General features: G+C 63.6%; 45 protein-coding genes, 2 tRNA genes and 9 pseudogenes (1 of these 56 cut by a window edge). 35 read left to right on the top strand and 21 right to left on the bottom strand.

Annotation, left to right across the window (positions count from 1 at the left end):
• From pstC to phoR, 6 genes and pseudogenes are all read left to right on the top strand, one after another.
• Positions 1–174 (top strand): annotated as a pseudogene (gene pstC, locus WT16_RS02255) (phosphate ABC transporter permease PstC); the annotation flags it as partial.
• Positions 171–1,062: pseudogene (gene pstA, locus WT16_RS02250) on the top strand (phosphate ABC transporter permease PstA). The pseudogenes pstC and pstA, both read left to right, overlap by 4 nt.
• A 15-nt stretch (positions 1,063–1,077) precedes the next feature.
• A pseudogene (gene pstB, locus WT16_RS02245) lies at positions 1,078–1,925 on the top strand (phosphate ABC transporter ATP-binding protein PstB).
• A 20-nt stretch (positions 1,926–1,945) separates the two neighbouring features.
• Complete coding sequence (phoU, locus tag WT16_RS02240; protein WP_006026354.1) at positions 1,946–2,650, top strand: phosphate signaling complex protein PhoU; 705 nt, start codon at positions 1,946–1,948, stop codon at positions 2,648–2,650.
• Positions 2,651–2,678: 28 nt separating this feature from the next.
• On the top strand, positions 2,679–3,380 hold the full coding sequence (gene phoB, locus WT16_RS02235; protein WP_009911934.1) for a phosphate regulon transcriptional regulator PhoB: 702 nt from the start codon (positions 2,679–2,681) through the stop codon (positions 3,378–3,380).
• Positions 3,381–3,449: 69 nt separating this feature from the next.
• Positions 3,450–4,760, top strand: coding sequence for a phosphate regulon sensor histidine kinase PhoR (gene phoR / locus WT16_RS02230; RefSeq protein ID WP_063532617.1), 1,311 nt, complete (start codon positions 3,450–3,452; stop codon positions 4,758–4,760).
• 111 nt (positions 4,761–4,871) lie between these two features.
• Here the strand turns inward: phoR and ppk1 are convergent, their stop codons facing one another.
• Complete coding sequence (ppk1, locus tag WT16_RS02225; protein ID WP_006026357.1) at positions 4,872–6,932, bottom strand: polyphosphate kinase 1; 2,061 nt, start codon at positions 6,930–6,932, stop codon at positions 4,872–4,874.
• A 275-nt stretch (positions 6,933–7,207) separates the two neighbouring features.
• Between ppk1 and ppx the strand changes: the two genes are divergently transcribed.
• Positions 7,208–8,722: an exopolyphosphatase gene (gene ppx, locus WT16_RS02220; protein ID WP_006026358.1), complete on the top strand. Its 1,515-nt coding sequence runs from the start codon at positions 7,208–7,210 to the stop codon at positions 8,720–8,722.
• 52 nt (positions 8,723–8,774) lie between these two features.
• Here the strand turns inward: ppx and WT16_RS34275 are convergent, their stop codons facing one another.
• Positions 8,775–9,218, bottom strand: a complete 444-nt coding sequence (locus WT16_RS34275; RefSeq protein WP_015602460.1) for a hypothetical protein — start codon at positions 9,216–9,218, stop codon at positions 8,775–8,777.
• A gap of 518 nt (positions 9,219–9,736) precedes the next feature.
• Here WT16_RS34275 and WT16_RS02210 point away from each other — a divergent pair.
• A complete protein-coding gene (locus tag WT16_RS02210; RefSeq protein ID WP_063532623.1) occupies positions 9,737–10,813 on the top strand; it encodes a phosphatase PAP2 family protein in 1,077 nt (358 codons plus the stop codon).
• A 132-nt stretch (positions 10,814–10,945) separates the two neighbouring features.
• Complete coding sequence (locus WT16_RS02205; protein WP_009911939.1) at positions 10,946–11,515, top strand: hypothetical protein; 570 nt, start codon at positions 10,946–10,948, stop codon at positions 11,513–11,515.
• Between the two features lie 87 nt (positions 11,516–11,602).
• Here the strand turns inward: WT16_RS02205 and WT16_RS02200 are convergent, their stop codons facing one another.
• Together WT16_RS02200 and WT16_RS02195 are read right to left on the bottom strand one after the other, a co-directional pair.
• Complete coding sequence (locus WT16_RS02200) at positions 11,603–11,860, bottom strand: hypothetical protein (protein ID WP_063532616.1); 258 nt, start codon at positions 11,858–11,860, stop codon at positions 11,603–11,605.
• 232 nt (positions 11,861–12,092) lie between these two features.
• A tRNA-Pro gene (locus WT16_RS02195) sits at positions 12,093–12,169 on the bottom strand.
• Between the two features lie 165 nt (positions 12,170–12,334).
• Here WT16_RS02195 and sixA point away from each other — a divergent pair.
• Both sixA and WT16_RS02185 read left to right on the top strand, forming a co-directional pair.
• Entirely contained in the window at positions 12,335–12,793 is a 459-nt protein-coding gene (gene sixA, locus WT16_RS02190) for a phosphohistidine phosphatase SixA (RefSeq protein WP_009911942.1), read from the top strand.
• Between the two features lie 151 nt (positions 12,794–12,944).
• Positions 12,945–13,763 (top strand): GNAT family N-acyltransferase, encoded by an 819-nt coding sequence (locus WT16_RS02185; protein WP_006026364.1) that lies wholly within the window; start codon positions 12,945–12,947, stop codon positions 13,761–13,763.
• Positions 13,764–14,049: 286 nt separating this feature from the next.
• Here the strand turns inward: WT16_RS02185 and WT16_RS02180 are convergent, their stop codons facing one another.
• The gene (locus WT16_RS02180) at positions 14,050–14,220 is read right to left on the bottom strand and encodes a hypothetical protein (protein ID WP_004191316.1); all 171 of its coding nucleotides are present in this window, start codon (positions 14,218–14,220) and stop codon (positions 14,050–14,052) included.
• A gap of 168 nt (positions 14,221–14,388) precedes the next feature.
• Here WT16_RS02180 and WT16_RS02175 point away from each other — a divergent pair, with 168 nt between their 5' ends.
• Positions 14,389–14,580, top strand: coding sequence for a hypothetical protein (locus WT16_RS02175; protein ID WP_009911946.1), 192 nt, complete (start codon positions 14,389–14,391; stop codon positions 14,578–14,580).
• Positions 14,581–14,802: 222 nt separating this feature from the next.
• On the opposite strand, the gene WT16_RS02170 is transcribed toward WT16_RS02175, so the two are convergent.
• The 5 genes from WT16_RS02170 to WT16_RS02150 form a co-directional block, all read right to left on the bottom strand.
• On the bottom strand, positions 14,803–16,194 hold the full coding sequence (locus WT16_RS02170) for an MATE family efflux transporter (protein WP_006026365.1): 1,392 nt from the start codon (positions 16,192–16,194) through the stop codon (positions 14,803–14,805).
• Positions 16,195–16,201: 7 nt separating this feature from the next.
• A complete protein-coding gene (locus tag WT16_RS02165) occupies positions 16,202–16,519 on the bottom strand; it encodes a DUF2288 domain-containing protein (RefSeq protein ID WP_006026366.1) in 318 nt (105 codons plus the stop codon).
• 194 nt (positions 16,520–16,713) lie between these two features.
• A complete protein-coding gene (locus WT16_RS02160) occupies positions 16,714–18,339 on the bottom strand; it encodes an acyl-CoA synthetase (RefSeq protein WP_063532615.1) in 1,626 nt (541 codons plus the stop codon).
• 351 nt (positions 18,340–18,690) lie between these two features.
• Positions 18,691–19,398 carry a peptidoglycan DD-metalloendopeptidase family protein gene (locus WT16_RS02155; protein WP_063532614.1) on the bottom strand — a complete coding sequence of 236 codons (708 nt, stop codon included), beginning with the start codon at positions 19,396–19,398 and terminating at the stop codon, positions 18,691–18,693.
• Between the two features lie 215 nt (positions 19,399–19,613).
• Positions 19,614–20,522, bottom strand: coding sequence for an aldose 1-epimerase (locus WT16_RS02150; protein WP_006026370.1), 909 nt, complete (start codon positions 20,520–20,522; stop codon positions 19,614–19,616).
• Between the two features lie 548 nt (positions 20,523–21,070).
• Between WT16_RS02150 and WT16_RS02140 the strand changes: the two genes are divergently transcribed.
• Complete coding sequence (locus tag WT16_RS02140) at positions 21,071–21,901, top strand: undecaprenyl-diphosphate phosphatase (protein ID WP_006026372.1); 831 nt, start codon at positions 21,071–21,073, stop codon at positions 21,899–21,901.
• A gap of 165 nt (positions 21,902–22,066) precedes the next feature.
• Positions 22,067–22,143 (top strand) — tRNA-Arg (locus WT16_RS02135).
• A 369-nt stretch (positions 22,144–22,512) separates the two neighbouring features.
• Here WT16_RS02135 and WT16_RS29940 read toward each other — a convergent pair.
• Positions 22,513–22,743: a TIGR02391 family protein gene (locus tag WT16_RS29940; protein WP_082874669.1), complete on the bottom strand. Its 231-nt coding sequence runs from the start codon at positions 22,741–22,743 to the stop codon at positions 22,513–22,515.
• A 288-nt stretch (positions 22,744–23,031) separates the two neighbouring features.
• On the opposite strand from WT16_RS29940, the gene WT16_RS02125 reads away from it, so the two are divergent.
• The 8 genes from WT16_RS02125 (at position 23,032) to WT16_RS02090 (ending at position 30,510) form a co-directional block, all read left to right on the top strand.
• Positions 23,032–23,223, top strand: a complete 192-nt coding sequence (locus WT16_RS02125; RefSeq protein ID WP_063532612.1) for a hypothetical protein — start codon at positions 23,032–23,034, stop codon at positions 23,221–23,223.
• A 146-nt stretch (positions 23,224–23,369) separates the two neighbouring features.
• Positions 23,370–24,041 (top strand): recombinase family protein, encoded by a 672-nt coding sequence (locus tag WT16_RS02120; RefSeq protein WP_059735607.1) that lies wholly within the window; start codon positions 23,370–23,372, stop codon positions 24,039–24,041.
• 104 nt (positions 24,042–24,145) lie between these two features.
• Positions 24,146–24,688 carry a hypothetical protein gene (locus WT16_RS02115; RefSeq protein WP_156521393.1) on the top strand — a complete coding sequence of 181 codons (543 nt, stop codon included), beginning with the start codon at positions 24,146–24,148 and terminating at the stop codon, positions 24,686–24,688.
• Between the two features lie 213 nt (positions 24,689–24,901).
• A complete protein-coding gene (locus WT16_RS02110; RefSeq protein WP_063532610.1) occupies positions 24,902–25,717 on the top strand; it encodes a hypothetical protein in 816 nt (271 codons plus the stop codon).
• Between the two features lie 651 nt (positions 25,718–26,368).
• Positions 26,369–26,653: a hypothetical protein gene (locus tag WT16_RS02105; protein ID WP_231892024.1), complete on the top strand. Its 285-nt coding sequence runs from the start codon at positions 26,369–26,371 to the stop codon at positions 26,651–26,653.
• Positions 26,654–26,765: 112 nt separating this feature from the next.
• The gene (locus WT16_RS02100; protein ID WP_063532609.1) at positions 26,766–27,002 is read left to right on the top strand and encodes a hypothetical protein; all 237 of its coding nucleotides are present in this window, start codon (positions 26,766–26,768) and stop codon (positions 27,000–27,002) included.
• Between the two features lie 220 nt (positions 27,003–27,222).
• Positions 27,223–28,131 carry a hypothetical protein gene (locus WT16_RS02095; protein WP_231892023.1) on the top strand — a complete coding sequence of 303 codons (909 nt, stop codon included), beginning with the start codon at positions 27,223–27,225 and terminating at the stop codon, positions 28,129–28,131.
• 9 nt (positions 28,132–28,140) lie between these two features.
• A complete protein-coding gene (locus tag WT16_RS02090; RefSeq protein ID WP_063532608.1) occupies positions 28,141–30,510 on the top strand; it encodes a hypothetical protein in 2,370 nt (789 codons plus the stop codon).
• Between the two features lie 388 nt (positions 30,511–30,898).
• Here the strand turns inward: WT16_RS02090 and WT16_RS29935 are convergent, their stop codons facing one another.
• Positions 30,899–32,056 (bottom strand): site-specific integrase, encoded by a 1,158-nt coding sequence (locus WT16_RS29935; RefSeq protein WP_082874668.1) that lies wholly within the window; start codon positions 32,054–32,056, stop codon positions 30,899–30,901.
• 226 nt (positions 32,057–32,282) lie between these two features.
• Here WT16_RS29935 and WT16_RS02085 point away from each other — a divergent pair, with 226 nt between their 5' ends.
• Complete coding sequence (locus WT16_RS02085) at positions 32,283–32,711, top strand: STM2901 family protein (RefSeq protein WP_063532607.1); 429 nt, start codon at positions 32,283–32,285, stop codon at positions 32,709–32,711.
• Complete coding sequence (locus tag WT16_RS02080) at positions 32,711–33,058, top strand: DUF1493 family protein (RefSeq protein ID WP_063532606.1); 348 nt, start codon at positions 32,711–32,713, stop codon at positions 33,056–33,058. The genes WT16_RS02085 and WT16_RS02080 overlap by 1 nt, the downstream gene beginning before the upstream one ends.
• Before the next feature lie 52 nt (positions 33,059–33,110).
• On the opposite strand, the gene WT16_RS02075 is transcribed toward WT16_RS02080, so the two are convergent.
• The gene (locus WT16_RS02075; RefSeq protein ID WP_063532605.1) at positions 33,111–34,130 is read right to left on the bottom strand and encodes a site-specific integrase; all 1,020 of its coding nucleotides are present in this window, start codon (positions 34,128–34,130) and stop codon (positions 33,111–33,113) included.
• Between the two features lie 1,083 nt (positions 34,131–35,213).
• Between WT16_RS02075 and WT16_RS02065 the strand changes: the two genes are divergently transcribed.
• The 3 genes from WT16_RS02065 (at position 35,214) to WT16_RS29930 (ending at position 38,169) form a co-directional block, all read left to right on the top strand.
• Entirely contained in the window at positions 35,214–36,119 is a 906-nt protein-coding gene (locus tag WT16_RS02065) for a LysR substrate-binding domain-containing protein (protein ID WP_063532604.1), read from the top strand.
• Between the two features lie 132 nt (positions 36,120–36,251).
• Positions 36,252–37,538 (top strand): MFS transporter, encoded by a 1,287-nt coding sequence (locus WT16_RS02060; RefSeq protein WP_063532603.1) that lies wholly within the window; start codon positions 36,252–36,254, stop codon positions 37,536–37,538.
• 292 nt (positions 37,539–37,830) lie between these two features.
• Positions 37,831–38,169 carry an H-NS histone family protein gene (locus WT16_RS29930; RefSeq protein WP_082743519.1) on the top strand — a complete coding sequence of 113 codons (339 nt, stop codon included), beginning with the start codon at positions 37,831–37,833 and terminating at the stop codon, positions 38,167–38,169.
• Positions 38,170–38,387: 218 nt separating this feature from the next.
• Here WT16_RS29930 and WT16_RS29925 read toward each other — a convergent pair.
• From WT16_RS29925 to WT16_RS02050, 3 genes and pseudogenes are all read right to left on the bottom strand, one after another.
• Positions 38,388–38,584: pseudogene (locus WT16_RS29925) on the bottom strand (site-specific integrase); the annotation flags it as partial.
• A 12-nt stretch (positions 38,585–38,596) separates the two neighbouring features.
• Positions 38,597–39,120: pseudogene (locus tag WT16_RS34270) on the bottom strand (alpha/beta hydrolase); the annotation flags it as partial.
• 166 nt (positions 39,121–39,286) lie between these two features.
• Entirely contained in the window at positions 39,287–39,868 is a 582-nt protein-coding gene (locus WT16_RS02050; RefSeq protein WP_063532602.1) for a TetR/AcrR family transcriptional regulator, read from the bottom strand.
• 236 nt (positions 39,869–40,104) lie between these two features.
• Here WT16_RS02050 and WT16_RS02045 point away from each other — a divergent pair, with 236 nt between their 5' ends.
• The 3 genes from WT16_RS02045 to WT16_RS02035 all read left to right on the top strand — a co-directional run bounded on the left by WT16_RS02045 (position 40,105) and on the right by WT16_RS02035 (position 42,846).
• Positions 40,105–40,767: a DUF3313 domain-containing protein gene (locus tag WT16_RS02045; protein ID WP_006026412.1), complete on the top strand. Its 663-nt coding sequence runs from the start codon at positions 40,105–40,107 to the stop codon at positions 40,765–40,767.
• 81 nt (positions 40,768–40,848) lie between these two features.
• A complete protein-coding gene (locus WT16_RS02040; RefSeq protein ID WP_015600098.1) occupies positions 40,849–41,067 on the top strand; it encodes a hypothetical protein in 219 nt (72 codons plus the stop codon).
• 222 nt (positions 41,068–41,289) lie between these two features.
• On the top strand, positions 41,290–42,846 hold the full coding sequence (locus WT16_RS02035) for an MlaD family protein (protein WP_231892022.1): 1,557 nt from the start codon (positions 41,290–41,292) through the stop codon (positions 42,844–42,846).
• Positions 42,847–42,941: 95 nt separating this feature from the next.
• On the opposite strand, the gene WT16_RS02030 is transcribed toward WT16_RS02035, so the two are convergent.
• Positions 42,942–44,420, bottom strand: a complete 1,479-nt coding sequence (locus WT16_RS02030; protein WP_063532601.1) for a PHB depolymerase family esterase — start codon at positions 44,418–44,420, stop codon at positions 42,942–42,944.
• An 824-nt stretch (positions 44,421–45,244) separates the two neighbouring features.
• On the opposite strand from WT16_RS02030, the pseudogene WT16_RS34735 reads away from it, so the two are divergent.
• Positions 45,245–45,562 (top strand): annotated as a pseudogene (locus WT16_RS34735) (alpha/beta fold hydrolase); the annotation flags it as partial.
• Here the strand turns inward: WT16_RS34735 and WT16_RS34730 are convergent.
• Positions 45,535–45,930, bottom strand: a pseudogene (locus WT16_RS34730) (FUSC family protein); the annotation flags it as partial. The pseudogenes WT16_RS34735 and WT16_RS34730 sit on opposite strands and share 28 nt — an antisense overlap.
• Before the next feature lie 360 nt (positions 45,931–46,290).
• Between WT16_RS34730 and WT16_RS02015 the strand changes: the two are divergent.
• The 4 genes and pseudogenes from WT16_RS02015 to WT16_RS02005 all read left to right on the top strand — a co-directional run bounded on the left by WT16_RS02015 (position 46,291) and on the right by WT16_RS02005 (position 49,017).
• Positions 46,291–47,604, top strand: a complete 1,314-nt coding sequence (locus WT16_RS02015) for an Nramp family divalent metal transporter (RefSeq protein WP_015600234.1) — start codon at positions 46,291–46,293, stop codon at positions 47,602–47,604.
• A 252-nt stretch (positions 47,605–47,856) separates the two neighbouring features.
• Positions 47,857–47,973, top strand: a pseudogene (locus WT16_RS34725) (electron transfer flavoprotein subunit beta); the annotation flags it as partial.
• Positions 47,962–48,116, top strand: a pseudogene (locus WT16_RS34720) (electron transfer flavoprotein subunit alpha/FixB family protein); the annotation flags it as partial. The pseudogenes WT16_RS34725 and WT16_RS34720, both read left to right, overlap by 12 nt.
• A gap of 61 nt (positions 48,117–48,177) precedes the next feature.
• Positions 48,178–49,017, top strand: coding sequence for a CoA ester lyase (locus WT16_RS02005; RefSeq protein WP_063532598.1), 840 nt, complete (start codon positions 48,178–48,180; stop codon positions 49,015–49,017).
• 326 nt (positions 49,018–49,343) lie between these two features.
• Here the strand turns inward: WT16_RS02005 and WT16_RS02000 are convergent, their stop codons facing one another.
• The 3 genes from WT16_RS02000 to WT16_RS01990 all read right to left on the bottom strand — a co-directional run.
• Complete coding sequence (locus WT16_RS02000; RefSeq protein ID WP_015601775.1) at positions 49,344–50,726, bottom strand: MFS transporter; 1,383 nt, start codon at positions 50,724–50,726, stop codon at positions 49,344–49,346.
• 71 nt (positions 50,727–50,797) lie between these two features.
• Positions 50,798–51,976: a CaiB/BaiF CoA-transferase family protein gene (locus WT16_RS01995; RefSeq protein WP_063532597.1), complete on the bottom strand. Its 1,179-nt coding sequence runs from the start codon at positions 51,974–51,976 to the stop codon at positions 50,798–50,800.
• Positions 51,977–51,988: 12 nt separating this feature from the next.
• Positions 51,989–52,057 carry the final stretch of an acyl-CoA dehydrogenase family protein gene (locus tag WT16_RS01990; RefSeq protein WP_063532596.1) on the bottom strand. It continues 1,092 nt past the right edge of the window, so 69 of the gene's 1,161 nt are visible here — the last part of the coding sequence; its start codon lies beyond the right edge, outside the window — the gene reads right to left on this strand; the stop codon is at positions 51,989–51,991.

Raw genomic sequence — 52,057 nt, 5'->3', positions numbered from 1 at the left:
CCCGGCAACAGCATCACGTCGGCGCTCGCGAACGAATTCGCCGAAGCGGCGCCGGGGCTGCACACGTCCGCGCTCATGGAGCTCGGCCTGATCCTGTTCGTGATCACGTTCATCGTGCTCGCGATCTCGAAGCTGATGCTGCTGCGCCTCGAACGCGGGGAGGGCCGCAAATGAGCGCGCCGATCGTCAACATGCGGGTCCGGACGGCGCCGTGCTCGACGCGATGCGCGCGCGATTGCAGCGCCGCCGCAAGGCGACCAACGTGATCGCGCTGACCGCGTCGCTCGCCGCGATGGCGTTCGGCCTGCTCTGGCTCGTCTGGATTCTCTACACGACGCTGCATCTGGGGATCGACGGGCTGTCGCTCACGCTCTTCAGCGAATCGACGCCGCCGCCCAACACGGCGGGCGGCGGGCTCGCGAACGCGATCGTCGGCAGCCTGCTGCTCGTCGCGCTTGCGACGTTCGTCGGCACGCCGATCGGCATTCTCGCGGGCGTCTATCTCGCCGAGTACGGCCAGAAGAGCTGGCTCGCGAGCGTGATGCGCTTCATCAACGACATCCTGCTGTCGGCGCCGTCGATCGTCGTCGGTCTGTTCGTGTACGCGCTCGTCGTCGCGAAATCCGGCCACTTCAGCGGCTGGGCGGGCGTGATCGCGCTCGCGCTGCTGCAGATCCCGATCGTGATCCGCACGACCGAGAACATGCTGAAGCTCGTGCCGAATGCGCTGCGCGAGGCTGCCTTCGCGCTCGGCACGCCGAAGTGGCGGATGATCCTGAAGATCACGCTGCGCGCGTCGGTGGGCGGGATCATCACGGGCGTGCTGCTCGCGGTCGCGCGGATTGCCGGCGAAACCGCGCCGCTCTCTTCACCGCGCTGTCGAACCAGTTCTTCTCGGTCGACATGAACCAGCCGATGGCGAACCTGCCCGTCACGATCTTCAAGTTCGCGATGAGCCCGTTTGCGGAATGGCAGTCGCTCGCATGGGCGGGCGTGTTCCTGATTACGCTCGGGGTGCTGGGACTCAATATCCTCGCGCGCTCGGTCTTCTCGAAAAAGTAACGGCGGAGCAATCCGATGAACATGGCAGAAAGCCACCTCGATCCCTCGAAACTCGCCACGGGTCCGGCCGGCGTCGGCGCGGCGGCGGGCAGCGTCCGCTCGCGCCGCTCAACGCGAAGATCGAAGTCAAGAACCTGAACTTCTTCTACAACAATTTCCACGCGCTGAAGAACATCAACCTGAGCATTCCCGAGGGGAAGGTGACGGCGTTCATCGGCCCGTCGGGCTGCGGCAAGTCGACGCTCCTGCGCACGTTCAACAAGATGTACGCGCTCTACCCGGAGCAGCGCGCGGAAGGCGAGATCGTGATGGACGGCGAGAACCTGCTGCAGTCGAAGCTCGACATCTCGCTCTTGCGCGCGCGCATCGGCATGGTGTTCCAGAAGCCGACGCCGTTCCCGATGTCGATCTACGACAACATCGCGTTCGGCGTGAAGATGTTCGAGCGGCTTACGCGCTCGGAGATGGACGACCGCGTCGAATGGGCGCTCACGAAGGCGGCGCTCTGGAACGAAGTGAAGGACAAGCTGGGCCAGAGCGGCTACGGCCTGTCGGGCGGCCAGCAGCAGCGTCTTTGCATCGCGCGCGGCATCGCGATCCGGCCCGAGGTGCTGCTCCTCGACGAGCCGTGCTCGGCGCTCGATCCGATCTCGACGGGCCGCATCGAAGAGCTGATCGCGGAGCTCAAGAGCGACTACACGGTCGTCATCGTCACGCACAACATGCAGCAGGCGGCGCGCTGCTCGGACTACACCGCGTACATGTATCTCGGTGAGCTGATCGAGTTCGGCGAAACGGAGAAGATCTTCATCAAGCCGGTGCGCAAGGAAACGGAAGACTACATCACGGGCCGCTTCGGCTGACCGGGTGACGGAGGGCAACAATGTCGGATAAACATCTGTCGAGCCAGTTCGACGCCGATCTCAACGCGGTGTCGTCGAAGGTGCTCGAAATGGGCGGCCTCGTCGAGGCGCAGATCACCGAAGCGATGCATGCGCTGAACGAGTTCGACCGCAACGCGGCCGAGCGCGTGATCGAGACGGAGGAGCGCCTCAATCACATGGAAGTCGAGATCGACGAGGAGTGCGGCAACATCATCGCGCGCCGGCAGCCGGCCGCACGCGACCTGCGTCTCCTGATGTCGATCTCGAAGACGATCACGAACCTCGAGCGCGCGGGCGACGAGGCCGAGAAGATCGCGAAGCGCGTGCGCCGTCTCGTCGACGAGCCCGCCGCGCGCGGCGTGAACATCGCCGAGATCAAGGTGTCGGGCGACATGGCGGTCACGATCCTGCGCCGCGCGCTCGATGCGTTCGCGCGCCTCGATACCGTCGCCGCCGCGCAGATCGTCAAGGACGACAAGGAGATCGACCAGGAATTCCGTGCGTTCGTGCGCAAGCTCGTATCGTACATGCAGGAAGATCCGCGGACGATCTCGGTCGGCCTCGATTATCTGTTCATCGCGAAGGCGATCGAGCGGATCGGCGATCACGCGAAGAACATCGCCGAATTCATCATCTACATCGTGAAGGGCACCGACGTGCGGCACCAGCCGCGCGACCTGCTCGATCGCGAAGCCAATAGCTAACTGCCGACAAGGACGGACCGAGGTGCCGATGCCCAGCAACATTCTCGTCATCGAAGATGAGCCCGCGATTTCCGAATTGATTTCGGTGAACCTGCAACACGCGGGACATTGCCCGATTCGCGCTTACAACGCGGAGCAGGCGCAGAGCCTGATCAGCGACGTGCTGCCCGATCTGGTGCTGCTCGACTGGATGCTGCCGGGCAAGTCGGGCATCGCATTCGCGCGCGACCTGCGCAACAACGAGCGCACGAAGCACATCCCGATCATCATGCTGACCGCGCGCGGCGACGAGCAGGACAAGGTGCTCGGCCTCGAGATCGGCGCGGACGACTACGTGACGAAGCCGTTCTCGCCGAAGGAGCTGATGGCGCGGATCAAGGCAGTGCTGCGGCGTCGCGCGCCGCAACTGACCGAGGACGTCGTGTCGATCAACGGGCTGCGGCTCGACCCGGCGACGCATCGCGTCGCCGCGCAGGGGGACGGCAGCGAGATCAAGCTCGATCTCGGCCCGACAGAGTTCCGCCTGCTGCATTTCTTCATGACCCATCCGGAGCGCGTCCACAGCCGCACGCAGTTGCTCGACCAGGTCTGGGGCGACCACGTGTTCGTCGAGGAGCGCACGGTCGACGTGCACATCAAGCGGCTGCGCGCCGCGCTCAAGCCGGCCGGCTGCGATGCTATGATCGAAACCGTGCGCGGCAGCGGCTACCGGCTCGCGAAACACGCGTAACGGGCGCGCGGCGCGAGGGAGCCGCGCCGCAGCGTGCCATCGTTTTCCTCTTTCGTCGGGCGCCGTATCATGAACATCATCTGGGCGCGCTTTCTGGTGTCGCTCGTCTTGCTCGCGCTCGTCAGCGCGATCATCGGCGCAATCGCGGGCCCCGTGCCGGGCCTCGTTTTCGCGCTCGCGATGCTCGTCGTGCAGGGCTTCGTCAGCACGTTTCACACGCAGCGCCTCTGGCGCCTGCTCGATGCGCCCGTCTACGGAGAAGTGCCGAGCGCGCCGGGCATCTGGGGCGAGATCTATTACCGGCTGCACAAGCTCGCGAAGCAATGGCACGCGCAGGTGCGCCAGGTCGAGCAGCAGCATTCGCGCTTCATCCAGGCGATCCAGGCGTCGCCGAACGGCGTCGCGATGCTCGACGACCGCGATCAGATCGAGTGGTGCAACGCGATCGCCGAAGTGCACTTCGGACTCGACACGAAGCGCGACCTGCGCCAGCACATCACGCATCTCGTCCGCCATCCGGATTTCGTCCGCTACCTGAACGGCCAGCATTACGACGAGACGCTCGTGATGCGCGGCATGGGCGGCAACCGGCAGAACGTGCTCGCCGTGCAGGTGTTTCCATACGGCGAGAATCGCAAGCTGCTGCTCACGCAGGACATCACCGAGCTCGAGCGCACCGACGCGATGCGGCGCGACTTCGTCGCGAACGTGTCGCACGAGCTGAAGACGCCGCTCACCGTGCTGTCGGGCTTTCTCGAGACGATGCGCGAGCTGCCGCTGTCCGACGACGAGCGCGCGCGCTATCTGGAGCTGATGGAGCAGCAGGCGTCGCGGATGCGGCACATCGTCACCGATCTGCTCGTGCTCGCGAAGCTCGAGGGCGAAGGCAAGCCGCCTGCCGATCGCGCGGTCGACATGCGCACGGTGCTCGATCACCTGAAGGACGATGCGCAGACGCTGTCGAACGGGCATCACGAGATCACGTTCAAGGTCGACGAGACGCTCGCGGTGACGGGCGCGCAGACCGAGATCTTCAGCGCGCTCGGCAATCTCGTGACGAATGCGATCCGCTATACGCCGGAGGGCGGGACGATTCGCGTCGAATGGCGGCGTGACGGCGCGCAGGCGGTGTTCTCGGTCACGGACAGCGGGCTCGGCATCCCGGTCGCCGATCTGCCGCGGCTCACCGAGCGGTTCTACCGCGTCGATCGCAGCCGCTCGCGCGACACGGGCGGCACGGGGCTCGGGCTCGCGATCGTCAAGCACGTGCTGCAACGGCACGATGCGCAACTGGCGATCCAGAGCGAGGAAGGGCGCGGCAGCACGTTTGCCGCGCGCTTTCCCGCGCATCGGACGATCAGCCGGCGGCATGCGGCGTGACGTGACGCGCGTGCGGCGCGGTGCGCTCGACGCCTGCGCCGCGCCGGAGGGTGTCGTGCTTCTCCGTCAACGGTTTTCGACTCGGCGGAAAACGCGCCGCGCCGCCGCCCGTCAGCAGAATTTCGCGAGGAGCCCGAGCTGTGCGTTGCGCGGCGCCTTGCCCGCGCGGCGGCGGCGATAGTGGCCGTCGCTCTGCATGAGCCACGCGGACTGGTTGTCGCCGAGGAACACCGACAGCCCTTCTGCGATCACGCGGCGCTTCAACTTGCGCTCGCGCACCGGGAACGCGACTTCGACACGACGGAACAGATTCCGATCCATCCAGTCGGCGCTCGACAGATAGACGAGCTCTTCACCGTCCGCGTGGAAGTAATAGATCCGATGGTGCTCGAGAAAGCGCCCGACGATCGAGCGCACCGTGATGTTCTCCGACAGCCCCGGCACGCCGGGCTGCAGCGCGCAGACGCCGCGCACGATCAGGTCGACCTTCACGCCGGCTTGCGACGCCTCGTAGAGCTCGGCGATCACGGTCGGCTCGAGCAGCGCGTTCATCTTCGCCACGATCCGTGCCCGCTTGCCGGCGCGCGCGTTCCCGGCTTCCGCGCGGATGTGCTCGATCAGCCGCGGGTGCAGCGTGAACGGCGATTGCCACATCTCGTGCAGCTTCAGCTCGCCGCCGATGCCCGTCAATTGCTGGAACACGTGATGCACGTCCTCGCAGATCGTGGGCTCCGACGTCATCAATCCGAAGTCGGTGTAGACGCGCGCGGTGCGTGGATGATAGTTGCCGGTGCCGAGGTGCGCGTAGCGGCGCAGCATTGATTTGCCGCCTTGCGTCACGCGGCGCACGATCAGCATCATCTTCGCGTGGCACTTGTGGCCGACGACGCCGTACACGACGTGCGCGCCCACCGATTCGAGCTGCGCGGCCCAGTTGATGTTCGTCTCCTCGTCGAAGCGCGCGAGCAGCTCGACCACGACCGTCACTTCCTTGCCGTTGCGCGCGGCTTCCATCAGCGCGTCCATCAGCGGCGAATCGGTGCCCGTGCGGTAGATCGTCTGCTTGATCGCGACGACGCTCGGGTCCCGCGCCGCCTGCTGCAGCAGTTCGAGCACCGGCTGGAAGCTCTCGTATGGGTGGTGCAGCAGGATGTCGCCGCGATCGATCGCGTCGAACATCGACGGCGCGTTCGCGACCGCGGGCGGGATCGCCGGCAGGAATGGCGTGAACTTGAGCTCGGGCAGGTCGACGAGATCCGGCAACTGCATCAGCCGCACGAGATTGACGGGGCCGTCGACGCGATAGCAATCCTTCTCGGTCAGGCCGCTTTCGTCGAGCAGGCGCCGCACGAGATGCGGCGGCGTGTCGGCCGACACCTCGAGCCGCACCGCATTGCCGAGATGGCGCGCGGGCAGCTCGCCCTGCAGCGCGACGCGCAGGTTCGTGATTTCGTCCTCGTCGACGAAGAGCTCGCTGTTGCGCGTGATCCGAAACTGGTTGCAGCTCTTGACGACGAGCTTCGGAAACAGCTCGCCGACGAAGCGCTGCATCAGCGAGCTCAGCAGCACGAAGCCGTGCTGAAAGCCCGACAGTTCCTGCGGCACGCGCACGAGGCGCGGCAGCGCGCGCGGCGCCTGCACGATGCCCATCACCGCCTGACGGCCGAACGCGTCGCGGCCTTCGAGCTCGATCACGAAGTTCAGGCTCTTGTTCAGCACGCGCGGGAACGGATGCGCGGGATCGAGGCCGATCGGCGTGAGAACGGGCAGCAGCTCGTCGAAGAAATAGCGGCGCGCCCATTCGATCTGCGCGTCGCTCCATGTCTCGGTGCCGTGAAAATAGATGCCTTCCTGTTCGAGCGCGGGCAGGATCGTTTCGTGCAGCATCGTGTACTGCCGGTGCACGAGCCGCTGCGCGCGCTCGACGACGAGGTCGTACACATGCTGCAGCGACATGCCGTCCGGCGCGAGCGCGCCCGGATTGTCGCGCATCTGCTCCTGAAGGCCGGCCATCCGGACTTCGAAGAATTCGTCGAGGTTGCTGCTCGTGATGCAGATGAAGCGCAGGCGTTCGAGGAGCGGGACGTGCGGATCGGCGGCTTGGGCGAGCACGCGCTCGTTGAAGCCGAGGATGCCGAGCTCGCGATTCAGAAGCGGATAACGAAGGGACATCGGCAGAGAATACGGAAGGTCAGGCGCAGACTCGAAAGGTCGCTCGGAAATTCTCACGGTGCGATGACGTGCTGATGACAGTTTGATGTTTATCGGCAAATCATACGCTCGAAAACCTGGGATTTCATAAAAGCGTCCTCTGGATACAATGAAAGCATGTGTCGGCCGGCTCGCGGCCGACACCGGAAGGCGCGCAGCGCTTAAAATGGCGCCTTTGATCTTTTCGGTACGCGCAGCATCGCCTGCGCGCACCAGGCGAGAACGGAGCCCCCTCGATGGTTACATCCCCGCATCTACTGGCTGCCGTCGATCTCGGCTCGAACAGCTTCCGGCTCATTGTCGGGCGCGTCGAGGAGACGCCCGCCGGCAGCCAGATCTATCCCGTCGACGCGCTGCGCGAGCCCGTGCGGCTCGCGGCGGGCCTGTCCCGCGACAAGATGCTCGATCGCGCGTCGCAGGAGCGCGGGTGGGAGGCGCTCAAGCGCTTCGGCGAGCGGTTGCGCGATTTTCATCCCGATCACGTGCGCGCGGTCGCGACCAATACGCTGCGGGTCGCGAAGAACGCCGGCGAGTTTCTCGCCGAGGCGGAGGCGGCGCTCGGCTTTCCGATCGAGGTGATCGCGGGCCGCGAGGAAGCGCGCCTCATCTATGCGGGCGCCGCGCACTCGGTGCCGGCGAACACCGGCAAGCGGCTCGTCGTCGACATCGGCGGCGGCTCGACCGAGTTCATCATCGGCCAGCACTACATGCCGCTCGTGATGGAGAGCCTCTACATTGGCTGCGTGAGTCACAGCCGCGCGTTCTTTCCGGCCGGCAACGTGGACGAATACACGATGCGCCAGGCCGAGCTCGCCGCGAAGCGCGAAATCCAGATCATTTCCGGCGAATACAAGAAGGCGGGGTGGGATCAGGCGATCGGCTCGTCCGGCACCGCGCGCGCGCTCGCGGAGCTCGTCGAGGCGAACGGCTTCAACGACGCGGGCGTGTCGCACGGCATCTCGCGCGGCGGGCTCGAGCGCCTGAAGCGCGCGCTCATCAAGGCCGAGAACGTGAACCGGCTGAAGCTCGTCGCGCTGAAGCCCGATCGCGTGCCGGTGCTCGCGGGCGGCCTGTCGATCATGCTCGCGGTGTTCGAGGAGCTCGGCATCGACTACGTCGACACGACGGACGGCGCGCTGCGCCTGGGCGTGCTGTACGACCTGCTCGGCCGCACGCAGCACGAGGACATGCGCGCGGTGACGGTCGACGGCTTCACGCGCCGCTACGGCGTCGATCGCGCGCAGGCGGCGCGCATCGGCGCGCTCGCCGCGCGTTTCTACGACCAGCTCGACGAGCCCGAAGGCGAGGCTCGCGACGAAAGCCGCACGTTCCTCGGCTGGGCGGCCGCGTTGCACGAGATCGGGCTGTCGATTTCGCACAGCGCGTACCACAAGCATTCGGCGTACATCGCGAGCAACGCCGACATGCCGGGTTTCTCGCGCACCGACCAGGCGCGGCTCGCCGCGCTCGTGCTCGGGCACGCGGGCAAGCTCGGCAAGCTGTCGCAGTCGCGCGAAGTCGAATGGCCGCTGCTGTTCTGCCTGCGCCTCGCGTCGCTGCTGTGCCGGCGCCGGAACGACGCCGGCCTGCCCGACATCAGCGTCGCGCAGATGAAAAAGGGCGGCTACGAGGTGCACCTGCCGAGCGCGTGGGTCCAGCAGAATCCGCTCACCGACTACAGCCTCAGTCAGGAGGCTGCCGAGTGGGAGAAGGTCGGCATTCCGTATCGCGTCGTCTATACGGGCGCGTGATCCGGTTGTGCCGCCCGCGCATTGGGCTGTCGGCCGTCGTATGCCGGCGCGCTCACGGCGACGTGCAGACGATCGCCGTCAGAAACGGAAACGCATCCTTGACGACCGCCCGGCTGCCCGCCTCGCGCACCTTCGCCTCCACCGCTTGCATCGAGCCCCGGACGACGACGCCATATGCCCAGTCGCCGATCGGCTCGCCGTCGCCATGCGTGAAGAGCGGGTCGTTCTCCTGATAGCCGAGCACGACGTAGATCGGGAAACCGTAGGCGGTCAGCGAACGGTTCGTGCGGAACGCATTCATCGAGTTCGCTTCGACGTGCATCGGCTGCGAGCGGATCGCGCCGCTGGCGACGAGCGGCGCGACGAACGCGTGGCCTGTCGATGAGCAGTCGAGTGCGGCGTCGAGCGCTTGTGAATCGGCGTACGCGGACGACGCGGTCGCAAGCGTCGCAATCGGGATCAGCAATCGGGCAATCGGGCGGAGTGAGTGGTTCATGCGATGGCGCTCGCCGGGCAGGCGGCGGGTTGTCGACGGCCCGAGGCGGGCCGTTCGGTCGGAGTCGGGCGGGAAAGGCGCGGCATTGCAGGCGCGGTCCTTTCGAACGGCTTTTCTTTCGAACCTTGCGGTTCGGGCGCGGCTTGCCGGCGCCGTTTGCCCGATGATAGCGAAAACGCCCGGCATGCGCAGGCGGCGTGGCGCGGACGCGTCCGATGCACGTGCGCTGGGCGGGCGCACCATTATGCGGGCGCGGCGGCTCGCGACGAGGCGGGGGCTGCGCTTGGATGACGTGTGCGCGTAGGCGACATGCGCGTAGGCGACATGCGCGTAGGCGACATGCGCGTAGGCGATGATCGACCCACATGCGACCGACGATCTATGATGGGCGACGCGCCCGCCTGAGCGGCCGTTTTTCGCCGGCATCGGACCCGCTTCGGGCACGCCGTGCGCGGCGAACCGCTGGAGCCATGCCGGGAGCCGCCGGGCGCGGCCAGCCGCCCGACGAGAGTGAATTCATGACGCATCGCGCAGACACCGCCCCCTTCGACAACTCGCGCCGCCGCACGCTCGCGATGGGCCGCTATGGCGTCGGCGCAGCGTTGTGCGCGGCGGTGGCGCTCGTCGACGCTGTGTGGCTGCGCGCGGGCGGCTACGCGTTGCAAGGGGCCGGCGCCGCGGTGGCCGCGCGGGCGATTGCCGTCTGCGCGGCGTTCTCGCTCGTATTGGGCGGCGTCGCACGCGTGCCGCGCTACGCGGACGTCGCAGCGCGTTTTCGCTATCGCGAGGCCGCCCGAACGTTCGCGTGGCTCGCACTCCTTGCCGCGTTCGTCGCGGCGGCGGGCATCCTGTCCTACCTGTGCGTGACCTTGCGGCCACCGCTGATCGACGGCATGCTGATCCGCCTCGACGCCCGTCTCGGCTTCGACTGGCCCGCCGTCTATGAGCGGATTCGCGCGCATCCGGCGCTGCGGCGCGCGCTCGCGTTCGCATACGACAGCGCGCAGTGGCAATTGATCGGGATACCGATCTGGCTGGGCTTGACGAGACGCGACGCCGAGCTGTCGGAGTTCGTCACGCTCTTCATGCTGACGAGCATGGTGGTGCTGCTGATTTCGACGCCGTTTCCGGCGGCGAGCGCGTTCCTGCATTTCCGGGTGATCGATCCGGTCGCGCTGTCGGGCGTGAGCGATTTCGTGCGATTGCGCGACGGAACGCTGCGCGTCATCGATCTGGCCGCACTGCAGGGCATGGTGTCGCTGCCGTCGTTTCACACGGTGCTCGGCGTGCTGTTCGCATATGCGCTGCGGCGCGTGCGCGTGGTCGCGCCGTTCGCGCTGTTTCTCAACGGCGGGATGATCGCGTCGACGCCGACGCAGGGCGGTCATTATCTCGTCGACGTGCTGGCCGGATTGCTCGTCGCGCTCGCGGCGATCGCCGCGCTCCGCTACGCGGCCGACGCACGCGCGAGCGCCGCTGCCGCTGCCATGTTCCGCGGCTTGCGGCGGCGGCCGATGGCCGGACTGGCGGCGGATGGCGATCCGGCGCTCGCACGACGCGCCGCGCGCGCCTCCCGGTCGCGCGGCGACGCGTGAGCCGTGAGCAGCCCGCGAGCGGCGGGATTCCATTGCGTTTGCCGGATTCGCTTGCTATCACAGATGACGGCGGACGTTCTCATCGCGCGACGTTCGCCCGCCGTCCACGAACAACGACCAGGAGGACACGCAATGGCCAGCCCGATTGCCCACAAGATCATGATCATCCGGCATGCGGAGAAACCGACCGGCGACGGCGCGCCATACGGCGTGAACGCAAAGGGCGAGCAGGACGTCGAGGCGCTCACCGTGCCCGGTTGGCAACGCGCGGGCGCGCTCGCGGTGTTGTTTGCGCCGAGCCGCGGCCCGCTGCAGCACGCCGATCTCGCGACGCCCGACTGGCTGTTCGCGGCGGCGGTCGCGAAGCATGCGAAGAGCAAGCGTCCGATCGACACGATCACGCCGCTCGCGCACAAGCTCGGGCTCGCGATCAGCGATGCCTATACGAAAGGTCAGGAAAAGGACTTGGCGCAGGCGGCCGTCGCGAGCAGCGGATGCGTGCTGATCGCGTGGCAGCACGAGGACATTCCGGCGATCGCTGACGCGCTTCCACTCGGCAAGCAGACGGTGCCGCAGACATGGCCCGACGATCGCTTCGATCTCGTCTGGGTGTTCGATCTCGACGCCGCGAGCGGCACGTATCGGTTCGGCCAGGTGCCGCAGATGCTGTTGAAGGGGGATCGCAACAGCGTGATCGAGTGACCGACGAGGACATTCGATGTGCCGTTTCATGTCTGATAAGCTGCACGAGACGCTTTCGCTATTCGCCCGCGAGCCGCATCCGGCGTTTCATGCCAGCGCGTCGTCGCTTTCTCGATGCAGGTTCCTCGCTTCGAGTCGATCGACGCGAGCCAGGAGTTCGCTCATCCGGCGTTCTAGCGCGCGGTCTTCGTCAAGGCGTCCCCGGATCGTATTGAGCCTGAGCCGCCAGTATGCGGGATCGCACACCACCGTGTTGTTGGCGAATTCCTTTCTCGTTTTCTCGAGGAGCCCGATCGCCGCCTCGATATGCGCCAATTCACGCGCTACATGGCAATGCCAGCTCATTCCTGTGTTCTCCCTTCGTGCTCGCCTTAATGTTGGCGCATTGCATTGCGGGGGAAATTGACTTGACTCAGAAACTGGCGATGGCGGCGGCGTGCCGGGCGCGAGGCGCGACAAAGCCCGCAGGGCGCGGGCTTTGTCGTGGCCGACGAGGCGTCTTGATTGGACGCCGGCCGGGCTTTTTTCGTGAAGAAGCTCCGCAGCGGAACCCCGCAGTGGAACCCTTTTCGTATAGTGGTCGGAGCGATAGGATTCGAACCTACGACCCTCTGATCCCAAATCAGATGCGCTACCAGGCTGCGCTACGCTCCGAGGAATCGGTAATTGTATCGCTCTTGCCTAAATCGGGTCAATCTCCGCGTGCAATCGTTCGCGCATGCGTGCAGATTGCGCAACAATGGCGAATGTCGCGGCATCTCGACCGCCGTGTCGCGAAGCCGCAGCGTGCGGCTCCGCTCATTCTGGAGGCGTCTCGTGATGAACCTGATTCTCTGGCGACATGCCGAAGCCGAAGACTACGCAAGCACCGACCTCGCGCGCCAATTGACCGCGCGCGGCCGCAAGGACGCGCAGGCCGTCGCGAAGTGGCTGCGCGCGCGTATCGAGCGCCATGCGACGGTGCTCGCGAGCCCCGCCGCGCGCACCGTGCAGACGGCCGAGGCGCTGACCGACCACTATCGGACCGCGAACGAGCTCGCGCCCGGCTGCGATGCCGACGACGTGCTCGCCGCGGCCGGCTGGCCGGACGGGATCGCATCGACGGTCGTCGTCGTCGGGCATCAGCCGACGCTCGGCAGCGTGGCCGCGCACCTGCTCGCCGGCTCGGACGAGAGCTGGAGCGTCAAGAAGGGCGGGCTGCTGTGGCTTTCGAGCCGCGCGCGGGAAGGCAATGGGCAGACCGTGCTGCGCGCGGCCATTTCGCCCGATCTAGTCTGATTGGGTCGCAATCAAACGCCGTTTCCTGCTTTCTGCTAAAGTCAAATCGGCGACACGTCACCGAATGGACACCGTTTTGCCACGTAAGCGTCACGGCCGGTTACTACATTGGCGGGCATGTCGTCTTCTTCCTTACGACCAGGAAAGCCTAATGCGAGAACTGCCGACGCCTACGCTCCCATTTGCCTCGCTACCCCTTGACTTGCCGCGCCGCCGGTTGCCGCGCGCGGCCGAGACGGTCACCGCCGAGTTCCGCTTGCGCGCCGCGTGGGCGCGCACCGAAGACGAGCTGCGCGAAGCGCAGCGGCTGCGCCACAGCGTGTTCGCCGAGGAAATGGGCGCGCACGTGAGCGGCCCGGCGGGCCTCGACGTCGATCCGTTCGACCCGTACTGCGATCACCTGCTCGTGCGCGATCTCGACACGCTGAAGGTCGTCGGCACCTACCGCGTGCTGCCGCCGCATCAGGCGGCGCGTGTCGGCCGCCTGTACGCGGAGGGCGAGTTCGACCTGTCGCGTCTCACGCATCTGCGCTCGAAGATGGTCGAGGTCGGCCGCTCGTGCGTGCATCGCGACTATCGCAGCGGCGCCGTCATCATGGCGCTCTGGGGGGGGCTCGGCACCTACATGCTGCAAAACGGCTACGAGACGATGCTCGGTTGCGCGAGCGTGTCGATGGCCGACGGCGGCCACTATGCGGCGAATCTCTATCAATCGCTTGGCGATGCGCTGACGGCGCCCGAGTATCGCGCGTTTCCGCACACGCCGCTGCCCGTCGACGAGTTGCAGACCGGTGTGAGGGTCGCGCCGCCGCCGCTCATCAAGGGCTACCTGCGGCTCGGCGCGAAGATCTGCGGCGCGCCCGCGTGGGATCCCGACTTCAATTGCGCGGACTTCCTCACGCTGTTCCGCCTGTCGGACATCAACGCCCGTTACGCGCGCCACTTCCTGAACGATCCGCTGCCGCGCTGACGCTGCCCGGCGCGAGCGGAAATCGGTCCGCACGTCAGACGGCACGGCGATTGTATCGCTGTGCCGTTTTTTATCGGCAACCGTTCATCGAATCGAAACGACAGCGCGCGCTGCGGTTGCGCGCATTCCGGTGCGCAAACAGCGTCTTTCCCGCCGGCTGCGGGTGAGGATCGGCGGCGATTTCGAACGGGCGCATTCGCACCCCACGCAAGCGGGCCGCGCGTTTTCACGCGCGGCGTCGCGTTTGCGTTCGTCATCCGTGAGACGGCGGAAGTGAGGCGGTCGGTCAGTGCTTGCGCCGCCAGTCGAGCAGGTGATGTTCGGCCATCCAGTGATGGATCATGCCTTCGCCGTTGTGCGCGCGCTTGTATTCGCGCGATTCGTACACCGACAAGCTGACGAGCACCAGCAGCCCGATACCCAGGCCGATCAGGCCCGCAATCGATTCGGCATCCATGGCAGCCCTCCTTTCAAACGGACATAGCGCCACGTCTACATAGTAGGACATGCCGACGCGGACACGAAGGCGCGCGTCGGCATCATCGCGCGCCGATTTCCGGTAGACTCGCCGGGCGCTATCCGGTGAGAACCGGGGCGCGATCGACCGATCATTCCGAGGAAATCCATGACTCGCATTGTCATCGCCGCGCTCGTGGCGGCCGTGCTTGCCGGTTGCGCGAGCGATCCCAGACAGGGCCGCCGCGGCACGCCGCCGCAAGATCCGCCCGACTATCAGGGCGTGCCGACCGACATGACGCCGCCGCCGATGCTCGGCGAGCCCGGCGTGGGCGGAGCCGCTGCGACGCCAGCGAAATAACCGCGATCGCGGCGGTGTACGTGGAGGCAAGCGGAAGGCGCGTTGTGAGCGCGTTTGCCTTCAGCCGGACGGATGGCATGTGTCCGCCCTTGGCCGTATTCGAGCGTGCCGCGGTGGCTGCGCGATTCGGCTAATGGCGCGTGCCCGCCGCGCGGACCGTCGTCGTCGGCCGATGCGTGACGCGGATTGGCGCCTTTGGGCCGGGCGGGAGCGAGATGCGCGTCAGCCGGCGGTGCGCGCTGCCGGCGTCGCGTCTTGCGCGATGGCTCGCTCGAGCCCCGGCAGATGGCGCGCAAGGGTCGCGCCGCGCGCGGCCATGAACACGAGCAATGCGATCCAGAGCCCGTGATTGCCGAACGGGCCGACCAGCGCGAGCGTTGCAGCGACGAACAGCGCGAACGATGTCGCCATCGCCCGCATCAGCGCGCGCGTGTGCGTCGCGCCGATGAACACGCCGTCCAGCATGAAGCCCCAGACAGAAATCACCGGAGAGAGCGCGGCCCACGGGAGATAGCGCTCGGCGACGCTGCGGACGGATGGTTGATCGGTGAGCTGCGCGACGATCCAGTTGCCTGCGCCCCAATAGGCGAGCGCGAACGCGAGCGCGCCGATTCCCGCCCAGAAGAACGTCGTGCGCAGCGCTTGCCGGAAGGCATCGCGATTGCGCGCGCCGGCCGCCGCTCCGACGAGTGCCTCGGCCGCGTGCGCAAAGCCGTCGAGCGCATACGCCATGAAGGTCTGGAAATTGAGGAGCAGCGCGTTGGCCGCGAGCGTTGCGTCGCCTTGCCGCGCGCCGAGATGCGCGAACCAGCCGAACGCCGACAGCAGGCACAGCGTGCGGATGAAAATGTCGCGATTGAGGGCGACGAGACGCGCGAGCGCCGCGCGATCGAGGAGCTCGGCGCGACCGACCTTCGCGAGGCCGCGCGGGCTCAGCCAGCGCAGCAGCAGCGCGCTCGCCGCGAAGCCCGCGATGTCGGCCGTCGCGGTCGCGGCGCCGATGCCCGCGACACCCCAATTGAAGCGGTACACATAGAGCAGCACGGCGCCGATGTTGACGACGTTGACGAATATCTGGATCACGAGCGCGAGCCGCACGCGCTGCACGCCGAGCAGATAGCCGAGCACGACGTAGTTCGCGAGCGCGAACGGTGCAGCCCAGATCCGCGCGTGCGCGTATTCGAGCGCGGTCGCGCGCACCGCATCGCTGCCGCCGAGCGCGGCGAATGCGATGCCGAGAAGCGGGGCTTGCAGCGCGAGCGCCGCCGCGCCGAGCGCGAACGCAAGCAGAAGCGCGCGCAGCACGTTGATGCGGATTCCGGCGAGGTCGTTCGCGCCGAACGCCTGCGCGACGAGCCCGGTCGTCCCCATTCGCAGGAAGCCGAAGCCCCAGTACACGAAGTTGAAGAAGAGGCCGCCGAGCGCGACGCCGCCGAGATATTGCGGGCCGTTCAGGTGACCGGCGACGGCGGTGTCGACCGCGCCGAGAATCGGCTGCGTGAGGTTCGCGGCGATGATCGGCAACGCGAGGCCGAGCACGCGCCGATGCCGGTTCGCGGCTGGGCGCGGCTCGGGGTCTTCGCCCGCTTGCGCGGAAGTGGAGGAGGCGTGCATCGCTGCGTTACGCGCGTTCCTGCACGCACACCCACGGCGATACGACGACCGCCCACAGCTCGGGATTGCGCGTCGAGTAATCCTGCGCGGTGCCGGCCTGCATCCGCTCGACATGCCCCGCGGACAGCCAGCGCGTGACCTGCTCCTTGTCGTCACTTGCGATCGCTTCGGCGACGCTCACGAGATCGAGATCGCGCGCGACCGACAGCAGCTTGCCTTGCGCAAAAAAACGCTCGAGATCGCACCAGTCGATCTTCGCGGTTTCGCCGAGCAGGTTCAGATAGAGCGGGCTGGGCGAGTCGGGGGATGGGGTGTTCGAAGACATGGCGTGATGTGACGGAACCGGCAGTGAGCGCCACTATAAACCATTCGAACGGCCGGCGAGACTCGGCCGTTCGGACGAGTTTCGCGGCGGGCGGCGGCGTGCGACGATCAGGGCGTGCGTGTGCCGATGGGGCGTTCGAGCGGCATGCGCGGAGCGCGGCCCGGCCGCTCCGCGCATGTCACGTATCGCATGCGTCACGCGTCGCGCAGTGCGCGGCGGATGATCTTGCCCGTCGCGGTCATCGGCAGGCTGTCGACGAATGCGACCGCGCGCGGATATCCATGCGCGGCAAGCCGTGTCTTCACGTGCGCCTGCAGCTCGCGTGCGAGTGCGTCGTTCGCTTCGTAGCCGGCGTTCAGCACGACGAACGCTTTGACGATTTCGGTGCGGGTCGGGTCCGGCACGCCGACAACGGCCGCCATCCGCACGGCCGGGTGCTTGAGCAGGCAGTCTTCGATCGGCCCCGGGCCGATCCGGTAACCGGCGCTCGTGATCACGTCGTCGTTGCGGCCGACGAAGCGGAAAAAGCCGTCGGCATCGGCAACGCCGACGTCGCCCGTCAGCAGGAAGTCGCCGGCGAATTTCTCGCGCGTCGCATCGGGCTTGTGCCAGTAGCCGATGAACATCACGGGGTCAGGCGCGCGCACGCCGATGTTGCCCGCGACGCCGGGCGGCAGCACGTTGCCGGCATCGTCGACGATCGCGACGCGATGCCCGGGCGCCGCCTTGCCGATCGTGCCCGCGCGCGGCTCGAACAGCGCGCCGCACGACGACAGCACGACGTTGCATTCGGTCTGACCGTAGAACTCGTTGATCGTCACGCCGAACGCGTCGCGGCCCCATGCGACGAGCTCGGCGCCGAGCGACTCGCCGCCGCTCGCCACCGATTCGAGCGCGAGCGCATAGCGCTCGCGAGGCTGCGCGACGGCCGCACGCATCAGCTTCAGCGCGGTCGGCGGCAGGAACGCGTGCGTGACGCCGTGCCGCGCGAGCAGCTCGAACGCGGCCGCGCCATCGAATTTCTCGAAGCGTTGCGCGAGTACCGGCACGCCGTGATGCAGCGAGGGCAGCAGTACGTCGAGGAGCCCGCCGATCCACGCCCAGTCGGCGGGCGTCCAGAACAGGCGCGCACGCGCCGGAAACAGGTTCTGCGACATCTCGACGCCCGGCAGATGGCCGAGCAGCACCCGGTGCGCGTGCAGCGCGCCCTTTGGCTTGCCCGTCGTGCCGGACGTATAGATGATGAGCGCCGGGTCGTCGGCCGACGTGTCCGCTGGCTGGAACTTGTCCGATTCGGCCGCGAGCGCCGCTTCGAATGCGAGCACGCCGGGCTCGGCGAGATCGGGCGCGCCGCCGGTGCAGTAGACCGTCGCGAGCGATGGCAGCGACGCATGCAGCGGCGCGATCTTCTCGTAGCCGGCGCGATCGGTGACGACCGCGACGGCGCCGCTGTCGCCGAGGCGAAATTCGAGCGCGTCCGCGCCGAACAGCGTGAAGAGCGGCACCGCGACCGCGCCGAGCTTGTAGGCGGCCAGATGGGCGATCGCCGTTTCCGGGCCTTGCGCGAGCAGGATGCCGATCCGGTCGCCGCGTTTCACGCCTGCGCGCGCGAAGCTGTTCGCGAGCCGATTAGAGCTGCTCCTCAGTTCATCGAACGTGTAGCGCGCAATGACGCCGTCCGCATGTTCGTGAATCAGCGCGACGCGGCCGCTGCCGTCCGCCCATTTGTCGCATGTGTCGGCGCCGATGTTGTAGCGCGCGGGAATGCGCCATGCGAAGCGGTCGACGAGCTCGGCGTAATGGGCGGCATGGGGCAGCATCGTGCGTCTCCGATCGTTTTTTCGTGCGGCCGTTTCGATGCACAGTACACCGAATCGCCGGGCGCACGCTTGCCCGTTAGGGTCGATCCTAGAAGGCACGTTCATGCGTAAACCACAAATGCTGCGTATGATCGTTTCACCAACGATAGATACGACCATGGACCTGCTTCTGATAGCTACGGGGCTCAGCGTGATAGGGATCGGCGCGCTGGTGGCGTTCGCGCGCCACGTCGATCCGCTGTCCGGCCGTTTGCACGGCCGGCTGCGCAAACGCTGATCGTTCTCTTGATCCGATTGCCCGGCTCGCGCCGGAACGCGCACGTCGCGTCGTGCGCGGCGCGTCGCGCTGCGTCAGCGCGACGGCAGGTAGCGCGCGGGGTCGATCGAGCGGCCGCCGTAGCGCAGCTCGAAGTGCAGCGCGACGCGATCGTTGTCGGTATCGCCCATCTCCGCGATTTTCTGTCCCTGCGCGACCGTCTGGCCTTCCTTCACGAGCAGCGTGCGGTTGTGCGCGTACGTCGTCAGGAAGTCGGCGTTGTGCTTGACGATCAGCAGGTTGCCGTAGCCGCGCAGGCCGTTGCCCGCGTAGACGACCGTGCCGGCCGCCGCCGCGATGACAGGCGTGCCGGCGGTGTTCGCGATGTCGATGCCCTTCGATTTCGCCCCGTCGAACGAGCGGATCACGTTGCCGGCGGCGGGCCAGACGAGCGAGATGCTCGACGCGGGTTTCACGGAAGGCGCGGGCGATGAGGGCGATGAGGGCGCCGGGCGGCTCGGGCTGCGCGACGTGCCCGTCGTGCCCGTCGCGCCCGACGTCGACGCGAAGCCGGCCGGCGGCGCGACACGCAGCACCTGACCGACTTCGATCGCGTCGGGATTCGTGATCTGGTTCCAGCGGACGATGTTCGCGACCGACTGGCGGTTCGATCGCGCGATCTGGGAGAGCGTGTCGCCGCGCTCGACCCGGTAGAAGCCGGGGCCGACGGGCGCCGAGCCGCACGCGGCGAGCAGCGCGGCTAGCGATGCGACGACGAGCCGTCTCGTTGTTTTCAGCAACATTGAACCTCGCAAGGCGCCGCCGCGGCAGTGCGCGGCGGCGGGTACAAAAACGTCTAATTTTAACGGGTTCGGCGGCGGGCTCGCCGTTTCGGGGCGGCAAGGGCGCCGAACGCGCTTGCCCGGAAGGATGCGTGCGGGTGGAGCGGGGCGGCGCGGCAGCCGCTCGCGCGGCCCGCCGCGCCGCGTCTTGCGGGCAAGCCGACGTCGGGGGCGCGTCAGGCGAGCGGCGTCACGCGGATACGCAGCGCAGCGGTTTCCGTCGCGCCCGGCGCGACGCGCCGCAAGCCGAGGCCGTTGTGAATCGCGTCGGGCAGGCCGAGCCATGGCTCCACGCAATAGAAGTCCGACCCGGGCGCCTCCGTCCAGGTCGTCACCGCGTACCACGGCGCCGAGCCAGGGCGGTTCAGGTCGATGTCGATCGCGTGCCGGCGGCCGGGCATCAGTACGCGCACCGGCTCGGCGGGGATGCCGTCGAGGCAGTGGAAGCGGTCGAGGATGGCCGGATCGTCTAGCGTGTAGCGCGACGAGCCGGGCTCGGGCGCGCTGATCGAGCCGTCGTCGAGCTGGCGGCGCCGCTGCGTCGGCGGCAGCTCGAGCACGGTCGACGCACGCTCGGCGTGCGGCAGCGCGAAATAGAAATGGTGTCCCGCGTAGTGCGGCAGTGGCGTGTCGCCGAGATTGGTCGTGGTCAGCGCGACGTCGAGCGTGCGCTCGTCAACGAGCCGGTAGCGCGCGGCGAAGCGGAAATCGAACGGGTAGCCGGCGCGCGTGCGATCGCTGCTGCCGAGCGTCAGCGTGACGCCGCGACCGTCGGCATCCGCTTGCGCATCGAACGGCAGATCGCGCGCGAAGCCGTGCATCGGCAGCTCGCGGACGATGCCCGCGCCGTCGCGCCAGAAGCCGATTCGCCCGTCGGCCCGATGCCGGCCGAGAAACGGGAACAGCAGCGGATTGCCGCCGCGGATCTTCGCGGGATTGGACCAGTCTGCGGCATCGGGCCAGAAGACGATGCTCGCGTCGCCGATACTCCACGACAGCAGCCGGCCGCCCGCTTCGGGTGCGATGCGCGCGAGCGACGCGCCGTCGATGAGCTCGAGGATGTCCTGATTCTGGAAAGAGGGCATGGTGGCAGGCGTCGATGTTCTCCAAGATAGGTCGTCAAGGATAGCGGAATCGCCGTGGCGCGGGGCGTGCGCATCGGTGCGGCAGAGGTGACCCGCGCGCGGCGAATGGAAAGTGCGCATGCGGGAAATCGAGAATGTCAAAAACGGCAAACCGTAAGGACAATGACGCGAACCGGTCATGTTGATAGCGCCGGATCTGTCCCAACAAGGAGCGAACATGGATCTGGCAACTGCGATGGCCCTTACGCTGTTCGGCATGTTTACGGGCAGCACCGTGTTGTTCTTTTACAAAGTCGGCCGCTGATTCGCCGCCTTTCGTCCTGAAAGCACTGTCGCGATGCGCAGCAGTTCGCTTTCGTTTTTCTTTCATTTGCATTAAAAGTGTATCTGGCTGTTAGCCAGGTGCCCGATTCGCGCCAAACGCCTTGGCGCGGTCATTCTCGCTCGGCATAATCGGGGCGCGGTTTTTTCGGGCGGCGCGGCCATCTGCGCGACGCCGTTTCCGTCGATTCTCCTCGCTTAACCCTCTCCGATAAAAGGACCGACGCGTGAGCCTCTGGTTTCTGGTATTTCTGAGCGTCCTGCAGGGCGTCACCGAACTCTTTCCCGTCAGCAGCCTGGGGCATACGCTCCTCGTGCCCGCGCTGTTCGGCATGCACATCGACAAGCACGCGCCGCAACTGCTGCCGTTCCTCGTCGCGCTGCACCTCGGCACTGCGTTCGCGCTGCTGTGGTACTTCCGCGAGCGCTGGATCGCGTTGATCGCCGGTTTCTTCGCATCGCTGAACGGGCGCAAGAACGACGAGGGCCATCTGATGTGGGCGCTCATCATCGGCACGATTCCGGCGGGGCTCGTCGGACTGCTGCTCGAAAAGCGCATCGAGCGCGTGTTTCACGATTTGCGGATCGTCGCGTTCGCGTTGATCGTCAACGGTATCCTGCTGTGGCTCGGCGACCGCATCCAGCGCGCACGCGCGCACCAGCCGCCCGAAAAGCTGACGTTCAAGCAGGCGTTTTTCGTCGGCCTCGCGCAGGTGGGTGCGCTGATTCCGGGGTTTTCGCGCAGCGGCCTGACGATGATCGCCGGCAACGCGGCCGGACTCACTGCGGAAAAGGCGGCGGAATTCTCGTTCCTGCTCGGTACGCCGATCATCTTCGCGGCGGGGCTGCTTGAATTGCCGAAGCTTTTCCATGCGCCCGACCAGCTCGCCGACGCGTTGCTGGGCGGCGTGCTGACGGCGATTGCCGCATATCTGAGCGTGCGTTTCCTGATGCGTTATTTCGAAGGGCGCGGGCGGCTTGCGTCGTTCGGCCTGTACTGCGTGCTCGCGGGGCTGTTCTGTCTCGGCTGGTTCATGTTCCACGCGCAGCCGGTTTGATCTGCAATTGGCGTTTCCGATCGCTTCCGCGAAGCGATCGGGTATAATTACTGGCTTAGTTTTTTGCCGAGTTCGTGGCGGGACGTTTTTCATGGCTGTCTGCGGTCTCCGGCAGCCTCCCGCAGTGTAAAGCGCGGCGCTTGCCGTGATTTTCTTCCTTGGCGACCGCCCTTAGCTCAGTCGGATAGAGCAACGGCCTTCTAAGCCGTAGGTCACACGTTCGAATCGTGTAGGGCGGGCCAGAATTCTTCGCTTATTCAAGCACTTACAATCTCGCCTTAACCGCTTGGTTAGGATCGGATACAGGTCGGATGCACTCTCGTTGTGGCGAGAGTGTGGCGGGATTTTACCGCTGCTGCCCCTAGAACGGGATGTCGTCTTCTTCATTCGCCGGTGACGATAAGAAAGGCGTACCGTCATCCAGTAGAACCCCCGGATTGTCGGGGTCCGTCTCGCTCTCTAGCGCCTCGGCGAATCGCTTCTGCCAGTCCGGGTTTAGCGCGGTTACGGCATTTATGAGCCTGCTACGCACCGGCTCTTCTCCGTTCTTGACCGCGTTCGCGACGGCGCGCACCGCTCTAGAAATGAGAGCAGGTTCGAGCAACACCTCATCAAGCTGCAAAAAGAAGAACTTGACTACGTAGAGTCTCGCATTCGGGTTTGAGTCCTCCAAGCGCCTGTCCAATCAATGCCGACCCGTCGCCGTCTACGCCAGCACGTTCGCGCAGCAAATTGCTAATGAAGTGTGTTGCGTCAAGTACCGCGTGTGAATAATTCTCTGCTTCGTAAGCCACGCGGATCGCATCCCATAGTGCCTCGGGAATGTGGGTTTGCAGGTTCATGTATGAGCAGTGACTGGGTTATGTGCTGGCATCGTAGCAGACCCGAACCCATTTTTGCCGCACCTATTTGCGGCCGCTTACGCCACTCGCTCGCACGCGTGCGCCCCCGTGCGCGGGTGTGCGCGGTTTATCCAGCGGGACTGGTCGCCGGGCACCGTCCGCTTTCAATGTCGGGCTGTCGGGCGCAACGTGAGCCGCGCCGCGTGCTGGCGGTCCCCGCGCTACGCGCGAAAGCGGGGCCTCATCTATGCCGCTATCATGTTCGTTCCCTAATTGATGGAGTGACACATGGGCTGGGTAATCGCGTATTGCTGCGTCGTGTGGCTGGTCGCGCTAGTTACGCGCTGGCCGACATACGCCTCAGGGTTCATTGCTCGCCCGTTCCAAATGAGCGTATTCGTTCTCTTGCTTCCGGTTCTGCTGCCGCTGGTGTGGCTGGTCGGCATCGTCACGACTGTTGCGGGTGCGGTGCGCAAGTAGATGGTGCAGTGCTGCGCTCGGTACGTTAGGCCATGCGGTAACGTAACCGGTGAGTCATGCTTGGTTTGGTAACGTAATTCAGGTGTTGACTGCCCATTCGTTACTGGCTACTATTCGTTTGCCTAAACGTTACCAAGGACAAGAACATGGCAATTCGAGCGTACCTTCGAGCATCGACTGCCGATCAGGACGCGGATCGTGCACGCGACAGCTTGACTCGATTCGTCGCCGAGCACGGCGCGAGCATCACTGCTTTCTATGTCGAGAACGCATCCGGCACGAAGTTGAACCGGCCCGCGCTCGATGACTTGCTGGACGAATCGCATCCGGGCGACGTGCTACTTGTGGAAGGGATCGACCGTCTAACGCGACTGACTCAGGACGATTGGGAAGCGCTTAAAAAGCGGATCGAGGACACGGGCTTGCTGATCTGCGCGAAGTACGTGCCGATGACGCACAAGCTACTGACCGCGACGCAGGGCCAGCGAAAGGACTGGACGCACGATGCTACGGAGAAGGCGCTGCGCGGCTTGATGGTTGAGCTTGCAGCGGCGAAAGCCCGCGAGGACTATGAAGTGCGCCGCGAGCGCGCCGAGCAGGGCATCGCGCGTCGGAAGGCGCGTGACGCTGCTGGTGAGACGCTCCGGGCGGGATACGCGGGCCGTAAGGCTGATGCTGCCATGCACCGGAAGATCGTTGACCTGCGCCAGCGCGGCATGACGTACAGCCAAATCGCTGACATGCTTGGGACGACCCGGCCGACGATTGCTCGCGCATTGCGCGCGGCTGGATTGCTGATGGAGGGTACAGCCGAGTAGGCGCTGGCACCGCACGTACCACAGTAACGCTCGGTTCAGTCTTGGCGGATCGACCGGGCATCACCTAACCGATGCGGGCCAGCGTGCCCGCAGAGTACCGCAAAATGACCATGAATCAAACGAGCATCAGCATCGCGAACATCGACATCGACGCAGCACAGGCCGAGGCGTACGACCAAGGCGCAGAATTCGCCGAGAAGGATTGGCCGCGCTGGCTGGATGAGCCGTGGGGACCGGCGAGCATGGCCGAGCATTGCGAGGTCATGTGGGAAGTCATGTTCGAGAAGGTTTGTCCGGAATGGGCTGGGAATGACGACGTGCGCGGCGCGTTCTTCGTCGGCTACGAGGATCGGGCGACCGAGTTGGCGACTGCTGGCGAGGCTGGCTATGAGACGCTGGTCGAGGCCGGAACCGTGGTAGATACGGACGGATGGGTCTTGCAGTCCGAGCCGTGGACGAAGAAGGCGAGCACCGCTGAGCGGGCGGCGAGGGTGCTGCGTGCCGCCGATGCTGGCGCGGCGGCGTGGCGGGCACGAGCAGCACTGAGCGGCAGCAAGGGCGACCGATACAGGGCAGATGAGGCGGAGATTGCGGCGCAGGCATTGAGCGAGTCCATTCTTGCGGCGGGCACGCTGACGATTCACTGACGCAATGCTTGCGGCGACGCGGCCTGAGCACAATCTGATTCGGGCCACCGCTGAAGGGGAACCCTGTACTTCTATTCTTCTCCATAAAATAGTGCAGGAAGGGGGAACCTATCGGGCTATTCAGTGCAAGGGCTAGGCTGCGTAAGGGATTGCGGCTGAGCGCCGTTTCGGGTAGGTTCCCCCTCTCACAATCAAGTCAGTATCAGAAGCTACATGGGTTCATCAACCAAGGCCGCGCTCTCCGACGCGGCGCGTGCCGCCATTCTCGCCGACCATATCAAGGGCTTTCAGCGAAAGTTAGATCAAGCGCGCCGCGAAGTAATCGCTGATGCGAAGGCGCGGGGTATCGACATCGACATCATTGGATCCGTCATCGTGCGGCCGAAGAAGCCGCAAGCGTACTACGAGGCTATTCGTAAAGGGCTGGCGTTCATCGTGAATCCGGCGCTAGACGGCCTGCCCCGGTCGGAGATCAGGGATGCTGTCGCGAAGCATGCGGGGTTCGCTGCTGTCGGTATCGGCCCAAAGGCATGGTCGAGCACGAAGCTACCGCCGCGCCTCATTGAATATGCTGAGTCCCGGCTCATCGACGCTGGCCTGATGACGGATGCTGACCGATGGAATGGTCGCGGGAAGCCCCGACTGGACACGTTCTCCAAGGTCGCCAAGTTCCGGCTCGCCGCTCATAAGGTGGCAGACGAGACGGGGCGGGACTTCGCCGCTGGCCGATTCGCCTTCCTCGGCGACGATCAGGTGAATTGGTTCGGATCGGTGCGGACGCTTCGCCGGAAGGGGAACGGCGGTACGCTGGTGGTGCGCAGCGGTGGGAAGGATCACGGCGTCGTTGCGACTTTGCTGGCGCTGGATAAGACCCTGACCAAAGAGACGATTCTCTGCTGGCTCAGGAATGCCGACGAGGCGGCGCGTGTCGCGCGGGAGCGCGCCGAGGTGCAGGCCGCTGCGGAAGCCGCCGATAAGGATGCTGCTGATGAGATCGATGTGGCTCTTGGCGACATCCTTGGAGAGTGAGCGGCAGGCACGCCGTTACGCCCGGCACACGTGAAACTGCCCGGCTGAGAAATGAACCCGCAAGGCGCACACGAGTTCGGCCCTCACATCGCTTCCACAGGCCCGTGACGGGCTGATTGCGCCCCGGCAGCACATTCCTACTTCATCTTTTCCCGGCCGCGTAGCGCCCGTTATGGCGGTTCCCGCCGCGCCTGCCAAATCCTTGGCAGTAATCCGACCGCGCGGGATTCAATTTCGTGACCCACAGCGGGCAAGGGAACGCCAATTTCGTCCCCCTCTAAAGACACTAACAATAGGAGGTCACATGGCAGCGGACTACCTTGTCCCGTCGCTGGAAGCGGTTGGACCAAGGGAGGGAACCCGATTTCATGTCCCTCTGACAGGCACACGCAGGCACATTCGCCGCGACACTTCAACTGAGGCCCGCTCAATGGCAGGCCTCATCACATTTGGAGGGCATGACATGAGCGGGACCATTTATCACCCACTGGAGCACAACGCCGGAGCGCGACGCTATTTCGAAGCACTGCGGGCGCGGGCTTCGCGAGGGCCGGCAGCCGCATGGAGGGAAGCGGTCGAAACGACAACGGGCGGGTTGCCAAGTTGGGCCGTGCGGGAGCGCGCGGGGCGTCCGAAGAAGGCGGCTCGGGCATGAGCGGCGCGTACGAACGCATGGAACAGGAACGTATCGCTCGGCGGGCTGCGCTGGGAGTTCCGATGGCGCAGCCGGAAGAACCCGAGCCGGACGTAATCGAACAGGCGGCGAAGCTGCGCGGTGTGAATCGCGCTTCGCTCGCGGTAAGTGCGGCTATGCGCGGCGTCAGCATCGAAGACTTCTCACGCGAGGCCATTCGAAAGGCTGCGAAACCTCCGCCCCCGGTGATTGATCGCCGCTACATCGAGCGGGCGCGGCGCGGCTATCGGCTTCCGCGTTGATTGTCGGCGGTATGCGAACGGGCGGCTATCTGTTCTCCATCTTGTAGAACTTTGCGTCGAACGCGGCGAGGTTCGCCCATTACCAACAGAACACCAATAGGAGGATTCGAACATGGAAACAGCAGTGAGCACTACCCCGGATACGCGCATGACGAATGAGCAGGCTTACGACCGTGCGCTCGAAATCTTGCTCGGCGCGGCTGGGCTGGACCGTACACAGGCGATTTTGTCGGAGGTGATTGTGGATTTCCGTAAGCGCGAGCCGGACAACGCGCATGTTACGGATGACCCCGAGCGCGCCTTTGCATTCGGTCCCGATCTACTCGCACGAGCGCGGGCGATAGAGTAGAGCGAAACGTCCGAACGCGCGGAGCAGCACTGAAACTGCCCGGTCGAAAATGGCTGTCGTGTGGCGCACGCGGTTTTGTGTGCGGCGCGTAGCCTGTCACACAGTCAGCCGAACGTAGAAGGTCGGCCAATCAGACAAGCCGCACTTAGTGGTGTGGTATTAAATAAGGAGTGCAGATGTACATATCATTCTCTTTCGAACCTGACGGCGGGACAGTCTAATGTGCGCGCTGTTTCAGATGATTGCTGGCGCGGGTGTTGGCATGATGCAGGCCCGCCTTCAGAACGCGCAGAACGACGCGCAGTACAGGTTGGACTCCGCGAAGACTGAGGCAGCGAATATGCTGTCGAAGGACTCGGCGGACAACAACAACATGATCCGCGACGCGGGGAACGCATTTCTCGCGGCGCAGGCGGCGCTGTCGAACACCCAGCGCTCGATTGGCAACCAGAACCGCGCCATCGCTATCGGCTCGCAGACGAACGCACAGGCCGTGAACATGGCACGGGCTCAGGAGGCGATGACACGCGGCAGCGTGGAGCAGCAGATTGCGGCGGCGGGCCAACTCGGCGCGTTGCGAGCCGATGCCGCCGCACGCGGAGTTGGTGGCACGTCCGCCGACATCATGCGCGCGACTATGCAGACAACAACCTCACGTCTCACGACGATGCAGTCCACGAAGGGCGCGCAGATGTCCTTCGATCAGGTGATGGTGGCAGCGGGCCTACGTTCAAACCTCATCACCTCGCAGGACTACGGGCAGACCGTCGCGGGTATGAACTACCAGAAGGACATCCCACAGACGTTCCTTGCACCGGAGAAGTCGCCGGACATCACGGCGACGCAGGGCGCGCTCATGGGCGCTGCTGGCGGAGCGGGGTTTCAGCAATTCCGAAACTCTGGCGGCGGCAGTGTCGGCGGCAACGGTGGGGTGGGGCAGACTCCGGGTTTCTCGTCGCAGTCGATCCTACAAGGCGTGAGCAGCTTCGCTGACTCGTGGGGCGCAGGGAATGGCGGGTCGGCATTCGGCAGCAGCTCGTACAGCGGCCGGAACGACTTCGGCTTCACGCTCGGCGGCAGCGGCGGCGGATCAAGCAGCAACAATTCCTTCAACTTCGCACTCGACTAAGGAGAGCAGATGGCTAATGTGAACTTCGGCCTGTCCGGCGACGGCGGCGTAGTCACGCAACAGAGCACGTTTGGCGGCGGAGGTTCCACTAGCTTCTCTGGTGGCCCGTCCGGCGCGGGCCAATCCAGCGGTAGCGTTGTATCAGGCGGTAACGCGATTCAGTTCGCCGACACGGTGGCACGGCGCGGTATGCAGAACATCGACACTCTGAACAAGCTGGCGGGCGGGCTGCTCCAGCCGTACATTGAGCGGCAGAAGAAGCTCCAATACGCGGAGGGCATGGCGCAGGCAGCTCAGGGCAAGAGCCTGATCGACATTGAGAACGAGCAGCCTTGGTACACGAGGCTGTACGGCCCGGACGCTACGGTGCAGGGCGCGCAGGCATTCAACGTCGCAGCGGCAATGCAGGACGCGCAGTCGCAGTTCATGCAGGCGATGCCGCAGCTTCGTGAGAAGTCGCCGGACCAAGTGCGTGCGTACATCGTGGACAAGATGAGTCGGGTTCAGAGCACCGGCGACCCCTCGTTCGATGCTCTGGTGCAGCAGGGGTTTGCCGAGCAGCTTCCGAAGATGCTCGACACGCACATGGGGCAGTACATGCAGTTCACGCAGGAGCAAGCGTACAACGGCTTTACGAACCTTGGGACGGTCGGCGGCAAAGCGTTACAGGACACACTCACAGCGAACAACAACCCCCAGCAAGCAGATGTGGACCGCGCTTACGCTGACTTTACGAACCGGCTCATTCGACCCGCGAACATGACCACTGAGGCGTATCACCGCGGGCTCCGCGACATCACGCTCAGCAATGCGCGTAGCGGACACTGGCAGGCGGTGCGCGCTGTTAGGGCGATGCCTGAATACCAGTCCATGCCGACTGACATGAAGGACAATCTCGAAGTACAGATTCCGCGACTGGAGCACGAGTCCTCATTGAAGAACCCGGCAGCGAGGAACCTGTTCACATCGCGAGCTGACCTCCGGTGGAGTCTGCAACATGGCACGACAGGAATGGACTCGTCTCCGGAAGGGCACGCGAAACTTGATGCCGCGATGGACTCGATGGAGGACTCGAACCGGAAGCTAAACGGCGATGCTACCGTGATGTACGACAACGAACAGCGGGCGCAAATGCACAAGATGCTCGACGCGGGGAACGCCAACATTCTGGCGCAGTACCAGAAGGCGCAGTTGAAGCAGTTGAACTACGATCAGTCGATTGAGCTTGTGATGAAGGCTGTTAACGGCTCGTCGCCAGCGGCCCTGACAGGCTTGCCGCTTCCGGATGGTGCGAAGGCGCAAGCTGTAGACACCATGTTCCAACAGGCTACCGGCACGCAGTTCGCTAATCATCCGGACGCACAGGCTAACCTGTTCGATAAGCTGAGCACGGTTGCCTATGATTCGTCGCTCCAATCCCCGATGCTCAAGCAAGTGTTGACCCAGCAAATGAACCTCATGCTGAATGGAGACGCGCCGCTTACCCCGGACATGGCGCAGGCATTGCAGTACGCGGACGCGTTGCGGCGAGGGACCGGCGGCGAAGGGGCAGTGATGGCGTACATGGGCGACTCGATGGGGCCGAAGGTGATTGCGCTGTTGAACAGCGGGTACAAGCTGGATGATCCTTTGCAACTCAAGACAGCCCGGCACCTAATCAGCCGGGGCGCAGGGGCAGGCGCTACGGCGCAGGAGGTACAGGATGCGCAGCGCGCTGTGGCGAGCGCTTCGCCGGGGTGGTTCAAGCGCATGATTCCGCTGTGGGGCGGGGATGGTGAGCTAACACCATACAACCTGACGGACGGCAACAAGCGGCAGCTTGCCGCACATATCGCGCCACTCATCGCGCAGTACAAGAAAGCGTATGCATACGACGACGACACGGCGGCACGTACCGCGCTGTCGCAAGTGGTGGCGAATGCGGACCTTGTGCCCGGCGCAGTTGTCTTGAACAACCGAGCCTTCGGCGCGCGCCCGTTCTACGAGATGGTGAATCGGGAGTTCCCCGGCGCAGTGGGGCGGCAGGGGCAGGAGAACTATCAGGCGGCGTTGAAGTGGGCGATTGAGAAGCAAGCGGGACCGCTGGAGCCGGAGATTACCGGGGATGCTATTGACGTAGGCATGGCGCTGACGCCGTTCAGTTCACGCAGTAAAGCGGCCGCGATGGAGTACCCGTATTGGCAAGTAACGTCCGGTGAGAACCTTGGTAACGGCTTCATGTCCTTGTTCCTGACGAATCGACAAGGGCATCAGCAAATGATTAACATCGACGCGAAGGTGGTTGCTCAACGTATGCGGGATACCTTTGGCAACAAGCCGGAACACGTCGACCCGGACATTGGGCTTTCGAGCAAGAACGCTTGGGGCTGGGCTTACTAGGCGTGCAGCAGCGCGGTAGCAGGCAGGCGACACCCGTGAGGGTGTCGCTTGTCGCACCGTTCACTCGTTTCTGTATCTGTTGGCGCGGGCGTCAGCCGAGCAAGGCGAAGCCGACGCGAGCCGCGCTTGCTATCGGTCGGTACGCTGGATACTCTATCGAACCCGACTGCACGGAACTGGGAACCTGATTCGAACTGGAGAATGAGCAATGCTCGTAAGGAGTACGTGGCGACGGAAGCGCCCGAAATTTGGGCTGACAACCACCTCCGCGATTAGGTGGGCGGCCCTCCGTCGCAATCGGGTGGGTGATGGCTCGGCTTCGCGCAACGGCAAACTGACCTCCAGCGCTATTCAACACAAGGTAGCCGGACTTCCTCGGCTGAGCTGTTCAAGGTTCGTGCGGGCGATCCGGTAGCAGTCTATCCGCGCTTGCCACAAGTCGCCGTAGCTCGTGCGTTAATTGCTCGATGGTCAAGGAGGTTACAGCCGGGTCGGCTGGGCCGTCCAGCCGCCGTGCTACGTCATCAAGCTGTAGATGGGTGTACCGTTCCAGCATCGTCCATGTCTTGTGTCCGGTAATGCGGGCTACTTCTGGCACGGTCAGCCTACGCTCAAAGAATCTCGAGGTCGCCTCGTGTCGCAAGTCGTGGAATCGGAAGTCGTGTATCTTGGCCCGCCGCACGGCACGAATGAATGCGCGTTTGACAGCCTCGGCGGTTACACCCGCGAACACTTGACCCTCCCGGTTGCCGTTCTCGGACGGAGTTGCTGGCACTCGTTCAAGAATCGCCACAGCGCGAGATGATAGCGGGACCCCGCGAGCTGTACCGTTCTTTGTCATCGGAAGGCGGGCATAGCGGCCGGGCAGGCTGATGTGCGTCCAGTCAAGCGAAGCTATTTCGGACTGGCGCATTGCTGTCTCAAGGGCGAACTCAACTACGGGCAGAAGGTACGGCGCTCTAGCATCGGCGCACGCGGCAAGCAGTGCCGGTTCTTCTCCGGGGCGTAGCCGCCGATCTCTTGGGGGAGATTCAGGTGGACGACGTACCTTTGTGAAGGGGTTTTGAACAAGCGGTGCGCTCCATTCCTCTATCCCGATCTTGACGACGTGGGCGAGCAACGTCATGTCCCGCCTGACTGTCGATCCGCTGACGGATTGCAGGCGGCAGTCGCGCCATGTCGCGACGCGCGGGCGGTCGAGGTTGACGATGGGACAGTCGGCTATCTCGTGTTTGAGCAGACCATGCATTCGGATGGTTTCTTGCACGGCTGCCCGTTTAAGTGGGGTGACGGTCGCGAGGTAGAGGCGCATTAGGTCGCCGAGCGTGCGGTACTGGAATTCACACTCTGCGGCGATTCGCTGGCGCTCGGTTTCCATCTTCGACGCGTGGATGCGGCGGTGGATGAATGCCTCTTGCTCGGCAATCCACGTCTCGGCGTCTGTCCTGTCTTGGAATGCGCGGGAGAGCGTCGGGAACCCCTTGACGCGGATTGTTGCTTGAAGGCGTGTGCCGCTGCGGCGGGAGCGTGATTGGATAGTGCCCATGTCTGTTCTCCATTTGAGGTTGCAGGCGTGGGCAGTCATGCTGCTTGTGCTCGGAGCGGCAACTATGCCGACCGAGTATTGCTGTTTCGTGGCAGACCCCGCCGGAGCTGAATTGACCGGCGGCGAGGATTTGGTTACTGTTGCCTCGCCACGAACAAGTGGCAGCGGGTACGGTGTGCCGCCATGCATGCGGCTCGATTTCCCGACGACATTCTGAGAGAACTGCGTGAGTACGTACAATTACCTGAGCCATCAAAATTTGACCCCGGTGGAGCTCTTCTTCTTCGTTGCTGCCGACGAAACTTGCAAGCAAGTCGGCATAGATGATGTGGAGGCCGTCATTCTGATCTTCTCCGGTTTGCCAATTCTCCCGACTAGAGCAAAGCCGCTCGGGGCGACCAAGGGCACATCCGTGGCGTCGGTAATGTCGCGGTCTGTATTCCGGTACGAACTCAAGCGCAAGGTGCTCCCGACAGTTACTCTGCAAAGCATCAAGGGGCTGCGCGTGATCCTCACTCATCGATTAGCGGTATTCGTTGGAAGAACGTTGCCGGGTGTTGGCTGGGTACTACTCGCAAAGGACGCCTTCTACATTGTCCGCAATACCATTTCTAGGTACAACCAGCTTGCAAAGCCAGAAGACAGGGTTCTGTGATGGATGGTTACAGTTGGGAGGAATTGGAGGCGTTCGTTCGTAAAGAGGCGGCCGTATCGAGCAAGCGCGAGATTACTAAGGACACCACCGTATCCGGCGACCTCGGGCAAACCGGCGACGATGCGGATATGTTCATGGAGCGCTTCTTTGAGTTCTTCGGCATTGATCGCGGCGACTACGATTTCAACCGCTACTTCTTGATGGAAGGCGAAGGGCTGCTGTACCACTTCTTGCGCAAGTACATATTGAGGAGGTCCCATACCTTCAATCGCGAGGAACTCACCGTGGGGATGCTGGATAAGGCGCTGGTGCTCGGTAGGTGGGACTCGGAGGCGGTCCGCAAATAGCTGTTGCCTCGCGCTGGCTGGCCGGGAGGCTCGCGGCTTCCCGGCAATCGGCTTAGCCGAGCTTCAGAGCTAAGTCCTCGGCGCGTAGGTGTGTGTATCGCTTCAACATCGCGAGCGTCTTGTGCCCGGTGATGCTGGCGACCTCGACCGTCTGCAATCCCAGCTCGAAGAAGCGACTCGTCGCCTCGTGGCGCAGATCGTGCAGTCGGATACCGACGAGCCATTGAGGATCGGCGGGGCGCTCCAGCACGCGGCATGTGGACTCGTACAGACCACGCGCTCGCTGCACGGCACGGCAGAAAGCCCGCGTCAGGGCGTTCGCCGTCACTGCGAAGGGTGCGGCATGCCCGGCATCCTTGCGGGCCTGTAGAACGGCTGTGGCGACGCTGGACAGCGGCACGGTACGAGGCGTGTCAGTCTTCGTCAGCGGCAGGTGCGCGGTGCGGCGGTCCAGATCGATGTTCTCCCAGCGGAGGGTCGCCAGTTCGCCTCGGCGCATTCCCGTGGCTACGGCGAGCCGGATGAAGTCCCGCAGGTCGGGCGATTCCGTAGCATCGATGATGGCCTGAATTTCGTCGGGATGAAGCCGCCGATCTCGGCCTTGTGGCTTCCGTGGCTTGATGACCTTCGGGATGCCGGAAGGCAGGACGATGCCCCATTCTCGGGTTGCCAGCGTAAGCGCCCGGTTCAGCAGGTTTAGCTCGTGGATGACAGTCTGAGGCGACACCTCCTTGAGCCGGGCATCGCGGTAGCCGACGAGATGGGTCGAGGTGAGGGCGGTCAGCTTGTACGCGCCGAGTTGCTTCATGACCTTCTGAGCCCGGCCCTTGTCGCTGCCGCCGCTGCGTTTTGTCGGGGACACATCACGGGTGTATCGGTCGAGCAGGTCTGCTACGGTGGTCCGGTCGGCTTCGTCCGTGTTGACGAACAGCCCTCGGTCCATCTCCGCTTCGACCATGCGGCCCCATTCAGCGGCATCTGCGCGGGACGCGAATGTGCGAGTGCGGGACGGGAAGCCAGTCTTGCGGACTTGGCATTGCCACTTGCCGTCACGCTTGTTGATAGTTGCCATTGCGAACACCTTTCGGTTTCGCGGTGTGGCGAAATTGTGGCGAAGTGCTGCTCAGTTGGATACAAGCCGCGCCTTGCTGGGCGCGGCGACCCACGAGCAACGGCCTTCTAAGCCGTAGGTCACACGTTCGAATCGTGTAGGGCGGGCCAGTCAAATCAGGCGTTTGCGAGAACGCTCCTCGCGCTCCGATTCTCTCCTCGTTGGCTCATGTTAGCCAAGATGTAACCAAATCGGTCAACGTGCTGTCATTTTCCCGGTGTCGCTAGTTGTGATCGAGCACGGCGCAATCTGGACTTGTCGAGCGTAGTAGCCAGAGCAATCAGTTCTTTCTCCGAAAGCGTATCCGCTACGCCGCATCTTGCCGAACATTTTCGCGTCACCCAACGTTTCGAACCAATATAGGCAATATAGGTTCAAGCGCTCGTTGCGGAATGATTCGTTAAACGATCTCAATGTGGCAAGTGTTTGTCGGCTGTCCCGGTCGGCTGAAGTCCATTTTTTCCTGATCGCGATGCATCTGCATGTTTCTTGGTTTCTCGGTAAGTCCGGTGTTCATTCCGCGAAGCAGAGCCTGGATTTTCTAGAGAGCAGTTTTCAGGATGCATTCGGAGAATTTTCCAGTGTGGGAAATGGCGCCACAGCAGGCGCCACAGCACCATTCTTTATGGCATCACGATAATTCAAAATTATGGAACTATGGAGATAAATATTCAGCCTTCTTGGCGTTCTTCCGTATCTCTAGCCCATTGACTGCGGTCGTCAATGCACTGCGTCAGCACTTTGAGATCCCGGCGTAGAGTGCTCCTTCGGAAGATTCGCACCGGGATGCACGAATGGCTCTTGATTTTTCGGGCCTGTGTCGATAGCGTGCCGTGCATCGTCCGGGAACGCATAGTTCGGCTGTTTCGTTCGCCGCGACATACCAAGTTCGAAGGATGGCATGTCATCCGTTGACGGTGGCAGGAAGCTCTTTCAAGGGAAGCTTCGTTTGGATCATCTCTTCGATCACCGAAAGATGTGTCATCAAGTGTTTGTATGCGTTCGTGATCCCGTGCCGGTGGGTCAGAGCCATATGGAGCGAGCATGAAAATTCACCCGATTCCGCCCCTGCAATGCCTTGTTTTCTTTGATGCTGCTGCTCGGCACGGCAACTTCACGCGTGCAGCCGAGGAACTGAACGTTACGCAAGGTGCGGTCAGCAAGCAGGTTGTAAAGTTGGAGAGTTTTCTTGGCATGCAGTTGTTTGTGCGAGACGCAAAAGCACTTCATTTGACGCGCGCCGGACAGGCCTATGCCGACAGGATTCACGACATGCTCACAAGCTGCGCGGAAGCCACTGCGTTTGTCATGAAGGAGCCCTCGCCACATAGCATTACGATCGCGTGTGCGTCTGGCACGGCCGGCATGTTTTTGACACCCATCATCGCCGATTTCAGCCGAGAGTATCCCAATGTGGCAATTCGAATCTTGGTTCGAGAGGGTGTTTTCAATCTGAACACCGCGGAATTCGACATCGGCGTTTATTACATTCGCGATGTCCCGCCTCCCGGCATGAGCGGGGTCCGTATTATCGAAGAAGAGGTACACGCTTATTGTGCGCCCGGCTACCTGGGGCGCTGGCGCGTATCGCCGCAAGAATTGACGAGTGCGACGTTGCTCGTCGCAGAGGAGCAGCAGCGTCAATGGATGAGCTGGCGCGACTGGTTCCATCTATGCGATAGCGAGATCGCGTACAAGCCATCGCGCACAATAACGGCCAATAGCTATCCCGTATTGCTACAGCTTGCGCTGCGAGGTCATGGTGTCCTCCTCGGATGGAACCAAATGATCACGCCCTTGGTTGAAAGCTCCGATTTGGTGCTTGCATCGGACGCAAGCGCGAGCTTCGGCGGAGCGTACCAGTTGGTTTGGCCCGACGACCGCCGCGATACGGCGGCCGTGGCGCATTTCCGGGAGTGGTTGCTGAAGCGGGTGCCATTGAAGAGATGACCGGGCATTCCAGAAACTCAGCCTCGCCAGAAAAAAATTCAGAGTAAGGAGGCGAGAAAAACTCGTACCATTGGCTGCGCCGTTGATCGTTGCCAAAGGCGCCAGAACATCAAAATCCGAGGGCACAAGAATATGGAAACCGTTGTTGGCTTGCGCGGGGGAAAGCGAGACATCGCCGTACAGGAGAGGACCAAGGCAGTCGTCGCCGTGATCATAGGAAATGGGTTCGAGTGGTTCGATTTTATTTCCTATGGTTTCTTTTCTGTCATCATTGCAAAAATATTCTTTCCGACATCGGACGACAATCTGTCCCTGTTGCTGTCTGTTTCCACGATTGGCGTCGGATTTTTTATGCGGCCAGTGGGCGGTATTGTCTTGGGGGGGATGGCGGATAAAATCGGGCGCCGCGCAACCCTGGTTATGACGATAACGTTGATGACCATCGGTACGGCCTTGATTGCTTTTGCGCCAACTTACAAGGGTGCCGGTATTTTGGCGCCATTGATGATCGTATGCGCACGCCTATTGCAAGGGTTTTCCGCTGGAGGGGAAATGGGCGGTGCTACCGGATTTCTAAGAGATCATGTGCCCGTCGAACGGCTGGGCTATTACACCAGTTGGATTCAGGCGAGCATCGGATTTGCGATTATCCTTGCATCGGTTCTTGCGGTTGTGCTTGTCAAGTATCTGAGCGCTGAGCAAGTCGAGTCATGGGGGTGGCGCATACCATTCTTGATTGGCTTGTGTCTTGGTCCGCTCGGGATCTATATTCGCAACCAGGTGCATGAATCTACGGAGGAGGCTTCTCGTATCCGAGAGCGCACGCCGGTGTTCGAGATCGTGCGTCGGTGGAAGAGTGAAACCTTGATAGGATTTGGTCTTGTGATATTTTGGACCGTTTGCTCATATGTACTGCTCTTCTATATCCCCACGTATGCGACAAAGGTTTTGCATTTGCCGGCATCGACAGGGTTTATCGCTGTTCTCGTCGGGGCGTCGATTGTTCTCTTTGTAACGCCCATTTTTGGTCATCTGTCTGATCGATATGGGCGGCGCCGATTTCTCATGGGGGCGCTCGTCATTGCCGTCGTGGCTGCGTACCCCATGTTCAGACTCCTGAATGTGAGCCCCGGTTTGCATTCGCTGCTGCTGTTCCAGATCATCTTCGGGCTCGTCATTGCGAGCTATGAAGGGCCAATCCTGGCGGCATTGAGCGATACGTTTCCACGTCAAATTGTTTCCACGGGAATTTCAATTTCGTACAATCTCGCTGTCATTACGTTTGGTGGATTTTCGGCGGCGATTCTTACCTGGGCAATTGCGGCGACACAGAACAACCTTGCTCCTGCATTTTACGTGATGGGAACTGCGGCCCTCAGCTTTATCGCGGCGGCCTGTTGGTCTCCGCAAAAAACGTAAGTCGTGCCGGTGTAGTTATTGTCTTGGCGAATCGATTTGATTGCAATTAATTGAAAGCTGATGTGAGATCCATTTTTAGGGAGCTCACATTTTTCCTTGTTTTCCATCTGCGAAAAGATGAGTTGGCCCTCGGTGCAGATGGCTTTGCTGTGTGCTGCCTTGTTAAACTGAAATGCGGTGCCCAGCCTTTTTATTCTGCGTAAGTAAATGTGAAGGTTGATTGTGTTCGAGGACATGGTGTCTTGTTTGAATCTGATGATTTGAGGTGTAAATCTATATAGATGGTATAAAAATGAGCGAACTGAATTCTGAATCCTTTCAAGAGCTCCGGGCCAGATTGAAGTCGATTGCGGAGGAGGCCGAGATTGCGCGAAAAAGGGAAGCAGCGGACGCGATCAAGGCGATACGACAAACCATCCTTCAGTATGGAATTTCCGCAGAGGACATCTTCGGTCGAGCAAAGCCGAATCGAGGACGCGGGAAACTCCTTCGTGGTCCGATCGCCCCAAAATACCGCGACCCGGAAACGGGCGCGACGTGGAGCGGTCGAGGGAGGCCGCCTCAGTGGATCGCGGGCAGGAATCGAGATTCGTTTCTGATCATCGGACAGCGTGAAAGCGGCACGAGATAACCGGGTGCTCGCAAAGGTTCCGACCGGATTCATCCGGATGGCTAGCTGTAACGACTTGCATTTGAAAACGACCATGCTTGAAATCAGCGGCGTTTTCTGCTCGAAATAGCTGCAACTGACGAATCACGCGTGCTTGGATTAACTGCAACTGTGCTTGCATTCCATTTCCGCCTGCTCACATTATCTGCCACTGATGCTTGTCGAGGAGACGGCACTGACTACTTGGATATCCCCTCGAATGCCAGGTCAAACTGGCCGGCCCGTTTGACCTCGTCACCATGCAGATACGTCGATGTCGTCGAGATCGACGCGTGCCGCAGGTTGTCGCGCACCATGATCAGCTCAGCCCCGCGCGCGAGCGCGTGCGCGGCGTGCGCGTATGCCGCATCCAGTGTGGGCTTGTGCGACGTAGCTTGTTCGCCATTGCGAGGATGATCGCCTTGCCGCTGTCGTTCTCCGCGATGATCTCCTTGACCCCATTAGCCGCATCGACTTGCCGGACTTCTTGTCCTTGAAATCCATGCCCTCGATCACGTCCTGAGCCGACTTCTCATTCGATTGCAGCCAGTTGTAACCGATCGCATACACCCGGTATCGGTATTTCAGGAAGTGTTTGAAAGCCTCTGGATCTTTCGTGATCTTCTGCCCCCGGCCTTGCGCTCCGGCATCGGTCGCCCCATAGTCGGCCGGTTCGGTATCCAGCAGGGGCTTGAGCGTACACTTCTTGCCGTCGGGGCCGGTGTCGATCCATTGCCCCTGCATTTCGTTCAGGTGCATCGCTTCGTTCAACTGCTCCTCCAGCCATGCCAGCACCGGTTGATAGCTCGAGCGGTACACCGAGCCCCAGCCACGTCGACGCGCCTCTGCCTCATCGACATACTGGTTTTCCTTGTCACCCTTTTGGAGCTTGCCGGCACGGATCGGGCCGAACAGGGTCACCGCGGCTACGGTCGATCAGGCGGCCGGGTTGCCGATCTGAGTTCCGTCAGTTGCAGCTATTTCGAGCAGAAAACGCCGCTGATTTCAAGCACGGTCGTTTTCGAATGCAAGTCGTTACACGTACGATGCGCCGGCCGCCTGATCGACCGAAGTACGCGGGCAGCCAGGCATCGTCGCATCACCGCGACTTTCGCTTGACCGTCAGCGTTTTCCAGCTCTCGTCATCGAGCAGGCGAGTGAACAGCCGATTCCGCATGGCGCCCGTCAGCGGCGTCAAGCCGAGCAATACGCTGAACGCAATGCCGCTCGCCGCGAAGTAACGCAGCAGCGTGAGTTCGAAATCGGTGGATTCTTTATCCAGTGCCTTCAGCCTGGCGGCATCGGTTCCCTTTCGGTCTTCCAGCAGTTCCGGACTTTCAATGATCGCCGCCAGCACTGCACGCGCGACCGAGTTCGGTTGATTGATGGCCTCACGGAAGATGGCAATCTGCGCAGAAAGGTTCGGTTCAGCCTTCGACACACCCTCGTTCACGAGGTAATCGTGTGCAAACTGTTCGAATTGCTGCTGCTGGAATTCCAGCAACGCTTTGAGCACGCCTTGCTTGGTACGAAACTGATGCAGCAAGCCGCCCTTACTGATGCCGCTTTCGCGCGATAGCGAGTCAAACGTCAATCCACCAACGCCGTCGCGCGTCAGGATGCTGAGTGCGGCGTCGATGGCCTTCTTGCGGGAAATTTCCGAGCGGGTCTGGTTGTCCATTTACGGGGCGTGATGGCGTCGCGCGCTCGCGCGCGGTGACGGGGCAGTAGGGCGGAGCGAGCCCGCAGGCAACGCCCCGGACCGCAAACAACTCATTGTACCTTGTCGATCATTCGTTCAAAAACAAACCGGGTAGACGGTTTACATCTGAGCGAGGCGATGTTACGCTTCGGCCACGTCAAGCCTTTCGACATTTCATCGCTGGCGGCGCCAAGCGCCTTCTCAAGGAATCCGATATGAACAGGACCCGATTCATTTCTTTTCTCGTCTCGAGCGCCGCGGCGCTCACGCTGACGGCGTGCGCCGGCGTGCAGCCCGTTGCGTATTCCGGTCTGTCATCCTCGTCGCAACTGACGCAGAACCGGACCGGCGACGCCGCAAAGGTGCCGTATCGGTACGCAGCACAGGTGGACTGGTCGAAATATCGGCAGGTCATTGTCGACCCAGTCGTTATCTACGCTGGCCAGGACAATCAGTTCGGCGACTTGAATGCCCAGGACAGGGCGACGCTCGCGGACTACATGGGCAAGACGTTCACCGAAAAACTCGCGAAACGCTTCCAGATTGCACCACAGCCGTCGCCTGCGGCGCTGCGCGTCCGGCTCACGCTCACGGGTGCAGAAAAGACGACGGCGGTGGTCGGGCAAGCCATGCATTTCGACATCGCCGGCAACCTTTATAACGGCGTGCAGGCAATCCGGGGTGGCAAGGGGGCGTTCAGCGGCTCGGTCTCCTATGCGGTCGAGGTCTACGACAGCACGAGCGGTCGGCTGCTGATCGCCTATGTGACGAAGCAATATCCAAACGCGATGAATCTGCCCGCTGCATTCGGCTCGCTCAGCGCGGCCCGGACCGGAATCGACAAGGGCGCGGACGCGCTCGTCAGTCAATTGCAATAGGGATGCGCCGCACGCCACGAGGCGACGAGCCGGCGCTCACGCGCCTCGCTGAGCCGACCACTACTGATGTGGAGTATGAACATGCGCGCAATCGCCCATCTCGTTCTTGTCACGCCACCTCCGCTCATGGTTTCAATCGTGTTCCTGGCGGCCTATCTGATCATCGGGATTCCTGCTCATCTGATGCGCGGTGCGATTGCGCGGGACATATTCGGCACGATGGCCGGCGTGTTTGCCGCGCTCTTTTATCTGACGCTGGTGTTGGGCTTTCCGGCGGACATCCAGGACCTGTCCCGATGATCGCGCGCGGCGCTTCGACAGCGGCGTGCGAGCGATGGAAACAGCTCATTCAGAACCGCGACGACAACGTCGTTGCCGCCTTGCAACGAGCGGTTGTGGGGCCACGCATCGCCAGCGGGGCAGCATGACGAATGGCATCCTGCGGTGTCTGAGGCCGTACCTGATTCGTGTTCGTCGGATTGCCAAGAGCGTACGCAACGTCGTCACCGGGACGCTATAGCGGTGGGCGCGCGCTGGCTTCTGGTTGCGTGTTGTGTTCCGCTCGCAGCGCTGCTCGTCGTCCTGCTGACCGAAATGTGGCCCCAGTCGGAGGCTGCGGTCACGGTCCGCTTCGTCAATGCGAAAGGTTTCGAGCCGGGCAAGACAATTGTGCGCTACCGCGGCGTCGAAATTGGCCGACTGACCGCGCTGAACATATCCGCAGACCGGATGAGGGTGCTTGCCGTGCTCCGTCTCGACGGCAACGCAACTCGCTTTACCACGTGTGACGCGAGGTTCTGGATCGTTCGCCCGAGCGTCGACCTGACGGGCGTATCTCGTCTCGATACGGCATTCTCGGGTCCGTACATTGGAGTCGACATAGGGAGCGCGCCCCGGCAATGTCGCGACTTCGACGGACGCGAGGCTCCACCTCCAGCACTGCATGACTCCAACGGTACGCGATTCGCTCTTCATGCCGCGTCAATGGGCTCGTTGAGGGTTGGGTCGCCTGTTTATTTCAAGCAGATGCGAGCTGGGAGCGTGCTCGCCACGTCACTGCCCGCGCAGGGTGGCGGTGTCGACATCAGCGCTTGGATTGCCGAGCCGTTCGACCGCTACGTCACGGCGAACACACGTTGGTGGCATGCGAGCGGCATTGATGCACGGCTCGGTTCCGAAGGCTTCAAGCTGGACGTGTCGTCGCTGCAGGCGCTTTGGTCGGGCGGGATCGGATTCGATAACCCGGACTCATCGGATGAGGGCGGCCGTCGCGTGTCGGATGGCGAGCCGTTCACTTTGTTTGCCAGCCGAGCCGACGCGCTCCGCCGAGCGGGTGACGGACCTGCCGCATCTGTTCTAATGCGGTTCGCAGCGTCATCTCGAGGATTGTTCGTGGGCGCTCCAGTCGACTTCCACGGTGTCGAAATTGGCGAGATCACGGGGATTGCGGTTGCTTTCGATATCGCTCGTCAGCGCTCGGAGACAGTCGTCACGACGAACATATATCCGGCACGACTCGGCCAAGGCTACAGGCGTGCGTTGGGTAACGGCGATAACGCAGCCGGCAGGGGCCTGCTGCGCGACCTGGTCAGGCAGGGGCTGCGCGGTCAGTTGCGTGTCGGAAATCAGTTGACCGAAAAGCGCTACATCGCGCTCGACTTTTTTCCGCACGCCACACCGGTCAATATCGACACCCATCACGCGATGGTCGAACTGCCGACCGTACCGAACATGTTCGATTCATTGCGCAATCAACTCGCTGGTATCGGCGATCGGCTAGGCCATTTTCCGGTTGACGAGGTCGGACATCATTTCGACGCGGCGACGAAATCCGCCGGTTCACTGGGCCGGACATTCGATACCGAGTTGGCGCCGAGCGCACGCTCAGCTCGGATCGCTGCAGAGCGATTGTTTGATGCGGCAGCGGTGGTGCGTCGGACCGGCAAGCAGGAACATGCATCAAGTCTCGACACTGATGCCACTCAACGCGAACGGGACGACGGAGCGAGCATGTCCGGTGACCGGGAATTCCGGAAGACGCCGCCACCGTTGAAGCCGGGAGGCGGTGGACTGGACTAAATCCGGCCGTGGCGGGTTTCTCGTGCCGGCACGCATTGGCGCTGAGGGCGTGGCCCGTAGGAGCAATGCGTGCCGAGCTCGCATGAACGCCAGACTCACGGACAATCTCCGATGATGTAATAGCCGGCCTTCGTCTCCGCCAGCGTATTCGTATAAAACACGTTGTCGAGCCCCATGTTCTGGTTCGATCCGGCCGCATAGGCGATGCCAAACGAATCGTACGCGCGGCCGGCCTGCACGTGCGCATAATTCGTGGCCGTCGTCTCGGTGCAGGCGAAGCTCGATTGCGTCGTCGCCGACACCGGGGACGATTGCGCGCTCTCGCCCGCGCTCGGATCGACCTCGGTGACCGTATAGGAGTAGGTCGTGCCGGCGATCAGGCCGGAATCGGTGTAGGCCGTCGACGTCGACGAGCCCACCTTGTTGCCGTTGCGATAGACGTTGTAGCTGCTCGCGTTGGCGACCGGGTTCCAGGACAGCGACACGCTCGTCTGCGTCGCGCCCGTGACGGTCAGCCCCGCCGGCGGCGTGCCGGGCTGCGCCGACCCGGTGCTCGCGCGCAGGTTGTATCTGACCCAGTAGTCCATCACGAAGGCCGGATAGTTGATGTGCGTCGCGTCCACGTAATTGGTGTTGTCGCCGCCTGCGCCGGCGGGCCACGCGTGGGCCATGCCGGAGACCACGATCTCGTGCGTGCGCACTTTGCCGTTGCTGTCCGTGTAGGGCGTGTTCGTGCCTCCGCCGGAAATGGATACTTTGGACCCCTGCGTAAACGCGCCGCCGTAGACGAGCCGGAAGGCGGCGGTGTCGAGCGGGCCATACGCCTGGGCCACGGTGTAATCCGACGTGCCCCATACGGCGCCTGCGATCTGGGTGGAGAACTTGCCCGCGTTCGAGCCTGCCCACGCCTTGCACTGATTGGCCGCCGTTTGCGCCGTGTAGCCGGCCGGAACGTAGCCGATTTGCAGCGTGGTCGTGCCGGGCGGCGGCCCGGCGTTGATGCCGATGCCGGCGAAGACGTCCGGCGCGATGCAGCCGAGCACCATCGTCATGCCGCCGCCGGAAGACAGGCCCGCCACGTACACCTGGTTTGGATCGATCGCATATTGCGCGTCGCCGACGAAGCGGCTGACGAGATCGAGCAGTACGCCGACGTGGCCGTTCGTGCGATTCGGCGACGTGTTCGCATAGTCCCAGCAATGGTTGCTGTAGACGTTTCCGGTTGCGTTGGGCGCCAGGATGATCGCGCCGTATCGATCGGCGATGCTTTTCCAGTTGAAGCCCGCGCCTTGCGAATTGTCGATGACGTCGCCCGATGCGCTCTGTAGGCAACCGTGCAGAACGAGCACGAGCGCGCGCTCACCGTTGGGCGTCGTCGGCTGGGTCGCGGGCCAATAGAAGTAGCCGGTCAGATTGCCGCCATTGACCGTATCCGCGCCCCACGTTTGCTGGCTGCTCCATGCGCCCGGTCCCGCGGTAACGTCGGCGCGCGCGGGATGAGCCGCGAGCGCGGCCGCGCATAGTGCGATCAGAGCGGTGATTCGTTGCCATGTGCGTCTTGCGTTCCTGGTCATGCTGGCTCTCCTTGAATGGGGAATGTTGTCGATACCCACGGCCGTTTTGCTTCCCAGTCCTGCCTTTTTATGCGGCGTCGTCGTTCATCCGTCGCGTTTCGATTTTTGTCGATGAGGGCAATTGCGCGTTGAGAAATACAGCATGTCGCGCGGTGTCGGTCAATTTAAGGTTTACCTTAGAGACCTATTAAAAAGTCCTGGCGCGTTTGACGCCATTGAGCCGGATGCGCGGCGGCCCCGATCGGAAAATGCGTGACGGATGTCGACGCATCGGACTGCATCAGTATTTTCGCCGGTCTTTTGCCGCGCACGAGAGGCCCGATGTTAGGGCGCGCTCCACCGGAGCCGCCTGTCGCTCCGTTCTTCGCCGATCCCCTTGGCCACTGGATAGATTCGCCGCCGAGTTCATTTTGAGAAATGAATTCGCCAATCATTCAATTCAATCGAATCTTTTGGAATTCGATTGGTTCTAGAGGTTGTCAAATGAATTGATCTCGTGAAAATGGCGATGAATGAAACGCTGTGGGGCGACCATGTGGCGCTTTTCGTTTCGGATGCCTGGAAGTGCGCGTCCGAATGGATCGTGCGTTACGGATTGGCCGCGGCGGGCGAAGAGGGCGCGGGGCGCTTGATTCGGATCGCACGCGACGAGAGTCCGACAGTAAGGGCTGAGGGTTTACGATAGATTCGAAAACGAAACGAGCGAACAACAATTAATATCATATCGAATATTCGTGTTCGAATGCGAACGTATCCCGCCAAAGCCCCATCGAAGCGGATCCCCGAAATTTGATCCGAGCCACTTCACCCGCACGAGAATACTCATGGATTCCTCTCCCGTCCTCGAGGGCGCCGAGCCGTTCCTGTTCGACGGCAACGCCACTGGCATCCTGATTTCCCACGGCTATACCGGCTCGACGCAGAGCGTCCGGTACGTCGGCGAGCAGCTTCATCGCCGCGGCGGCTACACGGTGCTCGGCCTGCGGCTCGCGGGGCACGGAATCAGCCCGGAAGCGATGGACCGGACGTCGGCGATAGACTGGGTGGAAAGCACCGACCAGGCACTCGACGCGTTGCGACAGAAATGCGAGCGCATCGTGATGATGGGCTTGTCGATGGGCGCAACGTACGATTCGGGCAGCCGCGCATCGGGCTCGCGAGTCGCGAGATCGACGGCGACGAGTATCGCGGTGCTCGACGCGGCGGCCTGCGCGAGCGCCCCGCAATCGGCGCGCGACGACGAGCCTTCGGGCTTCGGCCGCTTGAGCCACGTATCGATCGGGTGATTGCCTTCGCGCAGCGCGGCGTCGAGCGCGGCGCGATCCGCGCCCGCGGCCGCGGCCGACAACTGCCGCGCCGCGAGCCGCTTGCACGCGAGCGTGCGCGGCGACGGCGCGATCAGCAGGTGAACGACCACCGCGATGCCGATCGGAATCGCGACCATCAGCCACGCGTAGAGCAGCCCGCGCGTCCCCGCTTCGCCGAGCGGAATCAGGCCGAGCTGGTCGAGCATCGATTCGTCCTCCATTCGCGCAGTGGGATCGGGTCAAAACCGGGACCCAATCCCAACGATCGGGCACGACCTGGTTCCAAGAGGCATCCGAGAAACTGAAGAAGTTGGCCGAGTTTTACACGCAGATGGACGAAATGAGCAAGCAGGCCAAGCCTTGCGGACGCCGCACCGTGCATGAACTCATTCGAGCGCGCGCGTTCAACGGGCATTTGCGCCAGCCGGTAAACGACTAGCTTCGAATTCCACTCGCGCAACACCGAAGCCAACCCCGTTCGCCGCGCCTCAAACGGCCCGGAAGCGCCGCCGCCGTGAATGCGTAAAATGACCGCCACGCACACAGGCCCCCAAGCATCTCCCATGCCGCTTCCCACCGTCCCCACAGCGCCGTTTTGCCCGGCAGAAGTCAAAGGCAGCATCACGATCGACGCCAACGTCTCCCGTTTCACCAGACTGCGCCGCTTCGCCGGCCCGGGCCTGCTCGTCGCGATCGGTTACATGGACCCCGGCAACTGGGCGACCGACATTCAGGCCGGCTCGCAGTTCGGCTACGCGCTGCTGTGGGTCGTCGCGTTCTCGAGCCTCGCGGCGATCTTCCTGCAGATGCTCGCCGCGCGGCTCGGGCTCGCCGCCGGCCGCGATCTCGCGCAGGCGAGCTACGAGCGCTACGGGCCATTCGGCCGGGTCGTTCAGTGGATCACGGCCGAAGTGTCGATCATCGCGTGCGACATCGCCGAGGTGCTCGGCTGCGCGCTCGCGTTCAAGCTGCTGCTCGGCGTGCCGCTCGCGTGGGGCATCGTTTTCACCGCGCTCGACACGATGATCGTCCTCGGCCTGCAAGGCAAGGGATTCCGGCAGGTCGAGGCGATCGTGCTCGGGCTGATCGGCACGATCGTGTTCTGCTTCGTCGCGCAGGTCGCGATGGCGCCGCCCGATTGGCGGGCCGTGCTGCATGGCCTCGCGCCCGGCGTGCCGGGTCACGATCGCAAGGATGCGATCGTGCTCGCGCTCGGCATCGTCGGCGCGACCATCATGCCGCACAACCTGTATCTGCACTCGTCGGTCGTGCAGACGCGGCGCGTCGTCGGCGGCACGAAAGACGCAATCGAGGAAACGCTCGCGATGGTTCGCATCGACACGTGGATCTCGCTCGTCGTTGCGATGCTCGTCAACGCAGCGATCCTCGTGCTCGCCGGCGCGGCATTCCATGCGACCGGCCGGACGGGCGTCGTCGACATCGAGCAGGCCTACACGCTGATCACGCCGGTCGTCGGCGGCGCGGCCGCGTGGCTGTTCGGCATCGCGCTGCTTGCGTCGGGCCAGAGCTCGACGCTGACGGGCACGATCGCCGGCCAGGTCATCATGGACGGCTTCCTGCACATGAAGATCCCGTGTTATCAGCGTCGGCTGATCACGCGCGGGCTCGCGCTCGTGCCCGCGCTCGTCGGCGTGTTGTGGCTCGGCGACGGCGCAGTCGGGCAGTTGCTCGTCTGGAGCCAGGTGCTGTTGAGCCTGCAATTGCCGTTCGCGATGTGGCCGCTGATCCGTTCGGCCGGCGACCGATCGGTCATGCGCGATTACGCGATCGGGCGCGGCGCGAAAATCATCGCATGGACGCTCTTCGTCCTGATCGGCGGAACGAATCTGTTGCTCGTGACGGGTTTCGTCGGTTGACGCGAATCGCATTGTCGTGAGCCGATGAGCCTCGGTGTTTTGGACGAACGAGCGCGGACGTTTCGCAGGCCCGCCATCCATTGAGCGCGTCGCATCGAGCCGGTCTTCCGGCCGCGGGCTGAATTCTTGCGCGTCCGGCGCATGCCGTGAGGCGATAGGCGTGGGCTATGACAGGCAGAGTCAATCGATAGTTGCCGTGCGCGCTGTATCCGCGTGTAATGAGCGACGTGATTGTGCGACGCGCATTCCGGTGAAGTCACCGTTGAAGAAGCGGTGCGCCCGCAGGAAGCGGGCGCGGCGACTGAGGTGATCGCGGTGTCGATGGGCGTTGTGCAGGCTCGGGAAACGCTTCGCACGGCGCTCGCGATCCAGCATCTGACGGGGATGAAGAACTCGAAGGCGATTGTCGCGATCAAAAGAATCCGGACGCGCCGATCTTCGGCGTGGCCGATTCCGGTCTTGTCGGCGATCGGTTCACGCTCGCACCGGAACTCGTGAACGAGCTCGGCTGACTCATTGCATGAGCCGGCCGGACCTCGCCGATATTGTCGACACCCGAAGCAGGAGACCCACATGCCGATCGACACCGCGATTTCCCCGCAGTCCTATCTGTTCGTTCCGGGCAGCCGGCCCGAGCGGTTCGAGCGCGCGCTGTCGAGCGGCGCCGACGCGGTGATCGTCGATCTCGAGGACGCGGTCGAGCCGGCGGCGAAGGACGCCGCGCGCGAAACCGTCGCCGCATGGGTGTCCCGCAGCCGGCCGGTGCTCGTGCGGATCAACGGCCGCGATACCCCGTGGTTCGAGCGCGATGCGAAGCTCGCCGCGCTCGACGGCGTCGCGGGCATCGTGATCCCCAAAGCCGAAGGCCCGGACGATGTCGCGGCCGTGGTCGCGCACGCGCGGAGCGAACTGCCGGTCTATCCGCTCGTCGAGACCGCGCGCGGCATGTGGGCGGCGCTGGATATCGCGAAAGCGCCGTGCGTGCAGCGGTTGATGTTCGGCACGCTCGATTTCATCGCCGAAATGGGGATGGACGATGATCGCGATCCGCTGCATCCGCATCGCGCGCAACTGGCGCTCGTTTCGCGCGTTGCCGGGCTCGATGCGCCCGTCGACGGCGTGACGCCCGATGTTCACGACGCCGATCGGTTGACGGCCGATGCGCTGAACGGCAAGCGGCACGGCTTCGGCGCGAAGCTTTGCATTCATCCGGCGCAGGTCGGAATCGTGCATGCGTGCTACGGTCCAAGCGAGCGCGAACTCGATTGGGCGGCGCGCGTCGTCGACGCGGCGTCGCGTGCCGAAGCGGGGGCGATCGCGGTCGACGGGAAGATGGTCGATCGCCCGGTCGTGCTGCGTGCGCAGCGGCTGCTCGCGCGAGCCGCGCGCCGCCGCGGCGGGGCGCAGGCGTGACGGCGGGCACGCTGCGCGGATGCGGCGCAACGAACACGACCATCGCGCGGTTCGGGGCGGGTGTCGTTCGCGTTCCCGCAAGATTCGAACACGCTGATAATCGACGCGAACACGACAGATCAACGAAGGCGATGCCAGAGAATATTGTCGCCCGCGTCATCGCGTTGGCCTGACGACGATCATCGCGTCGAGAAAACGAATCGCTTGCGCCGGGGTATCGTGCGTGCGCCTTGCCGGCGCGGACAGCTTCGGCGCGCAGATGCCCGACAAGCTGCCGCGCATATGAAATGCCGCCACGTGTCTTGCGCTCACGTCCGCGCCGCGCGTCAAGGCGCGGCCGTTCGCACGGCATCCCGATCGCCGTCCCCGGCCGTCGGCGAGATGTCCTCGAGCGCATGCCGGCTCGTCTCGATTCGCAGTATCCCGATGCCGATGCACAGCGCGGCGAAGACCGCGCTGACCATCGCGATCACGCCGCCCACGCCGACATGCCGATAGAGCGCGAGCGCGAGATACGGCGTCGCGATCGACGCCGCGCGTCCCGTCATGCCGGCGAAGCCCGTGCCGCGCAGCCGCACTTCGGTCGGAAACAGCTCGGGAATGAAGCCGAACAGACCGAGTGTCGTGATCGTGTAGATGCTCGTCACGAGGCAGAAGCCGACGACGATGATCGCCGCGGCGTCGCGCAGCGAAACATAGATCCAGCCGAGCACGATGCTGACGACGGCCGCGTATGCGATGCCCTTCGCGCGGCCGATCCTGTCGGCGATCAGATAGCCGCACGCGCCGCCGACGGGCGAGCCGATCGACATCAGCAGCACGAAGCCGAGCGATTTCACGACCGACAGCCCCTCCGACACGAAGAACGTCGGCAGCCACGCGATGAACCCGTACAGGCCGATGTTGACGGCGATCGCGGTCATCGCGGCGACGATCGTGCGGCCGCGCATGCCGGCCTTGAAGAGCGCGCCGAGCGGCGTCGAGCCGACGTTCAGATCGACGACGCGCGCAACGGGCGGCAGCTCGCCTGCTTGCGCGGCGACTTCGCGCTCGATGTCGCGCAGCGTCTTTTCCGCTTCGTCGAGCCGCCCGACGGATTCGAGCCAGCGCGGCGATTCGGGCATCCGGTGCCGCAGAAACCAGACGACGAGCGCGCCGAGCCCCGCGATCGCGAACATGTATCGCCAGCCGAGATTCGGAATGACCCAGTAGCCGACGGCGAGCGCGAAGAACAGGCCGCTGTTGATGATGATCGCGAGCAGCGACACCCATTTGCCGCGCGTCGCGGGCGGCACGAATTCCGCGAGTGTGCCGGCCGCGACGACGAGCTCGGCGCCGAGCCCGAGCCCCATCGCGAAACGCAGGCCGATCAGCCAGCGGATGTCGGGCGCGAAGCACGCGGCGAGCGACGCGAGTCCGAACACCACGAGATTGAGCTGATACGAATAGCGGCGGCCGAGCCTGTCGCCGACGTAGCCCGCGAGCGCCGCGCCGATCATCATGCCGACGAAGGTCGCCGACACGAACGTCGCGCCGCTGCGCAGATCGGCGAAGCCCGTCTTCACCATCGCGGCGACGGCGCCGTTCGCGAGATAGAGATCGAATGCGTCGAGGAACGCGCCGGCCGCAATGAGTCCGAGGATCTTCCAGTGGAAACGTGAAACGGGCAGGCGGTCGAGTCGACCGGCCGCGTTGACGATCGGGGTCATGCGTGTCTCCTGATATGAACGATGCGTGCCGGCCTTGCTTCGAGGGGAAGGTCCGGTCATGTCTCGCGCCGCTAGACGGCGCCTTCGTCGCGCAAGCGTGCGATGCGGCCATCGTCGTAGCCGAGCTCGCGCAGGATCGCGTCCGTGTGCTGGCCGAGCGCCGGCACGGGCGCCATCGCGGGTTCGTCCCGCGCGGCGACGCCGGGCGGGTAGAGCGCGGGCACGGGGCCCGCCGGCGTATCGACGTGCGTCCAGCGATGCCGGGCCTTCAACTGGCCGTGTTGCCACACGTGATGCATGTCGTTGACCCGCGCATTCGCGATGCCGGCTTCGTCGAGGCGCGCGATCACTTCGTCGGCGCTCAGCGTCGAAAACGCCGTGCGGATGATGTGCGCGAGCGCATCGCGATGGCTCGAGCGCAGGCTGTTCGTGCGGAAGCGATCGTCGGCGGCGAGCTCGGGCAGCCGCACGACGGTGTCGCAAAAGCGCTGCCACTCGCGTTCGTTCTGCAGGCCGAGCATCACGGTCTTGCCGTCGCCCGCCGGAAACGGGCCGTACGGATAGATCGTCGCGTGCGATGCGCCGGTGCGCGGCGGCGGCGTCTGGCCGTCGATCGCGTAGTAGAGCGGATAGCCCATCCATTCGATCATGCTCTCGAGCATCGACAGATCGATGTGTCGTCCGCGTCCCGTGCGTTCACGCTCGAACAGCGCGGCGAGGATGTTCGAGTACGCATACATGCCGGCCGCGATGTCCGCGATCGAGCAGCCGGCTTTCGCGGGCGCGTCGTCCGAGCCGGTGATGCTCAGGAAGCCCGATTCGCTCTGGATCAAGAGGTCGTATGCCTTCTTGTCGCGATACGGGCCGTCGAGTCCGTATCCGGAGATGTCGCAAACGATCAGCGCGGGATAGCGTTCGCGCAGCGCGTCGTAGCCAAAGCCCAGTCGCTGCATCGCGCCCGGCGCGAGGTTCTGCACGAGCACGTCCGCGCTCGCGAGCAAGCCGTGGACGATGCCGACCGCCTCCGGCCGCTTGACGTCGAGCGTCATGCTTTCCTTCGAGCGGTTCGCCCACACGAAATGCGACGCGAGGCCGCAGACGCGTTCGTCGTACTGCCGCGCGAAATCGCCCACGCCGGGGCGTTCGATCTTGATCACGCGCGCGCCGAGATCGGCGAGCTGGCGCGTGCAGAAAGGCGCGGCGATCGCGTGCTCGAACGCGACGACAGTGATGCCGGTGAGCGGGCGCATGGCGGTCCTTCGTCAGAACGAGCGCGGCAGGCCGAGGATGTGCTCGGCCACGTACGACAGGATCAGGTTCGTCGAGATCGG

The organism is Burkholderia sp. MSMB1589WGS, assembly GCF_001636105.1.
Lineage (GTDB): Bacteria > Pseudomonadota > Gammaproteobacteria > Burkholderiales > Burkholderiaceae > Burkholderia > Burkholderia humptydooensis.
Note: the sequence above shows the minus strand (reverse complement) of the source record. Positions and strands in the feature narration are given on the sequence as shown.

What these genes read in the sequence shown, in the direction of transcription:
- WT16_RS02205 (WP_009911939.1), top strand. Translation starts at nt 10,946, where the DNA reads ATGGCCAGCCCGATTGCCCACAAGATCATGATCATCCGGCATGCGGAG.
- WT16_RS02015 (WP_015600234.1), top strand. Translation starts at nt 46,291, where the DNA reads ATGCCGCTTCCCACCGTCCCCACAGCGCCGTTTTGCCCGGCAGAAGTC.
- phoB (WP_009911934.1), top strand. Translation starts at nt 2,679, where the DNA reads ATGCCCAGCAACATTCTCGTCATCGAAGATGAGCCCGCGATTTCCGAA.
- WT16_RS02160 (WP_063532615.1), bottom strand. Translation starts at nt 18,339, where the DNA reads ATGCTGCCCCATGCCGCCCATTACGCCGAGCTCGTCGACCGCTTCGCA.
- WT16_RS02000 (WP_015601775.1), bottom strand. Translation starts at nt 50,726, where the DNA reads ATGACCCCGATCGTCAACGCGGCCGGTCGACTCGACCGCCTGCCCGTT.
- WT16_RS02170 (WP_006026365.1), bottom strand. Translation starts at nt 16,194, where the DNA reads ATGCACGCCTCCTCCACTTCCGCGCAAGCGGGCGAAGACCCCGAGCCG.
- WT16_RS02050 (WP_063532602.1), bottom strand. Translation starts at nt 39,868, where the DNA reads ATGGACAACCAGACCCGCTCGGAAATTTCCCGCAAGAAGGCCATCGAC.
- WT16_RS02080 (WP_063532606.1), top strand. Translation starts at nt 32,711, where the DNA reads ATGGATGGTTACAGTTGGGAGGAATTGGAGGCGTTCGTTCGTAAAGAG.
- WT16_RS02175 (WP_009911946.1), top strand. Translation starts at nt 14,389, where the DNA reads ATGACTCGCATTGTCATCGCCGCGCTCGTGGCGGCCGTGCTTGCCGGT.
- WT16_RS29930 (WP_082743519.1), top strand. Translation starts at nt 37,831, where the DNA reads ATGAGCGAACTGAATTCTGAATCCTTTCAAGAGCTCCGGGCCAGATTG.
- WT16_RS02090 (WP_063532608.1), top strand. Translation starts at nt 28,141, where the DNA reads ATGGCTAATGTGAACTTCGGCCTGTCCGGCGACGGCGGCGTAGTCACG.
- WT16_RS02060 (WP_063532603.1), top strand. Translation starts at nt 36,252, where the DNA reads ATGGAAACCGTTGTTGGCTTGCGCGGGGGAAAGCGAGACATCGCCGTA.
- WT16_RS02200 (WP_063532616.1), bottom strand. Translation starts at nt 11,860, where the DNA reads ATGAGCTGGCATTGCCATGTAGCGCGTGAATTGGCGCATATCGAGGCG.
- WT16_RS02180 (WP_004191316.1), bottom strand. Translation starts at nt 14,220, where the DNA reads ATGGATGCCGAATCGATTGCGGGCCTGATCGGCCTGGGTATCGGGCTG.
- phoU (WP_006026354.1), top strand. Translation starts at nt 1,946, where the DNA reads ATGTCGGATAAACATCTGTCGAGCCAGTTCGACGCCGATCTCAACGCG.
- WT16_RS01995 (WP_063532597.1), bottom strand. Translation starts at nt 51,976, where the DNA reads ATGCGCCCGCTCACCGGCATCACTGTCGTCGCGTTCGAGCACGCGATC.
- ppk1 (WP_006026357.1), bottom strand. Translation starts at nt 6,932, where the DNA reads ATGTCCCTTCGTTATCCGCTTCTGAATCGCGAGCTCGGCATCCTCGGC.
- WT16_RS02030 (WP_063532601.1), bottom strand. Translation starts at nt 44,420, where the DNA reads ATGACCAGGAACGCAAGACGCACATGGCAACGAATCACCGCTCTGATC.
- WT16_RS02100 (WP_063532609.1), top strand. Translation starts at nt 26,766, where the DNA reads ATGGAAACAGCAGTGAGCACTACCCCGGATACGCGCATGACGAATGAG.
- sixA (WP_009911942.1), top strand. Translation starts at nt 12,335, where the DNA reads ATGAACCTGATTCTCTGGCGACATGCCGAAGCCGAAGACTACGCAAGC.
- WT16_RS02095 (WP_231892023.1), top strand. Translation starts at nt 27,223, where the DNA reads ATGTGCGCGCTGTTTCAGATGATTGCTGGCGCGGGTGTTGGCATGATG.
- WT16_RS02005 (WP_063532598.1), top strand. Translation starts at nt 48,178, where the DNA reads ATGCCGATCGACACCGCGATTTCCCCGCAGTCCTATCTGTTCGTTCCG.
- WT16_RS02110 (WP_063532610.1), top strand. Translation starts at nt 24,902, where the DNA reads ATGGGTTCATCAACCAAGGCCGCGCTCTCCGACGCGGCGCGTGCCGCC.
- WT16_RS02040 (WP_015600098.1), top strand. Translation starts at nt 40,849, where the DNA reads ATGCGCGCAATCGCCCATCTCGTTCTTGTCACGCCACCTCCGCTCATG.
- WT16_RS02150 (WP_006026370.1), bottom strand. Translation starts at nt 20,522, where the DNA reads ATGCCCTCTTTCCAGAATCAGGACATCCTCGAGCTCATCGACGGCGCG.
- WT16_RS02115 (WP_156521393.1), top strand. Translation starts at nt 24,146, where the DNA reads ATGACCATGAATCAAACGAGCATCAGCATCGCGAACATCGACATCGAC.
- WT16_RS02045 (WP_006026412.1), top strand. Translation starts at nt 40,105, where the DNA reads ATGAACAGGACCCGATTCATTTCTTTTCTCGTCTCGAGCGCCGCGGCG.
- WT16_RS02165 (WP_006026366.1), bottom strand. Translation starts at nt 16,519, where the DNA reads ATGTCTTCGAACACCCCATCCCCCGACTCGCCCAGCCCGCTCTATCTG.
- WT16_RS29940 (WP_082874669.1), bottom strand. Translation starts at nt 22,743, where the DNA reads ATGAACCTGCAAACCCACATTCCCGAGGCACTATGGGATGCGATCCGC.
- WT16_RS29935 (WP_082874668.1), bottom strand. Translation starts at nt 32,056, where the DNA reads ATGGGCACTATCCAATCACGCTCCCGCCGCAGCGGCACACGCCTTCAA.
- phoR (WP_063532617.1), top strand. Translation starts at nt 3,450, where the DNA reads ATGAACATCATCTGGGCGCGCTTTCTGGTGTCGCTCGTCTTGCTCGCG.
- WT16_RS02185 (WP_006026364.1), top strand. Translation starts at nt 12,945, where the DNA reads ATGCGAGAACTGCCGACGCCTACGCTCCCATTTGCCTCGCTACCCCTT.
- WT16_RS02120 (WP_059735607.1), top strand. Translation starts at nt 23,370, where the DNA reads ATGGCAATTCGAGCGTACCTTCGAGCATCGACTGCCGATCAGGACGCG.
- WT16_RS02125 (WP_063532612.1), top strand. Translation starts at nt 23,032, where the DNA reads ATGGGCTGGGTAATCGCGTATTGCTGCGTCGTGTGGCTGGTCGCGCTA.
- WT16_RS02105 (WP_231892024.1), top strand. Translation starts at nt 26,369, where the DNA reads ATGAGCGGCGCGTACGAACGCATGGAACAGGAACGTATCGCTCGGCGG.
- WT16_RS02155 (WP_063532614.1), bottom strand. Translation starts at nt 19,398, where the DNA reads ATGTTGCTGAAAACAACGAGACGGCTCGTCGTCGCATCGCTAGCCGCG.
- WT16_RS02065 (WP_063532604.1), top strand. Translation starts at nt 35,214, where the DNA reads ATGAAAATTCACCCGATTCCGCCCCTGCAATGCCTTGTTTTCTTTGAT.
- WT16_RS02075 (WP_063532605.1), bottom strand. Translation starts at nt 34,130, where the DNA reads ATGGCAACTATCAACAAGCGTGACGGCAAGTGGCAATGCCAAGTCCGC.
- ppx (WP_006026358.1), top strand. Translation starts at nt 7,208, where the DNA reads ATGGTTACATCCCCGCATCTACTGGCTGCCGTCGATCTCGGCTCGAAC.
- WT16_RS34275 (WP_015602460.1), bottom strand. Translation starts at nt 9,218, where the DNA reads ATGAACCACTCACTCCGCCCGATTGCCCGATTGCTGATCCCGATTGCG.
- WT16_RS02210 (WP_063532623.1), top strand. Translation starts at nt 9,737, where the DNA reads ATGACGCATCGCGCAGACACCGCCCCCTTCGACAACTCGCGCCGCCGC.